The following is a 56,923-nucleotide window of genomic DNA, read 5'->3' as shown; positions in this document are numbered from 1 at the left end:
GAACGCCTGCTGCCCGGGGCCCGGGACCGCTGGCAGAAGATCGAGGCCGCCAACGGCGCCAAGTTCCGCTCCTCGGTGGACAGGCGCCAGAAGGCCTGGCAACGGGAGTTTCCCGACGACTGGAAGTACCAGATCAATTACGCCGATGGCCGGCTGGTCACCTATGCCCGCCACATCTCGCTGACCGAGGGCTTCTGCGACAACATCGACGACTTGCTGCAGACCATCGAGAAGCGCGGTTTCGCCGCCTTCACCAAACTGTCCAAGGTGGTGCGCAATCAGGTGACCGACGATTACAAGGTCTGCCAGTAGGCGGCCCCAACGAAAACGCCCCGGCCGTGGGGCCGGGGCGCTTCGAACTCCGTATGGACGGGCTCAGTTCTGCGAGCCGCCGCCGGTCGAGGCCAGATACATCACCAGGCTGGTGAACACGGCGGTCAGCAGCAGGCCCAGATAGACCGAGAAGCCCAGCGGGCTGGTGGCCGGGCTGGGATTGGCGACGCCGCCGAACACGGCGCTGAGCACGGGAACGGCCAGATACAGAGCGATGACCAGCACGCCGGCCACGGTGAGACCCAGAACCTTCGGAAGGACGCCCATAACACGCTCCATGATTTGCGGTGCCGCCCCCGACGGGCCGCACGAATTGTCTAACCGGCCTTGAACGGGGCCGGTCCCCTCAGGCTGATCTACTACCAGATTTAGGGGCTTTGCGGAAGGTCCAATCAGACTATTTAAAAACTGGACCACGAAAACCTGCCCCCGCGAAATCGTCCTTTGTCTTTCCGGCCAAAGGCGGTGACACTCGTCGTCTCGACCGGCAGGAGGGGGAAGATGCCCGAAGCGGCAAGACTGATCCGGCCCGATGATGCCGAAGCCATCATTCGGGGGCGCCACGGCGATCCCTTCGCCGTGCTGGGACCCCACGGGGTGAAGGGCGGCACGGTGATCCGCACCTTCCAGCCCCAGGCGGAGAGCGTCTTCGTGCTGGCGGCGGGGGCCGCCACCGAGATGAAGCGGGTCCATGCCGATGGCCTGTTCGCCGTCAAGCTGAAGGATGCCGGGGCCTACCGTCTGCGGGTGGTGCGCCATGACGGCGGGGTCGAGGAACTGGATGACCCCTACCGTTTCCCGCCGGTGCTGGGCGAACTCGACCTGCATCTGCTGCGCGAGGGCACCCATCTGCGCACCTTCGAGAAGCTGGGCGCCCAGGTGCGCTGGGTGGACGGCGTGGGCGGCGTGGAGTTCGCCGTCTGGGCGCCCAATGCCGCCCGGGTCTCGGTGGTGGGCGACTTCAACCTCTGGGACGGGCGGCGCCATCCCATGCGCCTGCGCCACGAGGCCGGGCTGTGGGAGATCTTCATCCCCGGCCTGGGGCAGGGCACCCTTTACAAATACGAGATCGTCGCGTCCGATGGACGCCTGCTGCCGCTCAAGGCGGACCCCTATGGCCATTTCGCCGAGGTGCCGCCCAAGACCGCCTCGGTGGTGTGGGAACTGGGCCGCCGCGACTGGGCCGATGGCGAGTGGATGGCGGCGCAGCAGGCGCGCAACGACCGTCACGCCCCGGTCAGCATCTATGAGGTGCATCTGGGCTCGTGGCGCCGGGTGCCCGAGGACTGGAACCGCCCGCTCTCCTATCTGGAACTGGCCGACCAGCTGGGCGATTACGTCGCCGACCTGGGCTTCACCCATGTGGAGTTCCTGCCCGTCCACGAACACCCCTTCGGCGGCTCGTGGGGCTATCAGCCGGTGGGGCTGTTCGCGCCCACCTCGCGCTACGGCACGCCCGACGAGTTCCGCACCCTGGTGGAGCGCCTGCACGGCAAGGGCATCGGCGTGATCGTCGACTGGGTGGCCGGGCACTTCCCCAACGACCCGCACGGCCTGCACCATTTCGACGGCACCCATCTCTACGAGCACGAGGACCCGCGTCTCGGCGTGCACAAGGACTGGAACACCCAGATCTACAATTACGGCCGCACCGAGGTGGTCAACTACCTCTACGCCAACGCGCTCTATTGGCTGGAGCAGTATCACGTGGACGGCCTGCGCGTGGATGCGGTGGCCTCCATGCTCTATCTGGACTACTCGCGCCAGCCCGGCGAGTGGATTCCCAACCGCCACGGCGGCAACGAGAACCTGGAAGCCATCGACTTCCTGCGCCGCATGAACCAGCTGGTCTATGCCGAGCATCCCGGCGCCATGACCATCGCCGAGGAATCCACCGCCTGGCCCATGGTGTCGCGCCCCGTGCACCTGGGCGGGCTGGGCTTCGGCTTCAAGTGGAACATGGGCTGGATGCACGACACCTTGCGCTATTTCAGCAAGGACCCCATCCACCGTCGCTATCACCACGACAGCCTGACCTTCGCCCAGCTCTATGCCTATCACGAGAATTTCGTGCTGCCGCTCAGTCACGACGAGGTGGTGCACGGCAAGGGCTCCATCTTCGGCCGCATGCCGGGCGATTCCTGGCAGCGCTTTGCCAATTTGCGGGCCTATTACGGCTTCATGTGGACCCAGCCGGGCAAGAAGCTGCTGTTCATGGGCTCTGAATTCGCCCAGGAGCGCGAGTGGAACGAGGATGCCAGCCTGGACTGGCATCTGCTGGGCGACGGGCGGCACGAAGGGGTGCGGCGGCTGGTCCGCGACCTGAACCGCCTCTACCGCACCGAGCCGGCGCTGCACCAGTTGGACAACGAGCCGGCGGGCTTCGCCTGGATCGATTGCAACGACCGCGACAACTCGGTGCTGACCTGGCTGCGCAAGGGCTTCGACGCGAGTGATTTTCTGGTTGTTGCCGGCAACTACACCCCGATGGTGCGGGACTCCTACCGCGTCGGCGTGCCCGAGCCCGGCTGGTACCGCGAGCTGCTCAACACCGATTCCGAATGGTATGGCGGCGCCAACATCCATAACGACGGCGGCGTCCAGGCGGAGGAGGTGCCCTGGCACGGTCATGGCTGGTCCATCCGGCTGCGCCTGCCGCCGCTGTCCACCTGCGTGTTCAAGCGGGAGCGGTGAGGGTATATACTCACCGTCTGAGGAGAAGGACATGCCGCACGGAACCAGACCGGAAATCATCAAGGACCCCAACGTGATGGGGGGGCTCGCCGTCATCAAGGGGACGCGGGTGCCGGCCCATCTCATCGGTGCCATCGTCCGCCAGGGTGCCAGCGAACTGGAGGTTCTCAGGACCTATCCCTGGCTGACTCTGGATGATGTCCGCCTGGCCATCCGCTATGCCGACGATCATCCGGAAGAGGATTACTGATCCGGTGCGCCGTATCCTGGTGGATGAATGCCTGACGGCCGATCTGGTGGCCTCGGCCCAGGCGCGAGGACTTGACGCCACCCATGTACGGTTCATCGGCAAGGCCGGGGTGCAGGACTACAATCTGATCGATGTCATTCTGGACGGCGGTTACCTGTTCGTAACCCAGAATGCGCGGGATTTTCTCAAGCTGTTTGCGGGACTGGATATTCACGATGGTTTGTTGCTGATACTGCCGAAATCCCGTGCCGCCGAGCAGGTGCGGCTGTTCGAGGCGGCGCTGGATTTCATCGCGACGCTGGAAGACACCATCAATCGGGTGATCGAGGTTCATTCCGCCGATGACATCCGTTTGTCAAACCTGCCACCGGGAGGCCCGCAATGACCGCCCGCCGCCGCATCCTGCCCGGCCTTCCGCATCCCCTGGGGGCGACCTGGGACGGCAATGGCGTGAACTTCGCCCTGTTCTCGGCCCATGCCGAGAAGGTGGAACTGTGCCTGTTCGACCGGCGCGGCCTGCGCGAGGTCGAGCGCATCGAGCTGCCCGAATACACCGACGAGGTCTGGCACGGCTATCTGCCCGATTGCCGCCCCGGGCAATTGTACGGCTATCGCGTCCACGGCCCCTATGATCCCAACGAGGGGCACCGCTTCAACGCCCACAAGCTGCTGATCGACCCCTATGCCCGGGCGCTGGTGGGAGGCTTCGAGTGGTCGGACACCCATTTCGGCTTTCGCCCCGGCACGCCCAAGCAGGACCTGATCGCGGACCGGCGCGACAATGCCCGCTTCATGCCCAAGTGCCGGGTGCTGGACACCGCCTTCACCTGGGGCGACGACCGCCGGCCGAAGGTGCCCTGGCCCGAGACCATCGTCTACGAGGCCCATGTGCGGGGCCAGACCATGAAGCATCCCGGCGTGGCCAACGGCATGCGCGGCACCTTCCTGGGGCTGACCCAGCCCGGCGTGATCGACCATCTGCGGCGCTTAGGGGTGACCACGCTGCAATTGCTGCCCGTCCACGCCATGATCGACGAGAAGCACCTGGCCGAGAAGGGCCTGCGCAATTACTGGGGCTACAATTCCATCGGCTTCTTCGCCGCCGATCCGCGCTATTACTCGGCCAGCCCCCACGGCGACTTCAAGACCATGGTGTCGCGCCTGCACGACGTGGGCATCGAGGTGATCCTCGACGTGGTCTACAACCACACCGCCGAGGGCAACCACCTGGGGCCGACGCTGTCGTTCAGGGGCATCGACAACCTCAGCTATTACCGCCTGGGACCCGACGGCAAGCGCTGGTACGAGAATTACTCGGGGTGCGGCAACACGCTCAACCTCGCCCATCCCCGCGTGCTGCAGATGGTGATGGATTCCTTGCGCTACTGGGCCGAGGACATGCATGTGGACGGGTTCCGCTTCGATCTGGCGGCGTCGCTGGTTCGCGGCAAGGGGGGCTTCGACCATGCCTCCGGCTTCCTCGACGCGGTGCGCCAGGATCCGGTGCTGTCCAAGCTGAAGCTGATCGCCGAGCCCTGGGATTTGGGGGGAGACGGCTATCGGGTGGGGCGCTTTCCGCCTGGCTGGTCCGAGTGGAACGGGCGCTATCGCGACACCGTGCGCCGCTTCTGGACCGGCGAGGGCGGGGTGATCGGCGATCTGGCGTCGCGCCTGACCGGCTCGTCCGACATTTTCGGCTGGGGCGGGCGGCGGCCCTGGGCCAGCCTCAATTTCGTCACCTGCCACGACGGCTTCACCCTGAAGGACCTGGTCAGTTACGAGCGCAAGCACAACGAGGCCAACCTGGAGGGCAACAAGGACGGCACCGACGCCAACTACGCCTGGAATTGCGGCCACGAGGGACCGTCGCCCTACCCCGAGATCCGCGAGCTTCGCGCCCGGCAATGCCGCAATCTGCTGACCACCCTGCTGTTGTCCCAGGGCGTGCCCATGCTGCTGGCCGGCGACGAGATGGGGCGCACGCAAAAGGGCAACAACAACGCCTATTGTCAGGACAACGAGATCGGCTGGATCGACTGGTCGAGCGTGGACGAGGATCTGCTGGCCTTCGTGCAGAGGCTGATCCGCCTGCGCAAGGACCATCCGGTGTTCCGCCGCCCCCGCTTCTTCGAGGGCAAGCGGCTGCCCAATTCGGTCTTGAAGGACATCGTGTGGATCACGCCCGAGGGCCGCGAGATGGGGCACGGCGACTGGACGACGCCGTTCGCCCGCTCGCTGGGCTTCGTGCTGGGCGGCGAATCCTGCGCCGTGGACAATCTCACGGGGCACGAGGAGATGGACGACACCTTCCTGGTGCTGCTCAACGCCTATCACGAGGCGGTGCCCTACGTGCTGCCGCCGCCCAACCTGGGCCGCTCGTGGGAACTGGTGATCGACACCAATGATCCGGCGGGGCGGCAGGCGGGCACCCAATGGGCGGCGGGCATCACCTATCCGCTGGGCAGCCGCTCGGTGGCCGTGTTGCGACGCTCCGGCAGCGTGCGGGGCGTCCAGAGGGAAGAGAGTGAAGGGGGTAGTGAGGAATGAGCGGAACCGACGCTCTGGACCGTTTGGCGCGACTGGCGGGAATCGAGGACGGCTGGTGGGATTTCTTCGGCGAGTGGCGGGTGGTGCCGCCCGAGACCAAGCGGGTCTTCCTGGCCGCCATGGGCCTGCCCGCCGATACGGACGAACAGGTCCGCGCCAGCCTGCACGACCTCGAGACCCGCTCCTGGCGCCGGGCGCTGGACCCGGTGATGATGGCCGACGAGCACGGGCCGCCCCCCTCCATTGCCGTCACCCTGCCGGCCGAGGCCGACGACATCGCCCATTCCTGGGTGCTGGAGGAGGAACTGGGCATCCGCCACCATGGCAGCTTCATTCCCTATGAACTGCGCTGGGGCGAGGAATACCTGCTGGATGGCGGGCTGATCCATCGCCGCTGGCTGGATCTGCCGGCGCTGCCTCCTTGCGGCTATCACCGCCTGACCCTGTCCGGCCCCAAGGGCGTGCTGGCCGAGATGGCGCTGATCGTCGCCCCGGCCCGCGCCTTCGTGCCCGAGGTGCTGGAATCGGGGGCGGGATGCTGGGGCATCGCCACCCAGATCTATTCCCTGCGCTCCGAGCGCGACTGGGGCGTGGGCAATTACGGCAATCTGGCCGAACTGGCCGAGGGCGCGGCGCAAATGGGGGCGGCCTGCGTCGGCATCAATCCGCTGCACGCCCTGTTCCCCGCCGATCCCGAGCGTTTCAGCCCCTATTCGCCCTCGTCGCGGCGCTTCCTCAACATCGCCTACATCGATATCGAGGCCATCCCCGAGTTCAAGGATTGCCTGGAGGCCCGGCGCATGTTCGCCTCGCCCGGCTATCAGGCCACCCTGGCCCGGCTGCGCGGCTATGCCCTGATCGAGTATCCGGACGCCATGCGCCTGGCCCGGCCCATGCTCGAGGTGCTGTACCGCTGGTTCCGCCGCACCCGCATGGGCGAGGACGATCCGCGCGGCCGGGCGTTCCGCGCCTTCCAGGCGGAGCAGGGCGAGGCGGGGCGGCGCTTCGCCGCATTCGAGGCGCTGCACGACAAGTTCTCGCGCGACGGCAAGGGCTATTGGCGCCAGTGGCCCGAGGCATACCGCCGCCCGGATTCTGCCGAAGTGGCGGATTTCATCCTGGAGCACGTGGAGCAGGTGGAGTTCTTCCAGTGGCTCCAGTTCATCGCCGACGAGCAACTGGCCGAGGCCCAGCGCAAGGGGCGCGAGGCCGGGGCGGCCATCGGCCTTTACCGTGATCTCGCCGTCGGCATCGCCGGCGACGGGGCCGAGGCCTGGGCGCAGCAGGATTCGCTGGCGCTCGGCGTTTCGGTGGGGGCGCCGCCCGACCCGCTGGCGCTGAAAGGCCAGGATTGGGGGCTGGTGCCGTTCAACCCCCTCTCCTTGCGCGAGCATTTCTATGCCCCCTTCATCGAGGTGATGGAAGCCAACATGCGTCATGCCGGGGCGTTGCGTCTGGATCATGCCATGAGCCTGGCGCGGCTTTACTGGGTGCCGCCGGGCCAGCCCGCCGACCAGGGGGCCTATGTGCGCTATCCGGCCGAGGACCTGTTCCGGCTGGTGGCGCTGGAAAGCCGCCGCAACCGCTGCCTGGTGATCGGCGAGGATCTGGGCACCGTGCCCGACGGCTTCCGCGAGCGCATGGACCGCATGGGCATCTTCGCCTACCGGGTGATGGTGTTCGAGAAGACCGGAGACGGCGCCTTCCGCGCCCCCGATCGGTTCGACGCCCAGGCCCTGGCCATCGCCGCCACCCACGACCTGCCGTCCTTGCGCGGCTGGTGGGCGGGCAAGGATGTCGACCGGCGCGAGAAGCTCGACCTTTATCCCCGCGAAGGCCAGGCGGCGGAGGAGCGGGCGGCCCGCGCCGCCGACCGCGCCGCCCTGGCCGCCGCGCTGGCGGGGCAGGGATTGCTGGCCGGCGACTTCCCCCTCACTCCGGCGCTCACCGACGCCCAGGCGGTGGCGTTGTCGGCGGCGGTCCACGCCTATCTCGGGCGGTCGGCGTCACGGCTGACCATGGTGCAGATGGAGGACGTGCTGGGCCAGGAGGTGCAGATGAACCTGCCCGGCACCACCACCCAGCACCCCAACTGGCGCCTGCGCTACAAGGCCGACACCGCCGCCATCCTGGCGGACGAGCGGATGGTGGCGACGGCGGAGGGGCTGAAGGAGACGGGCCGCTGAGCGTCCTCCAGCAATGCCCCTTTCAAGGGTGCGGACGGCGTTTATTCCACTCCTTAATCCGAAATTCATAGGAATACGCGGCCTTGCCGGTATGACCGGCCTTGCCCGCGTTCCCTTTTCGTGGCGGAATGACGATGGATGGAACTGGCGGGAAGATGGGCATGAAGAAGGCGAAGCCTCCGGTGGTGCGGCTGCTGGCCGACGATGTGGAAAGCATCAAGGAGGCCATTGGCAGCCATCTGCTCTACACGGTGGGCAAGGAACCGGTGAACGCCACGGCGCGCGACTGGTTCATGGCCGCCGCCCACGCGGTGCGCGACCGGGTGACCGAGCACTGGATGCCCACCCTCAACCGCTATTACCGCGAGGACTCCAAGCGGGTCTACTACCTGTCCATGGAGTTCCTGATCGGCCGCACCCTGGTCAACAGCCTGATCAATCTGGGGCTCTACGACACGGTGCGCCAGGCCATCGCCGAACTGGGCCAGGATTTCGACGAACTGGCCGCCTGGGAGGTGGAAGCCGCGCTCGGCAATGGCGGCCTGGGCCGTCTGGCCGCCTGCCTGCTGGATTCCATGGCCACCATCGGGGTGGCGGGTTTCGGCTACGGCATCCGCTACGATTACGGCATGTTCACCCAGCACGTGGAGAACGGCTGGCAGGTGGAAAGCCCGGAGAACTGGCTGCGTTACGGCAATCCCTGGGAATTCCCCCGTCCCGGCGTCATCTTCCCCGTCCGCTTCGGCGGTCGTGTCATTCATTTCCGGGACGTCTTGGGCCATACCCGCTCGCAATGGGTGGATGCCGAGGAAGTCATGGCCATGGCCTTCGACGTGCCGGTTCCCGGCTTCGGCGGCAAGGTGGTCAACAACCTGCGCCTGTGGTCGGCCAAGTCGACCCGCGAGTTCGACCTGAAATACTTCAACGCCGGCAATTACATCGAGGCGGTGCGGGACAAGAACGAGTCCGAGACCCTGTCCAAGGTGCTCTACCCCTCCGACATGACCGACCGGGGCAAGGAGCTGCGCTTCAAGCAGGAATACTTCTTCGTCGCGGCTTCCATCCAGGACATCCTGGCCCGCTTCCGGAAAAGCCATTCCGACTGGACCCTGCTGCCCGACAAGGTGGCCATCCAGCTGAACGACACCCATCCCGCCCTGGTGGTGGCCGAGCTGATGCGGGTACTGGTGGACGAGCACCAGATCGAATGGTCCAAGGCCTGGGACCTGGTGCGGGGCTGCTGCGCCTACACCAACCACACCCTGCTGCCCGAGGCGCTGGAGACCTGGTCCATCGACCTGTTCGAGCGGGTGCTGCCCCGCCACCTGGAGATCGTCTATACCCTCAACCATGAATTCCTGCAAAGCGTCCGCTATCGCCATCCCGGTGATTCCGAGCTGCTGCGCCGCGTCTCGCTGATCGCCGAGGGAGGCGAGCGCCGGGTGCGCATGGGCCATCTGGCGGTGATCGGCAGCCACAAGGTCAACGGTGTCGCCGCCATCCATACCGGCCTGATGAAGAGCACCATCTTCTCGGACTTCGAACACCTCAGCCCGGGCAAGATCACCAACAAGACCAACGGCGTGACGCCGAGGCGCTGGCTGCTGGCCGCCAATCCGGCGCTGTCGGCGCTGATCACCTCCAAGATCGGCGACGGCTGGGTCACCGACCTCGACCAGTTGCGCAAGCTGGAGCCCCTGGCCGACGACCCGGCCTTCCGCCGGGCCTTCGCCGACGTCAAGCGGGCCAACAAGGAGCGCCTGGCCTCCATGCTGTCGCTTCGCCTCGGCGTCGAGGTGGACGTGGATTCCCTGTTCGACGTCCAGGTCAAGCGTATCCACGAATACAAGCGGCAACTGCTCAACATCCTGCACGTCATCACCCGCTATGGGCGCATCCGCACCAACCCGCTGCTCAATCCGGTGCCGCGCACCGTGATCATCGGCGGCAAGGCGGCGCCCGGCTACCACGTGGCCAAGCTGATCATCAAGCTGGTCAACGACGTGGCCGAGGTGATCAACAACGATCCCCTGGTGGGCGGCAAGCTGAAGCTGGTCTTCGTGCCCAATTACAACGTGTCCACCGCCGAACTGGTGATGCCCGCCGCCGACCTGTCGGAACAGATCTCCACCGCCGGCACCGAGGCCTCGGGCACCGGCAACATGAAGATGAGCATGAACGGGGCGCTGACCATCGGCACCTGGGACGGCGCCAACGTGGAAATCTGCGAGGAGGTGGGCGAGGAAAACATGTTCCTGTTCGGCCTCTCGGCCCAGGAAGTGGCGCGCCGTCGGGTGGACGGCCATGACGCCGTGGCGGCGGTGAAGGCCGATCCCGACCTTTCCTGGGCGCTGGAGATGATCGCCTCGGGCTTCTTCTCGCCCGACCAGCCCGACCGCTTCCACCAGTTGGTGGACATTCTGACCACGGGGGGCGATCACTACCTGCTGTCGGCGGACTTCCCGCTCTACATGGCGGCGCAGGAGCGCGTCGATCAGACCTACCGCGATCCCGAGGAATGGACGCGCAAGGCCATCCTCAACGTGGCGCGCATGGGCAAGTTCTCGTCCGACCGCACGGTGGCCGAGTACGCCAGGGAAATCTGGGGCGCGCTGTAGACGGTGGCGGAATGCGGCCGGGACGGCCGCGCTCCACGCAGACATCAAGGAGCGCGGGCATCCTGCCCGCGATCAACCGCCTGCCGATCATAAACCGTCCGCCGATAGAACGGGCTCTTCCTGTCATCCCGAGCCTTGGCGAGGGATCTTTCACGCGGTGGCGGCCACCGCTTCGGGTTGAAAGATCCTTAGCGGACGGTCCAGAAGGAATTGTCGGGTTGCGGCTGCGCCGCGACCAGATCGCGGACCCGTTCCATGACCGCGGAATTGGCGGCCTGCCCCTTGGCGGGGGATGGCGGCTCCGCCACGGCGGGGGCCGGGGCGGGCGGGGCCGCCGGAGAAACGGGAGCCGGAGCCTTGGCGGCGCGGGGGGAAGGCGCGGCCTTGGGGGCCTGATCCTTGGGATAGGTGTACTCCACCGACCGGAGCGGCGTGACCTCCAGCGAGGTGGCGGGCTTGGCGCGGCTGAGGTTGTCCACCTCCAGGCGGCCCATGGCGGTCAGCAATTCGTAGGACGCCTGGTACATGTCGTAATAGGCGCCGGTATAGTTGATCCGCGCGTCGTTGATGCGGGTCTCCTCGTCCAGCACCTCGGTGACGGTGGCCTTTCCCGCCTCGCGCTTCTTCATGGTGGCGGCCCAGACCTCCTCGGCCAGGATCGCGGCGTTTTCCAAAAGGTCGAGGCGCTGGCGGGCGGTCTGCAGCTTGTGCCAGGCGGTACGGGCCTGTTCGGCGATCTTGCGGCTGGTGTGGAAGCGGGTGTCCTTGCTGGCCCCGTGGTCCCACGAGGCCTGGGCCACGGTGGCGTCGGTCTTGAAGCCGGAGAACAGCTCCCAGCTGGCCACCAGCATCAGCGACCAGTCGCGGCGGACGCCGACGGTGGCGTTCTTGCCGTGCTCGTAATTGGCCTTGCCCACCAGGTCGAGGGTGGGCCAATAGCCGGCTTCGGCGATGTTGCGCTTGTCGTTGGTCAGGTCGATGGCGCTGGTGGCCGATTCCAGGCTGGGATTGTCCTTCTCCGCCACTTCCAGCGACTGGTCGATGGTGGCGGGAATCAGGTCCATGGGCAGGGGCGGATCGGACAGCGCCGCCACGTCGGGGGCATGGCCGAACACCTGGGTGTATTTGGCGACGGCGGTATGGAAGTCGCCCTCGTACTTCACCCGGCGTTCCTTGGCCACCTGCAGCCGCTGCTTGGCTGACAGGACGTCCGAGGCGATGCCCGAGCCCTTCTGGACGCGCTCGTCCTCCAGGTTCTGCTGTTCGGCCAGCTTGCGTTCGTTTTCCCGCGACAGGGCCACCAGCTTGGTGTTGCGCATGACGTCGAGATAGGCGATGGCGCCTTCCAGCAGGGCGGCCTGACGGGTGCTGCGCAGATCGGATTCGGAAATGCGCCGGCTGGTCTTGGCCGAGTCCACCGCTGAATCGGTGGCGAAGCCGTCGAAGATCTTCTGGGTGACGGTGATGCCCGAGGTGTTGCGCTTGTCCAGGAAGGCCTTGCCCTGGGTGCCGCGACGGTCGGGGCTGTCGATGTATTCGTGGCCCTGGTCGCCGGAGAGCTTCACCGTGGGCAGGTATCCCGAGCGGGCGCCGCGGATGCCTTCCTCGGCCGAGTTGACGCCCTTCATCTTGGCCTGGATCTGCGGATGGTTGGCGACGAGGTCGCGCATCTCCTCTTCCAGGGTTCCGGCGGAAACCGGTGTCCAGCAGGCGGCCAGGATGGTGCCGAGCACGGCCCAGCGCTTGAACGTAACCGACCGAATGACAGGTTCCCCCAGGAAATGCACGTGACTGGTCCCCAATCTACGGCTCTGATATACACCGAATTATCTAGCTTGTGAATCGCCTTGAGCGCGACGGGCATCAATATCGGGTGGTGGCATGGCCGGCTTGGATGTGGAAGACGAGCGTTTCCTGGCGCGGCTGGCGGAGCGGTTGCCCAATGATGCCGAGGTCCTGTCGCGTCTGGCCGCGCTGCGTGTCCGCCAAGGCGCGCTGGATGCGGCCCGCACCCTGGCCGAGCGGGCGGTGGAACTGGCTCCGGGGCTGGCCGAGGCCCATGCCGCCCTCGGGCTGGTGCAGGCGCGGAGCCGGCAGACCGCCGAGGCGCGCGCCAGCCTGGAGCGGGCGGTGCAGTTGAATGCCGGTCTGGGGGCGGCCTGGATGTATCTGGGCGAGGTGCTGGCCCAGAATCCGGAGCAGGCCCAACCGGCGGTTGAGGCACTGCGCCGGGCCTGCGGACTGATGCCGCGCGATCCCCGGCCGCTGAACGCCCTGGCCGGAGTGCTGATGGGGCTGAGGCGCCACGAGGACGCCGTCGGCGTCTATCGCGCCGCCACGGCGCTGGCCGCCGATCCCAGCCCGGCCGACATGCTGAACAACATGGGCGTGGCGCTCGAGCGCCTGGAGCGGCGCGAGGAGGCGGTGGCGATGATCCGCTCGGCCGCCATGATCCGCCCGGATTCTCCGGCCATCCACGACAACCTGGGCAACGCCCTGCTGGGCACGGCGCGGGCCGAGGAGGCCGAGGCCTGCCATCGCAAGGCCCTGGCGCTGGGGGCCAAGGGGGCGGAGACCTGGAGCAACCTGGGCAATTCGCTGCACCGCCAGGGGCGGCTGGAGGAAGCGGACGCGGCCTATCGGCGCGCCATCCAGATCAATCCCAATGGGGCCAAGTTCCATACCAATCTGGCGCTCAACCTCCTGCTTTCGGGCCGCATGGAGGAGGGGTGGCGGGAATACGAATGGCGCTGGCGCGACCATCCCAACCTGCCCCCCTATCTGCTCGAGCGCGCCTGGACCGGCGAGCCGCTGCCGCCGGACCTTCCCGCCGGCGGCACCCTGCTGCTCCAGGCGGAGCAGGGATACGGCGACACGCTGCAATTCGTCCGCTACGTCCCGCTGCTCAAGGCGCGGGGCGTCACCCGGGTGGTGCTGGCCTGCCAGCCCGAACTGATCCGCCTGATGGAGACCGCCCCCGGCCTGGACACGGTGGTGGGAGAGGCGGGGCCCTTGCCGCCCTTCGACCGGGCGCTGACGCTGTTGTCGCTGCCCGGCGTGCTGGCCGGCCTGCCGGCGCCCCAGGACATCCCCTATCTCTCGGTTCCCAAGGGGGTGCGGGCGCGACTGCCCGGTGGCCCGGCCGGGACTCTCAAGGTGGGGCTGGCCTGGGCCGGGCGGCCCACCCACGGTGATGACTGGAACCGCTCGATTCCCGCCTTCATGCTCGATCCCATTCTCGACGTGCCCGGAATCACCTTCTATTCCCTCCAGCGGGGCGCGGTGGCTCCCCGCCTCGGGCGGCCGCCGGCGGAGCGGCTGGTCGAGGCCGCCGATCTCTGCGCCGATTTCTGCGATACCGCCGCCATGCTCCAGGGCCTGGATCTGGTCATTTCGGTGGATACCGCCGTGGTCCATCTGGCCGGAGCCCTGGGCAAGCCCGTCTGGATGCTGCTGCCCGCCGTTCCCGATTTCCGCTGGCGCATGGAGGGAGAGGCGACCGAATGGTATCCGGCGTTCCGCCTGTTCCGCCGCCAGGCCCGGCAGGGGTGGGAGAAGCCCATCGCCCGCCTTGCCGACGCCCTGCGCGCCCGAGTGGCGGGCGGGCAGTCCGCCTGAGATCACCCCGCAATCATTGATTGCTGATCATGTCGGCGTGATCCGACGTGAATGGCTGCGCCATGGGTTGTTGCGTTAAGCGCGTAAAGTGCTTGATGTATACAATCTCAGCATGCAATCTATCGTCATGCATCCGTTGCGTTGTTAATGTCCATTGATATGGACGTGTAATACGTGTGCGGAGCCGTGGTGACAGGATTGGATCGGGCACGAATGGCATGACTCGGGTGCGCAGGCCCAGGGACCCTACCGAGCTGTCGGCGGCGGAGTGGGTCCGCCAGCAATTGATCGACGACATCGTCGCCGGCCGGCTGCGGCCGGGCGAGAAGCTGTGCGAGGTGAAGATCGCCACGCGGCTGGGCTGTTCGCGCACGCCCGTGCGCGAGGCGTTCCGGCATCTCGGCGCCCTGGGCCTGGCCAATTTCGAGAAGAACCGCGGCGGCAACGTGGTGCGGCTGGAACGCGCCACCATGCTGGAACTGTTCGAGGCGCTGGCCGAGATCGCCGCCGCCTGCGCCGGTCTTGCCGCCACCCGCTCCGACTCCCTGCGGCGGGGCCTGGGCGGGGGGGACATGGAGCGGGCGGCGGTGCCGGCGGGAGCGGGCGGCGAGGAGGACCTTTTCTCCGTCCTGTTCCGCCTGTGCGGCAACCGCCTGCTGGCCGAGGCCGGAGGGGCCATCCGCTGCCGTCTGCTGCCCTATTGGCGGCTGCTGGGGCCGGAATCCGACGTCTGGCCCGTCATCGGGGCCGGGCGGCAGGCCGAGGCGATTCGGGCCATCCAGGCCGGCGAGGCGCGGACGGCGCGGCGCGCCATGCGGGCCTTCGTCATGGCGGCCGGCGAACTGGCCAGCCGGGGATTGCCGCCGACCACCCTGCCTTGACCGGAACGCTGGGGAAAGGCCCCCATTGCGTCGCCTTGCCACCGTGCCCATGTCTTTTGCTGGGCGAGCATTGGCATGAAAGGTCCCCGGAGTGGCAAGGATCCGGGCCGTGCCCGACGACACGGCGTTGCGCAAGAGCGAGGAGCGCTTCCGGCGGGTGGTCGAGGCCGCTCCCAATGCCATGGTGATGGTCAATGCCGCCGGGCTGATCGAGATGGTCAATGCCCAGGCGGAACGGGTGTTCGGCTATTCCCGCGAGGAGATGCTGGGCCGATCGGTGGAGATGCTGGTCCCCGAGCGCTTCCGCCGGGATCATCCCAACCTGCGCGCCACCTTCAACGCCGATCCCCGCTCGCGGCCCATGGGCGCCGGGCGCGACCTCAACGCCCGGCGCAAGGACGGCAGTGAATTCCCGGTGGAGATCGGCCTCAACCCCATCGATACCGAGGACGGCCCCATGGTGCTGTCGGCCATCGTCGACATCTCGGACCGCAAGCAGAAGGAGGAGAGGATCAGGGCCGCGCTGCGCGAGAAGGAGATCCTGCTGGGCGAGATCCATCACCGGGTCAAGAACAACCTCCAGATCGTCGACAGCCTGCTGGACCTGCAATTGTCCAAGCTGGACGATCCCCTGGTGGCGGGCATGTTGCGCGACAGCCAGAGCCGCATCCGCTCCATGGTGCTCATCCACCAGACCCTGTACCAGTCCAAGGATTTCGCCCGGGTCGATTTCGCGGCGTTCCTGGATTCCCTGATTCCCACCCTGGTGGCCTCTTACGGGCTGGATTCCAACCGCATCGCCCTGTCCCTCGAGGTCGGCAACGTGCAGTTGCCGCTCAGTACCGCCATCCCCTGCGGCCTGATCGTCAACGAACTGGTGACCAACGTCTTCAAGCACGCCTTTCCCGATGGCCGGCGGGGCGGAATCCGGGTCAGTCTGGCCAATGGCGAGAACGACCGGGTGGAGCTCGGGGTCGCCGACGACGGCATCGGGCTGCCGCCCGGGCTGGACGTGGAGAACACCACCACGCTGGGACTGCAGCTGGTCTGCCTGCTCGCCGACCAGCTGGGGGGAGTGATCCGGATCGAGCGGGCCGCGCCCACCCGGTTCGGCCTGAGTTTTCCCATCCAACGGTGAGGGAAAGGACCCTGCCATGTCGGCGATCAGGATCATGGTGGTCGAGGACGAGCGGATCGTGGCGCTGCATCTGCGGCACCAATTGCTCAAGCTCGGCTACGACGTGGTGTTCATCGCCTCGTCCGGCGAGCAGGTGCTGCGGCAGATCGATGCCCTGCGGCCCGACGTGATCCTGATGGACATCCACATCGAAGGCGACCTGGACGGCATCGAGACGGTGGCCCGCCTGCCGGCCGAGCTTCACATCCCGGTGATCTACCTGACCGCCTATTCCGAGGAGGCCATCCTGGCCCGGGCGCGGGCCACCAAGCCGTTCGGCTTCCTCTTGAAGCCGTTCTCCGAACGCGAGCTGCACGCCACCATCCAGATGGCGCTGGAGCGCCGCAACGTGGAAGAGGCGCTGCGCGACAGCGAGGAGCATCTGACCCTGGCGCTCGACGCCGCCGGCATGGGGGCCTGGGAGGTGGACGCCCAGTCGCGCCGCATCGTCCGCGCCGGCCATATCGAGCGGGTGTTCGGCTGCGCCGGCCAGGGCTTCGGCGGCAGCCTCGACCGCTTTCTCGACCATGTGGTCGAGGATGACCGGGTGGTGCTGGCCAGGGCCTACGAGCGCCTGCTGAAGGAGATCGCTCCCCTTCAGGTGGAGTTCCGCGGCATCCGCCCCGACGGCACCGTCCGCTGGCTGCGCGCCCAGGGCAAGGCCATCCCGCCCCGGGCCGAGCGGCCCCAGCGCATCATCGGCGTGCTGCAGGACGTCAGCGACCACAAGGCGGCCGAGGACCGTCAGCGCCAGGCGCTGACGGTGTTCGAGGCCACCCGCGACGGATTGCTGATCCTCGACCCCTTGCTGCGGGTGGTGACCGTCAATCCCGGCTATTGCGCCATCACCGGCTTCGACGAGGCGGAGCTGCTGGGGCGTCGCCCCCACATGCTCGAGGTGGGCGCGCAACCCGCCGACCTTCACGACGAGATCATGGAGGCCCTGCGGTAAGGCGGGCGCTGGCGCGGCGAGATCGCGGCGCGGCGGCGCGACGGCGAGCTTCTGCCGCTCCTGATGAACATCGCCGCCGTGCGCAGCGAACACGACAGCGTCGCCCATTACGTGGCGGCCTTCACCGACCTGACGGCCATCCGCGCCGCCGAGGAACGGCTGCAGCATCTGGCCCATTACGATCCCCTCACCGACCTGCCCAACCGGCTGCTGGCCGGCGACCGGCTGGACCACGCCATGGAGCGCTGCCGCCGCGACCGCAAGTCCCTGGCGGTGCTGTTCGTGGACCTGGACTATTTCAAGCGCATCAACGACACCCTGGGCCACAGCGTCGGCGACACGGTGCTGAAGACCGTGGCCCAGCGCATGCGGAACGCGGTCCGCGCCGAGGATACCGTGGCGCGGCTGGGCGGCGACGAGTTCATGGTGATTCTGGAGCAGGCGGACAATCCCGACGACATCGCCGCCGTGGCCATGAAGATCCGCGCGGCGGTGACCCAGCCCTTCATCCTCGACGGCCGCGAACTGGCGACCTCGGCCAGCATCGGCATCAGCCTGTTCCCCGAGGACGGCCAGACGCGCGAAGCCGTGGTCCAGGCCGCCGACACCGCCATGTATGCCGCCAAGGAGACCGGGCGCAACGGCTATGCCTTCTACACGCGGGAAATGACCGAACGGGTGTTCCAGGCGGCCGCGTCCGACAGCGACGTGCGGCGCGCCCTGGCCGCCGACGAGCTGGCACTGTTCTACCAGCCGCAGATCGCCCTGGAATCCGGCGCGGTCGAGGGTGTCGAGGCGCTGATCCGCTGGCGGCATCCCGAGAAGGGGCTGCTGGGACCGGCCGAGATCATTCCCGCCGCCGAACGGGGCGGCTTCATCGTCGATATCGGCGATTGGGTGGTGGCCGAGGCCTGCCGCCAGATCAGCCAGTGGCGCCGGAACGGTCTGCCGTTCTTCCGGGTGGCGGTCAACGCCTCGGCCCAGCAGATGCGCAACGGGCGATTGCTGCGGGCGGTGCGGACGGCCCTGGCCGAAACCGGAATCCCGCCGGAAGCCCTGGAAATCGAGATCACCGAAAGCATGCTGCAGAACGAGGACGAGTGCATCGCCACCCTGCACGCCCTGAAGCAGCTGGGCGTGACGCTCGCCATCGACGATTTCGGCACCGGCTATTCCTGTCTCAGCTCGCTCAAGAGCCTGCCCATCCAGCGCCTGAAGATCGACCGCGCCTTCATCGAAGGTATCCCCGAGGATGTCAACGACGTGGCCATCGCCGAGGCCATCGTCGCCATGGCCCACCGGCTGCGGCTGTCCGTGGTGGCCGAAGGGGTGGAGACCGAGGCGCACATGGCGTTTCTCCGCGCCGTGGGCTGCGAGGGGGTGCAGGGCTTCTTCCACGCCCGCCCCATGCCCGCCGACGAGGTGCCGGCTTTCGTCACCGGGCGCGGGGCGTAAATCCCTCTTCCCTTGCGGGGGACCGCCGGGCCATCATTGCGGCTCGCCGACGCCCGTGCGCCGATCCAAGGGGGAGATCATGAACCATCCGCAATCCCGTCCGTGCCTGGAAACAGGCATTTCAGATCGCGGTATGGGCGACAATTCCGGAGAGGCGCCCACCATCGCCATCCGCCTCAAGATGTTCAACAGCCTGTCGCCCTATGCCGGCGGCAGCGCGCCGCTCGCCATGCAGGTCCCGGCCGGAACGGTGATCGGCGATCTGGTCCGCCGCTTCGGCGTGCCCGTCGACGAGATCTTCCTGGTCCTGGTCAACGGCAGGGACGTCACCCGCCAGCTGGGGGCGCCGGTCAACCTGGAGCGCGAACTGGACGACGGCGACGAGGTGGCCCTGTCCGGTCCGGTGCCCTATTCCTGGGGCTACGGCGCGCCCATCGTCTGATCACCCGCCGCCCCGTTGGAATGCCCGGTCCCAGGCGGCGAGGAAAGCCGCCCCGTCACCTTCGGCAAAGGTGAAGGCGATGCGCAGGCGGGGCAGGCGGACCACCGCCGAAAGGACCAGCGGCTCGATCTCGTCCACCGTGACGGTGACGCCGCCCTCGATGGCCAGGGTGCGCCGGTCGGTCCAGTCATAGGCGCGGCCGCGCAGGGCCAGCGGCAGGTGGCGGCGGAATTCGTCCAGCGCCATGGAGGCGACGCGCTCGGTGCTCATCCCCCTCCGATCGGCGGCCAGATGCTCACCACGTCGCCTTCGGCCAGCCGGGTGGTGGCCCTGGCGTCGGGCGGCACGAAATTGCCGTTCTTCAGCACCAGATGGCAGTCCTTTTCCGACAGGTCGAAACGGGCGATCAGGGCGGCGATGTCCGAGCCTTCGGGAACCTCCACCGGGGTGGCGTTGGCCACCGAGCCCGGCGGCAGGTATCGGCCCAGCAGGGCGAACAGCTTCAGCGTCACCCGCGCCACCGGTCAGACTCCCTGCTCGCACGCCACATAGGCCTCGGCAATGCGCGACGGATCGCGCTTCAGGCGCCCGATCCACGCGCCCAGCCGCACCTTGGTCTGGATCAGGCCATGGATGATGCCGATTTCGTTGGTCATGCCCACCGTGTTGGCTCCGATCAGCCGGTCCTCGAAGAACTCCAGGCGAAGATAGCGGAAGCGCTCCTCGTCCACCATGCGCGCCTGCTCGCCGCCTTCGCGGCCCGACCATTGCCCGAAGGAGCAGGAAATCAGCCCCATTGTCTCCAGGGTGTTCATGGCGAGCGAACCGGGAAACTCGGTGGGGGTGCCGCTCATGTTCAGCGCCGCGACGCGGCCGTGCTCCACCGCCGTGGGCTGGATGGCGTGGACCTCTTTCAGGCCGGTGCAGCAGTTGAAGCCCTGGGCCACGTCGCCCGCCGCCCAGATGCCCTCGATGTTGGTGCGCAGATGCTGATCGACGACGATGCCGTCCTCCACCGCGATGCCCGAGCCGTCGAGAAAGGCGGTGTTGGTCCTGACCCCGGTGCCGACGATGACCAGATCGGCCTCGGCCGTCCTGCCGGAATCCAGCGTCACCCTCAGGCCGGATTCAATCCGTTCGATGGCGGCGGGGCGGCCGGCGGTCAGCACCTCGACGCCCTTGGCCCGGCACCAGCGCATGATCATGGCCCCGGCGGTCTCGTCCATCATGGAACGGACCATGCGCCCCGACGCGCCGCAGCTCACCGTGACCCTGGCACCGCGCTGCACCAGGGATTGCAGGATGATGCACGACACGAAGCCGGCGCCCAGCAGCAGCACCCGGCAGCCGGGTTTCAGGTGGGGATCGATGCGGCGCAGATCCTCCAGCGTCCAGCAGGAATGGACCCCCGGCAGATCGAGGCCGGGAACGCGCGGCCGGGACGGCGAGGAGCCGGTGGCGATCAAAAGGGCGTCGTAGGCCAGTTCGCCGCCGCCGGCCAGGCGCACCCGCCGCAGGGCGGGCTCGACCGCCGTCACCCGGTCGTGCAGGGGCGTGATGCCCAGCGCCTGGTAATGGTTCGGGTCCTTGCGCAGCCAGGTGCCGGCCTCGTCGATCCTGCCGGCTATGGCATAGGGAATGGCCATGCGGGCATAGGGCGGGCCGGGCTCGCCGCAGACCAGGGTGATGGAGCCCTGGGAATCCTGATGGCGCAGGGTCTCGGCGGCGACCACTCCGGCCGGGCCGCCACCGACGATGACGTAGCGACGAGCCATGGCTCCCCCCTTCCTTGGCGTTCCGATGTCACCCTGAGCGGAGCGAAGGGCCTTTCAGGCAATGATGGTAGCTGAAAGATGCTTCGCGTTGCTCAGCATGACAGTGTTGTTCACGTATGCAGCGTCTGGACGAATCCGGCCATGAAGCGGGCCGGATCGGCCAGCAGTTTCTCCTTCATGGCGCCCAGGCGGCGCTTGCTCTGGATCAGGCCGCGCAGCGCCCCCACATGGTCGGTGGTGCCCACCGCCTGGGCGCCGATCACCACGTCGCTGGCCCCGTCGAATTCCAGGCGGAGATAGCGGAAGCCCGCTTCGTCCACCAGCCGGGCGCAATCGCCGCCATTGCCCTGCCAGGCGCCGAACGAACAGGTGATCAGGCCCAGCGTGTCCAGCACGTTCATGTTGAGCGAGCCGTGATAGGCCTGGTCGTTCCCGGTCATGTTGTGGGCGGCGACGCGGCCATGGGCGGCGGCGGTGATCTGGATGGCGTGGACATGGGCCTCGCCGCTGATGAAGTCGCGGCCCTGGGCCACGTCGCCCGCCGCATAGACGTCGGCCAAGCTGGTGCGCATGTGGTCGTTGACCAGGATGCCGTGATCGAGATCGATGCCGGAACCGGCCAGAACCTCGGTGTTGGAGCGCACGCCGGCCGAGATGACCACCAGATGGGCGGGCAGGCTGGAGCCGTCCGACAATTCCACCACCAGGGAATCGCGGGCCTCGGCGGCGGGGCTGGCCGCCTTGGCGATGCGGCGGATGGCGGTGCCGGTCAGCACCCGCACGCCCTTGGCCTCGCACCAGCGCTTGAGCATGGCGCCCGCCACCTCGTCCATCATGCGCGGCACCATGCGGTCGCCCATTTCCACCACGGTCAGGCTGACCTGACGCAGCGCCAGGGCCTCCAGCACGATGGTGCCGACGAAGCCGGCCCCCAGCAGCACCACGTGGGAGCCGGGCACCGCCAGGGCGGTGATGCGCCTTGCGTCGGCCAGGGTCCAGCAGGTGTGGATGCCGGGCAGGTCCAGCCCCTCGATATCGGGCCGCAGCGGCCTTGCGCCCAGCGCCAGCAGCAGGCGGTCATAGGCGAGCGTCTCGCCGTTTTCCAGGGCGATGCGCTTGGCGTCGGGGTCCAGGCCGGTCATCCGCCGCCCCGGCATCAGGGTGATGCCCAGGCGCTCGTAGTGATTGGGGCCCTTGCGCAGGTAAGTCCCCTCCTCGCCGACCTTGCCGGTCAGCAGATAGGGGATGGCCATGCGGGAATAGGGGGGCTCGGGCTCGTCGCCCACCAGGGTGATGGCCGCCCCCGGGTCCAGTTCGCGGATGGTCTCGGCCGCCGTGACCCCCGCGGGGCCGGCGCCGACGATGACGTGATGCATGGCCAAGTCCCAAATAATGAACGGTGTCTGATTTCGTCCCACCCCAGCCCCTCCCCACGAGGGGGAGGGGCCTCCTTCAAGGGAGGCGGGTCGGATCAGGCCAGATGCAGGCGCTTCAGGGTGTCGGCGGTGGGTACGCCATCGGGCGTCCAGCCGCGCAGCTGGTAGTATTCGGGCAGCATCTTGTCCAGCCCCGAGGCCAGCCCCTTGGCCGGGCCGGTCTTGGCCGCGTCCTTCAAGAGGCGCTTGGGCAGGGTGTCGTCCGCCGCCGTCATGCCGGCCGCCAGGTTGAACTGGCGCTCCAGCGTCCAGATGCGCTCGCCCACCTCCAGCAGGACCTCCGGCGTCCATTCGCCCTCGCAGGCGGCGTCCAGCTGGGGCGCCAGGTTCTCCAGGCTCCAGGCGAAGGTGGTGAAGATGCAGATACCCGACGCGTCGAAGGCCGCCGTGGCGTCCTGGAACGCCTTGACCAGGGCCGCCTTGCCGTCGGTGGCCAGGGGGTCGGTCTTGAAGGGAATGCCCAGCACTTCCGACGCCACGGTGTAGGAGCGCAGGTGACAGGCGCCGCGATTGGAGGTGGCGTAGGTCAGGCCCATGCCCTGGATGCCGCGCGGGTCGTAGGCGGGGAATTCCTGGCTCTTGACCGTCATGGACAGGTCCGGATGGCCGTATTTGGCGGTGAGCCGCCGCGAGCCCAGGCCCAGCTCCAGGCCGAAGCCCTCGCCCTTGCCGGTCAGCTCGGCCGCCCTGACCAGGGCCTCGGCCGAGCCGAACTTCAGGTCGATGCCGCCGGTCTGCTCCTTGGTCAGCACGCCCATCTCGTACAGCTCCATGGCCGCCGCCAGGGTCGAGCCGAAGGAGATGGGGTCGATGCCGTGCTCGTTGCACATGTAGTTGGCGAAGGTGCAGGCCTCGATGTCGTCCACGCCGCAGGCCGAGCCCAGCGCCCAGGCCGCCTCGTATTCCAGGCCGCCCGAGGGCTCCTTGTACTGGGGCCTGGACGCGATGGAGAAGTGGCCGGGGTCCATGCGCGAGATACGGCCGCAGGCGATGGTGCAGCCGAAACAGGCGCCGTTGGTGGCCAGGTTGGTCTTGCCGTCGGTGAGGCGCGGCTCGTGCATGGCCTCGGCCGAGATCTTGTGGGCGCCCTCGAACTGCACGTCGCGGGAATTGCGCGTCGGCATGGCGCCCATCTCGTTGATGACGTTCATCAGCACCTGGGTGCCGTATTTGGGCAGACCCTGGCCGGTGACGGCGTTGTCGGCCAGCACCTTCTTCTGCTCCATGGTGACCTTGATGAAGCGGTCGGGGTCCTTGACGGTGACGCCCCTGGTGCCGCGCACCGCGATGGCCTTCAGGTTCTTGGAGCCCATCACCGCGCCGACGCCGGAACGCCCGGCGGCGCGGTGCAGGTCGTTGACGATGCAGGCGTAGAGCACGCCCTTCTCGCCGGCGGCGCCGATGGAGGCGACACGCAGCATGGGGTCCTGGTGCCGGGCCTTCAGGCCGTTCTCGGTCTCCCACACCGTCTTGCCCCAGAAGTCCGAGGCGTCGCGGATTTCCACATTCTCGTTCTCGACGGAGAGATAGACGGGTTTGGGCGACTTGCCCTCGACGATGATCATGTCCCAGCCGGCGTTCTTCAGCTCGTTGCCGAAGAAGCCGCCGGAATTGGAGCAGGCGATGCACCCCGTGAGCGGCCCCTTGGTCACCACCGAATAGCGCCCGCCGGTCGACGCGGCGGTCCCCGTGAGCGGCCCCGTGGTGAAGATCAGCTTGTTGGCGGGCGACAGGGGATCGACCTTGGGATCGACCTCCTCGGTGAAATACTTGGTGGCCAGCCCTCGCTGCCCCAGGTATTGCCGCGTCCAGTCGCGGTTCAGTTCCTCGGCCTTGACGGTGCCCTTGGAAAGATCGACGCGGAGAAACTTGCCGGTCCAGCTCATGTCTCGTTCCTTCCGATCAGGCGTGGGCGTGCGACTGGGTGTCGGTCTTCACCGCCCAGGCGCGCATCTTGTCGTAGCCGGTCTGCTCGGCGTCCACATAGGTGATCGCCCCGGTGGGACAGGCCTTGGCGCAGGCGGGATCGCCGCCGCACAGATCGCACTTGGCCACCTTGCCGCTGTCGGCCACGTAGTTGATGGTCCCGAAGGGGCAGGCGATGGTGCAGACCTTGCAGCCCACGCAGGTGTTGTCGTTGACCACCTTGGCCTTGGTGACGGCATCGATCCTGATGGCGTCCACCGGACAGGCCTGCAGGCACCAGGCCTGGGCGCACTGGGTGCAGGTATAGGGGACGAAGCGCGCCTCGGAATGAATGTCGAAGACGCGGATGCGCGACCGGGAGGGATTGAAGCTCCGCTCCTTCTCGAACGAGCACGCCATCTCGCACTGGCGGCAGCCGGTGCACTTGGCCGGTTGAATGAGCAATGATTTCTGCATCCGACGACTCCCCTTCGGAGCGCCCCGGCGGGGGCGCGCGGCGGAACGGATCAGGGAGGCGGCACCGGCCGCGGCGGCGTGCCGCCCGTCGGGCCGTGCCCTGCCGTTTCTGGACTTTTCAACCCAGGATACTTTAGCACGGGGGCGGTCCAGAGGGTATCAAAGAAAGGTATGACGCGGAATAACGCTATTTCTCGGGAGCGGTTCGGGGAAAATGCATAAATTTGCATTTTCTCGCGCGGCGTGTGCCGATGCGGCCGGCCCGCCGCTGTTACAGGCGGCGGGCCGGCCTTGCCGGGGTCAGGCGGCGATTCGGGTCAGGGTCGCGTCCAGGCGGTCCTGGGTGGCGGTGTCCATGGCGAACTGGAACCGGGTGGAGTTGTTCTCCGTTCCGACGATGCGGGCCTTCACCGGGACATTGTCGATGGTGATCTCCACCTGGGTTCCGACGGACTGGGGCAGCGAGGTCTCGATGCGGCAACCGTCGTGGGAGACGTCCACCATGGTGACGGTGGCGCGCGGCGCTCCCCCCGCCTGGACCAGGATGGGGGTCCGGCACTGGCGGCGCTGGCTGTGGCGGCGGTCGCCGGCGGTCTTGATGGCGCTGAGGAAGTCCCGCACTTCCGCTGCCAGCTGATCCGACTGGCGCGACAATTCGTCGGCGCTGCCCAGCAGCTGGTGGGCGGCGCCGCCGGTGGTGGCGGCGCCCTCGTTGACCAGGGTGATGGAGGAGGTGACCTCGCGGGTGCCGCTGGAGGCCTGCTGGACGTTGCGGGCGATCTCGCCGGTGGCGGCGGTCTGCTCCTCCACCGCCGTGGCGATGGCCGAGGCGCTTTCGGTGATGCTGGAGATGGTGTGGCCGATGCCGCCGATGGCGGACACCGCGTCCTTGGTCACCGCCTGCACCGAATTGATCTGGGCGACGATGTCGTCGGTGGCCTTGGCGGTCTGGTTGGCGAGGTTCTTCACCTCGTTGGCCACCACGGCGAAGCCTTTTCCGGCGTCACCGGCCCTGGCCGCCTCGATGGTGGCGTTGAGCGCCAGCAGGTTGGTCTGCGACGCGATGTCGTTGATCAGGGTCACCACCTCGCCGATGCGGCTGGTGGCCTGCGACAGCGACAGGACGATGCCGTTGACGCGCTCGGCCTCCTCGGCGGCGCGGCGCGAGATCTCGGTGGAGGTGGCGACCTGGCGGGCGATCTCCTGCTCGGAAGCCGCCAGCTGCTCGGCGGCGGCGGCCACGGTCTCCACGTTGACCGAGGCCTGCTCGGCGGCGGCGGCCACCACCGTGGACTGGCGCGAGGTGTCCTCGGCCACCGTGGTCATGGACTGGGCGGAATCGCGCAGCTGATGGGCCGTGGCGGTGACGCTCTGCAGCACGGCGAAGACGCTGGTGTTGAAATCGGCGGTCAGGCGCTCGATGGCCTCCTGGCGGCGGTTGCGGGCGGCCTGCTCGGCGGCCTGGGCGGCTTCCAGGCGCTGGCGGGCCTGGCCGTTCTCCTTGAAGATTTCCAGGGCCCGGATCATCTCGCCGATCTCGTCCTCGCGGTTGGTGTGGCGGATTTCCACCGCCAGATTGCCGTCGGCCAGCTCGCGCATGGCGGAAATGCTGCGCTTGAGCGGCAGGGCCAGGTTGCGCTTGGCGATGATCCAGCTGACGACGATGGTCAGCAGGCCCACCAGGACCGTGGCGATCACCATGGACAGCAGGGTGCGGTTGGCGGCGGTCAGGAACTCGGCCTTCTTGATGCCCACGTAGAGCACGCCGATGACGTTGCCGCCGGAATCGAGGATGGGGTCGTAGGCGGTCATGTAGGGTTCGCCCAGAATCTCCACCTCGCCGCGGAAGGGGGTCTTCTTGTTGAACACCGAATCATAGGCGGCGGTCTTGGCCAGCTGGGTGCCCACGGCGCGGGTTCCATCGGGCTTGATGACGTTGGTGGTGACGCGGGTGTCGCCCATGAACACCGTGGCGGTGCCGCCCACCAGCGCCTTGACCTTGTCCACCACCTCGAAATTGCCGTTCAGCACGTGATCGCCGGCCAGAATCTTGCCGTCGGCGATGGAGAAGGTGGCGCCCTTGGCCTTCAGCGCGTCCCAGGCGACCTTGATGTTGGTGTCCACCCGCTCGCGCGCCGCGTCGGCGGCGCTGGCATGCAGCAGGGTCCGGCTCAGGAGCGTGACGCTCACCCCCAGAAGCAGGACACCGGACACGGCCAGGGCCATGATGCGGGGGACGATCCCCATGGTGGCGATGCGGCGGCGAAACGAAACGAGCATGGGTCGTACACCTTAGGTATTGTTCGTAACAATGCCTACGGATACATGATGCTGCGGTGCGGCGCCACCCTGCAAATTATCAAAACATACGGCGAAATGTTGCGTGGCCACGCAAAAAGGGCTTGCGCTTTCGCACAAGCCCTTGCGTGTCTCCCCGAGGGGCGCCTGATCTATTGCGCCGCTTCCGGCTTGGCGTCGCTGAGGCCGTGGGCGGGCTGCTGCGGCCCGTGGGAGGGCATGACGCTGATCAGCGAGGCCACCAGCGCCGCCAGGAACGGCATGGCCTGCACCACCAGGGTCAGCGACCAGATGCGCACGTCCGGATCGGTGAAGTTGTTCCTGGGGATCAGCACGGCGATGGCCGCCACATAATGCAGCAGGGCCAGGGTGGCTTCCTCGGACGCCATCAGGAAACCCTGGGTGAAGGCCGCCTTGTTGGCCATCTTGGGGGTGCGCATGAAGGGCGTCGACTTGGTGAAGATGCCCTGCCACATGGCCCAGGCGATGGAATAGGTCAGTCCCATGCCGGCGATGGCCGCCAGCCCCCGGCGCTTGAAGCCGCAATCCACCCGGGTGGTGTAGAGGAAGAAGTGGTGGAAGATCTTCGCCACGAACACGCCGACGGTGGGCAGGGTGAAGAAGGGCAGGGGCGTGCTGAAATAGCGCGGCGCCACGATCATGCCCAGCGACCAGGCCAGCGAGGCGATGGCGAACAGCAGATAGAAGGCGTCGGCGAACCACGGCAGCCAGCCGGCGACGAAGTGGTACTTCTGGCCGGTGGTCAGGCCCGTCTTCTTGAAGGGAATCAGCGAGCGCCAGTGGGCCTTCAGGATCTGCACCGCGCCATAGGCCCAGCGGAAGCGCTGCTTCTTGTAGGCCATGAAGGAATCCGGCACCAGGCCGTGGCCCAGGCGGTCCTGGACGTAGACCGAGGAATAGCCCGCCTTCATCATGCGCAGGCCCAGCTCGGCGTCCTCGACGATGCACCACTCGCCCCAGCGCCCGGCATCCTCCAGCGTCTTCTTGCGCACCAGGGTCATGGTGCCGTGCTGGATGATGGCGTCGGCCTCGTTGCGGAACACCATGCCGATGTCGAAGAAGCCGGCGTATTCCCAGTTGATCATTTCCTTGAACAGGTCGTGTTCCCATTCGCGGTGATCCTGGGGCGCCTGGACGTGGCCGACCTTGGGGTCCTCGAAATAGGGCACCAGGCCTCTCAGCCAGTTCTTGTCGACGATGTAGTCGGAATCCACCACGCCGATGATCTCGGCCTCGGGGTCGGTGACGGTGAGGCCGAAGTTCAGGGCGCCCGCCTTGGCGCCGGGCCAGGGGGCCAGATGGTAGAACTTCACGCGCTCGCCCAGGGACTTGCAGTACTCCTCGACCGGGCGCCAGACCTCCTCCTTCTTGGTGTTGTTGTCCAACACGATGATCTCGAAGTCGGGGTAATCGAGCGCCATCAGCGAGTCGATGGTCAGCTTCACCATGGCCGGCGGCTCGTTGTAGCACGGCAGGTGGATGGAGACCTTGGGGAAGCGCTTGATGTGATCGGGCGGTAGCGCCGTGAAGCGGCGCTTGAACTTGCTGGCCCAGGTGAGTTCCGTCACCTCGATGCCGGCGATCAGCACCACGATCAGCAGCAACAGCTGGGCGGGCAGCATCAGCCCCAGCATCAGTCCGGTGCCGGGCGACACGTCGCGGATGACCGGGGTGGACATGGTCCAGATCAACAGGGTCGAGGCGAACTGCACCAGCAGGGCGAAGAAGATCTTGCCCGGCAGGCGCAGCGTCTTCCACTTGCCCAGGAACCAGACGACGGGCAGCAGGGCGATCAGGGTGGCGGTGATGGCCTGGACCGGCCATTCCTCGAATTCCAGCACCGGATTGATCCAGCTGAACTTGGGCTTGCGGTCGACGGTGTAGATGCCCCAGTGCTTTTCCGACGCCGTGTTGTCCAGGTTCACCTTCCAGGGCTGGTCGAAGGCCTCGACGATGTTGTAGTCGAGCTTCTCCTCGTGCGCCCAGTTGACGAAGTTGCGCAGGAACATGGCCTGGTTGATCAGCGACGGCTCGGAGACGCCGTAATTGCGTCCCGCGCTCGGCCAGCCGACCTCGCCGATGAAGATGGGCTTGTCGGGATACTGGGCCTTGACGTCCCTGACCATGCGCTTGGTGAAGTCCATGGCGTTGTCGATGTGGACGCCGCCGGGCTCCCAGAAGGGCAGGGTGTGGATGGTGAGGAAATCCACCTCGCGCGCCAGTTCGGGATAGTCCAGCCAGATGGCCCAGGCCTCGGCGGTGCTGATCTTCACCCGCTCGGGCAGCAGGGCGCGCACCTTGCGCAGATAGCGGATCATCTGCTCGGGGCTCAGGCGGTGGAGCGTCAGGTTCTCGTTGCCGATGATCACCCGGTCGATGTTGGGATTGTCGCGCACCATCCGGACGATGTTGGCGATCTCCACCTCGTTGCGGCCCAGGCGCTCGTCGAGCCAGGCGCCGGGCAGGGCCTTCAGCCCGTATTTGGCGGCCAGTTCAGGCACCTGATCCAGGCCTTCCAGGGTGGAATAGGTGCGCACCATGTGGACCTTGCCGGCCAGCATGGCCAGGTCCTCGTCCATCTCCTTGCGGGTGGGCAGCAGCCACTCGTCCATGTAGGGCAGCTTGCGGACGATGGTGGGGTCGTCGTCGGCGCGCCCCGGGCTGAACGATACGGAGTTGAGGGTGCCGGACCAGGGCAGGCCGCTTTGCGGACGATTCATCATCGCCCAGAAACCGAGATTGCCCAGAACGATCAGGAGCAGAACCACGAAGCCGGAAAGACGCATGATGCGCGAGATACCCGTATCGAGTTGCGGGGACGCCCGTCCGTCCTGGCCCGATTTCCGTCCTCACGGCGCGACCCATCGCCCACGCGGGAGCGTCAGGAGGGGAGCGGTCGAGGTGGAGCGGTCGCGGCGGAAGGCCGTTCGAATCCCTTGAATACCATCTGGATTATTAGCCCAGAGGTCGCGCTCTGTCCATGGGGGTGACGGAGGCGAAAAGCTGGGGCGTGCATTGCGTTCCGGCCATGCCGCGCCCGAAGCGCCGTCATCCTGAGCGCAGCGAAGGATCTTTCACGCGCCTGCGGCTGAAAGATGCTTCGCTGGCGCTCAGCATGACAATCCCTGGGTCAGGCGCGGCCGAAGACCCGCTTGAAAATGGTGTCCACGTGCTTGGTGTGGTAGCCGAGGTCGAACAGCTCTTCCAGGGTCTTGGCGGGAATCTTGGCCGAAACCTCGGCATCGGCCTTGAGCAGGTCGAGGAAGTTGGCGGATTCGAGCCAGACCTTCATGGCGTTGCGCTGGACGGCCTTGTAGGAATCCTCGCGGCTCATCCCCGCCTGGGTCAGCGCCAGCAGGACGCGCTGCGAGAACACCAGCCCGCCCAGCTGGTTGAGGTTCTTCTCGATGGCGTCGGGATAGACCACCAGCTTCTCGATCACGCCGGCCAGGCGGTTCAGGGCGAAGTCCAGGGTGACGGTGGCATCGGGGCCGATCATGCGCTCCACCGAGGAGTGGGAGATGTCGCGCTCGTGCCACAGCGCCACGTTCTCCATGGCCGGGATCACCATGCCGCGCACGATGCGGGCGAGACCCGTCAGGTTCTCGGTCAGCACCGGGTTGCGCTTGTGCGGCATGGCCGAGCTGCCCTTCTGGCCCGGCGAGAAGTACTCCTCGGCCTCGCGCACCTCGGTGCGCTGCAGGTGGCGGATCTCGATGGCCAGATGCTCCACCGAGCTGGCGATGACGCCCAGCGTGGCGAAGAACTGGGCGTGGCGGTCGCGCGGAATCACCTGGGTGGAGACCGGCTCGGGCTTCAGGCCCAGCTTGGCCGCCACGTGTTCCTCGACCCGGGGGTCGATGTTGGCGAAGGTGCCCACCGCGCCCGAGATGGCGCAGGTGGCGATGTCCTCGCGCGCCGATTTCAGCCGTCGGCGGTTCCTCTGGAACTCGGCGTGGAAGGTGGCGAATTTCAGGCCCATGGTCACCGGCTCGGCATGGATGCCGTGGGAACGCCCCATGCACACCACGTCCTTCAGCTCGAAGGCCCGCTTCTCCAGCGCGTTCAGCACCCGGTCGAGATCGGCGATCAGGATGTCGGCGGCCTGGGTCAGCTGCACGTTGAGGCAGGTGTCCAGCACGTCCGACGAGGTCATGCCCTGGTGGACGAAGCGGGATTCGGGGCCGATATGCTCGGCCAGCTCGGTGAGGAAGGCGATCACGTCGTGCTTGGTCTCGGCCTCGATCTCGTCGATGCGGCGCGAGCGCTCGGGGGTGTAGGGAATGTCGCCCTTCTCCCAGATGGTCCTGGCGGAAGCCTTGGGGATCACCCCGATCTCGGCCAGGGCGTCGCAGGCGTGGGCCTCGATCTCGAACCAGATGCGGAAGCGGTTCTCCGGCTCCCAGATCCTGGTCATTTCGGCGCGGGAATAGCGGGGGATCATGGCGGCCTGGCCTCCTCAAGCAAGCGAGGAGGGGGAGATAGCACGAAGAGGGCCGGGATTAAAGGGGATGTGGGTCCGATTGCGGCCAGTCGCGGATCTCCACGGTGCCGTCGGAATAGACCTCGACGATGCGGTTGACCAAATCGGTACAACGCTCCATCCGGTCGAGGGCGCAGGCGAAAAGGTGAAGCTGAATATCGGCGGAAATGCCACCGGGGACGATCACCACCAGCCCGGCATGGATGTTCTCCCGGGCATAGAGCTTCAGGAAGTCCTTGGCGTTGTTGGTGACGAAGATAAAGCCCTCGTGGCGAATGATGGGCAGCAGATCATGGTCCGGCGTGCCGGCGAGCCCCCGAAAGACCACGTGCGTGGCATCGTGGCCCCGGGCGTGGGCCAGGGCGACCAGATCGGGCGACAGGCACTCGTCGATCAGGAAGGGGTCGCGCATGACGGACGCCCCGCCTTTTCCCAGGCAAGGCAGGCATCGATGCCGTCCGAGGGCAGGGACGGATAGGACCGGAAGATTTCGAAGCGGCTCTTGCCGGTGCGGACTTCCGCCAGGACGGTATCGGCGGGAATGCGGGTGCCGGCCACCACTGGGGTGCCTCCCAGGATTGCCGTGTCGCTGATCACTGTCGTTGATGCCATGGCTGCTGCCCTGACGTCCTTCAAGCCCGCCGGAAACATGGCGATGGCGGGCGATGTGTTCAACCTACAGGCCGCGAATGCGCCCGTAATGGACGAAGTCCGTCCAGGTGCGCTCCAGGCGCTGCATGGTCTCCAGCGTGGTGTCCAGCTGGGTCGCCGTCTTGTCGTCGCCGCCCAGCACGCCGGCCAGGTCGTCCTGCAGCTTGCGGATGGAGTTGCACAGGCTGAGGCCCTTGTCGGTCAGCTTGAGGCGAACCGAACGGCGGTCATGGGTGGAGCGTTCCTGCATCAAGTAACCGCACTCGGTCAGCGCCTTGATGTTGTAGGAAACATTGGAGCCCTGATAGTAGCCGCGGTCCTTCAGGTCGCGGATGACCACCTCGTTGTCGCCGATATTGTAAAGGAGCAGGGCCTGGACGGCATTGATGTCTTCGATGCCCAGACGACGCAACTCCGTGCGCAAGACATCCAGAAAATGTCTGTGCAGGCGCTCGATCAAGCGAATTATGTCGAAGTATGGCTGGCTCACGGGGGCGGAGTATAGGCACATTCCTTTGGCTCGACAACAGCCTATTACAGGGCGATGGTTGCGGCCCGCCCCGGAGGGCGGGTATTGTCCCTTGCGGATTTTGCGAAAGGATCGAGCGGTGAGCGCCAGGCCCAGAACCGTGGTGGTGTTCAACCAGAAGGGCGGTATCGGCAAGACCACCACCAGCGTCAACCTGGCGGTCTGTCTGGCCGAACTGGGGCGCAAGGTCATCCTGGTCGATCTCGACGCCCAGAGCAACGCCTCGACCAGCGTCGGCCTGACCGCCCCGGCGGCCACGGGGGCTTACCAGCTGCTGCGGGGCGAGGTGGACGTGGCCCACGCCTCGCGCCCCACGCCCTATCCCAACCTGCGGCTGGTGGCCGGGTCGGACGACCTGTCGTGGGCCGACGTGGAGATCGCCGTCAAGCCCGATCCCCAATACGTGCTGGAGCGCGCCCTGGAAACCACGCCCCCCGACGTGGACGTGGTGGTGGTCGATTGCCCGCCGGCCTTCGGCATCCTCTCGGTCAACGCGGCGGTGGCCGCCGACGTGGTGATCCTGCCGGTGGTGCCGGCCCCGCTGGCGCTGGACGGCCTGCACAAGGCGTGGTGGAACATCCAGCGGGTCCGGACCCATTTCAACCGTGAACTGGATACCATGGGCATCCTGTTCACCATGACCGAGGACAGCGACGTCATGCACCGCATCACCGATGCGGTCATCGCCTCGTTCGGCGGTCGCGTGCTGCCGGTGCGGGTGCCGCGTGACATGAAGGTGGTGGAATCGGCGGCCCGCGACCTGCCCCTGGTGATCCTGGAGCCCGAAAGCCCGGCGGCCAGGGCCTATGTCCATCTCGCCGATTTCGTCGATACCCATATGCTGGAGCCGCGCGCGGCGCCCGCCGCGCCGCGGCCGGCGGCCGGGACGCCTCCGGAGGGGGAGGAGGACGAGGAACTGCCCCCCATCCGTCCGTCGCCGCCTCTCGAACCCGGGCCGCAGCCCGGCCCCAACTGGGATGAGCAACTGGACCGGACCGTCGATCTCCTGCCCGAGGTTTCCAATCTGCGCTGGAAGATCGGCGTGGGGATCATGCTGATTCTGCTGGGCTTCTGCCTGGGTTACGCCTTCGGCCGCTGGATGTATTTCGTCCCTTAACAGGCTGCGGAAATACTCGTCCCAAGACGTCGTCATTCCCGCGAAAGCGGGAATTCATGCATCAGCAAACTATATCTTGTGTTGATGTCGCCAAATTGCGTCAGCATGGACCCCCTAAGCTCACGATCGAAGTGCAACACCCGCTATAATGGGTGCTGCGATGGGACAACGATACAATCAGCTCAGTCTGGATGAGCGGTGCGAGATTTACCGTCTGCATGCAGACGGTAAATCTCGGCGAGCCATTGCCCGGGCCTTGGGCCGGGCGGCGTCAACAATCAGCCGAGAGCTGGAGCGCAACAGTGGCGCCCAAGTCGGCTACAAGGTGGATTGGGCGATGATCCAGGCCCGCGCCCGGCGGCGGCGCAAGCTTTACAAACTGGAGCGCTCGAGCGCGCTCAGGAAACTGACCTTGGACGGCCTTGCGATGGGATGGTCCCCGGAGCAGATCGCCGGGCGGCTCGAGCTTGAGCAAGGTAGGCCGGTGATCAGCCACGAGTCAATTTACCGCTACATCTACTGGCGCGTGAACAGCCACAAGGACTATCTGCACCGGCTGCTGCCGCGCGCCAAGTTTCAGCGTGGCTGGCGTGGCCGCAAGGGCGGCAGCTCGGTGCATTTCATTCCCCAGCGAGTGCCGGTAGCCGAGCGTCCCGCCGAGGTCGCCGACCGGCGCCAGACCGGCCACTGGGAAGCCGATCTGATGCTGTTCTCCCGCTATCGCCAAGCCGTCCTGGTGGCGCACGAACGTAGCTCGCGCCTGCTTCTGCTCCGGCATCACCTCAGCAAAGCCGCCGAGCCAATCGCCGACAGCCTGACCGCCATGCTGCGGCGATTTCCTGCCGAGCAGCGCCGCACCATCACCTTCGATAACGGCTCTGAATTCGCGGCCCATCGCCGCCTGAAGACAAGGCTTCGCATGAAAACCTATTTCTGCGATCCCCATAGCCCCTGGCAGAAGGGCGGCGTCGAGAACGCCATCGGGCGAATGCGGCGGGGACTGCCGCGAAAAACAGATCTCGCGGCAGTTTCCCAGGCCGATCTGGACGACCTGGCCATGGACTACAACCTCACCCCGCGAAAGTGCCTCGGATATCGAACTCCGCTTGAGGCTTTCCTCGGAAAAGCCATCGATCTCGGTGTTGCACTTGAAATGTGAGTCCATCTTCCCGCTTTCGCGGGAATGACGAATAAATAGAGTGGTGGGCGAGTTTTTCCGCACCCTGTTAAAGCATCGAGCGTTAAATCAGAGGCGGATGTCACCCTGAGGCGTAGCCGAAGGGTCTTTCAGGCACAGGCGGCAATTACCTCAGGCTGAAAGATGCTTCGCTGCACTCAGCATGACAGCGCGTTTCATATTGGCTCTGTTCGCGGATCGTATTGACGCCACAAACAAAGCGATTTCAACGATATGGCGTCATGGCCGGACTTGTTCCGGCCATCCACGCAGTGCCGATCCTCCACCGTCTGTCAGGCGGAACGGCGTGGATACGCGGGACAAGCCCGCGCATGACGGCGAGGAGGTTGTCGAATCAATACGATCCGCGAACAGAGCCTTCATATTTACCGCTCGTCCCTTAGGCTTATCCCTCCAGCAGGGTGATGCCGGCGGCCAGCGCCAGGGTGAAGCTCGCCCCCACCGCCAGAAGATAGGCGGCCTGCGCGGCGCCCTGCCACAGGCGAAGGGAGAAAGCCTTAGTGGATTTGTCGGAATTGTGCATGTGTGCATCCTCTGATCGGGTGTCGTTCAGGGATAATAGTCGAGTTGACGGGTTTGGTATTTGACGTTGGTTAGGCGACGATGCGCGCGGCGGGCAGATGCACCGTGATGCGGGTGCCCTCGCCCGGAATGCTGTCCAGGGTGACGCCGCCGCCATGGGCTTCGACGAAGTGGCGCACGATGGCCAGCCCCAGGCCCGAGCCCTGGTGGCGTCGCGACAGCGACGAATCCGCCTGGTAGAAGGCTTGCCAGACCTTGGCGTGATGCTCGGGGGCGATGCCGATGCCGGTGTCGCTCACCGTCATTTCGATGCCTTCCGGGAGGTGGCGGGCGGACAGGGTCACCGTGCCGGGGCCGGGGGTGAACTTGAGGGCATTGCCCGTCAGGTTGAGCAGGATCTGGCGGATGCGCCGGGAATCGAGGCGCATGCGCGGCAGGTCGGGCGGAATGTCCACCAGCAGATCGACCCCGGTGACGGCGGCCTTGTGTTCCAGCAGGCGGGCGGTGCCGCGGATCAGCTCGGCGGTGTCGGCCTCGTCCTCGTCCAGCTCGGTGCGGCCGGCCTCGATGCGCGAGACGTCCAGGATGTCCTCGATCAGGGCGCGCAGATGCAGGCCGGCGGAATGGATCAAGTCCATGTATTCCAGGTAGCGGTCGAGGTCCATGGTGCCGACCGCTCCGGCCAGGACGGCCTCGGAAAAGCCGATCACCGCGTTGAGCGGCGTGCGCAGCTCGTGGCTGACCGTGGCCAGGAACTGGGACTTGGCCCGGTTGGCGGCCTCGGCCTCCTGCTTGGCGGAAATCAGGGCGGCCTCGGCCCATTTGCGCTGGGTGATGTCGCGGCCTTCCGGCACGATGAACAGGATGGTGCCGTCGTGGTCCGGGACCGGCTTCAGGGAGAAGTCCACATAGGCGATGCCGCCGCCGGCATCCACGTGGGTGGTCTCGAAACGCACGAACTCGCCCGCCGCCGCCCGGGCGATGCCCTGACGCAGCCGGGTCCGTTCGTCCGGCGAATGCTCCCACCACGGAGTCTCGGCGAAGTGCATGCCCAGGACCGGCCCGATGGAATCCAGGCCGATGAAGGTCAGTGCCGTGCGGTTGGCGTCCAGCAGCCGCCCGTCGGGCGACAGCAGGCCGATGAACTCGAAGGTGTTTTCGATGATCGCCCGCATCTCGACATTGACCCGCAGGCTGTCGCGCAGCCGGGTCTCCGCCTCGGGGGCGAACTCGACCAGGACCTGGCCGCCGGGCAGGGGGGTGTGGGCGCAGTCGGGGCTGTCCACCCAGTCGGGACGGCTGCCGACCAGCCGGCTTTCCGCCACGCCCAGCGCCCGCGCTAGGGTCTCTCCCACATGGGTCAGTTTGCCGTCGGGGCCAAGGACGGCCAAGGCGCGCGGCGAGTTGGCGAAGGTGCTGTGGAGGGCGTGTGTCAAAATCGGCGATCCCCATACGACGACGGGCAATTGTCGCATGGGGCGAGAAATTCATGAAACTGAATAAGGTATAATTAGCTATCCGCGCCGCGCCGCCGAAACTAAAGAAAGCGGCGCGGGCGGGGCGGAGGCAGGCGTTCGACCACGTCGCCCCAGACGTCGTAATCCTCGGCCGCCTCCACCTCGACGATGACCAGATCGCCGGGGGCGAGGTCGGTCTCGCCGTTCATGAACACGGCGCCGTCCACCTCGGGGCTGTCGGCCTTGGAGCGGCCGATGGCGCCCTCCTCGTCCACCTCGTCGACGATGACCTCGATGCGGGTGCCTTCCTTGGCCGCGCCGCGCTGGTCGGCGATCTGGCGGGCGGCCTCCATGAAGCGCTGGTGGCGCTCCTCCTTGACGTCCTCGTCCACCTGATCGGCGAAGGCGTTGGAGGGAGCGCCCCTGACGTCCTCGTACTTGAAGCAGCCCACCCGGTCCAGCTGGGCGTCCTCCATCCATTCCAGCAGCGCCTCGAAATCGTCGTCGGTCTCGCCGGGGAAGCCGACGATGAAGGTGGAGCGCAGCGTCAGGTCGGGGCAGGTCTCGCGCCACGAGCGGATGCGGCCCAGCACCTTCTCCTGGTTGGCCGGGCGGCGCATGGCCTTCAGCACGTTGGGGCTGGCGTGCTGGAAGGGAATGTCCAGGTAGGGAAGGATCTTGCCCTCCGCCATCAGCGGAATGATCTCGTCCACGTGGGGATAGGGATAGACGTAGTGCATGCGGATCCAGATCCCCAGCTCGCCCAGCGCCGACGCCAGATCGGTGAGGTGGGCCCGCACGGGGCGGCCGCGCCAGTCGCTTTCGGCATGGCGCAGGTCCAGGCCGTAGGCGCTGGTGTCCTGGGAGATGACCAGCAGTTCGCGCACCCCCGATTCGGCCAGCCGTTCGGCCTCGCCCAGGACGTCGGCGGCGGAGCGGCTGATCAGCGGGCCGCGGATGTCGGGGATGATGCAGAACGAGCAGCTGTTGTTGCAGCCCTCGGAAATCTTCAGATAGGCGTAGTGGTGCGGCGTCAGGTGCAGGCCTTCCGGGGGCACCAGCGACAGCTTGGGATCGTGCAGCGGCGGCACGGCGGCATGCACCGCCTCGACCACCGCCTGATACTGGTGCGGGCCGCTGACCGCCAGGACGGAGGGGTGGGCGGCCCGGATGGCCTTCTCGTCGCCGCCCATGCAGCCGGTGACGATGACCTTGCCGTTCTCGGCGACGGCCTCGCCGATGGCCTCCAGCGATTCGGCGCGGGCCGAATCCAGGAAGCCGCAGGTGTTGACGATCACCACGTCGGCGCCGTCGTACTCGCCGGTGATGTCGTAGCCCTCGGCCCTGAGCTTGGTCAGGATGCGCTCGGAATCCACCAGGGCCTTGGAGCAGCCGAGGCTGACGATACCCACCTTGGGGCCGGCCTTGGGGTTCGTCTTGGTCATGGGATATCCGCGCCTGCCTGATGAATTCGCCGTGACTTAGCGGAAATCCCGAGGGAAAAGCAAGCGTCGCGCCGCCAAATCCCCAATTCCTGCAACGACATTCGTTTCTTAACAACGAACGGGAAAAAATGCACACTGGGACAGGAAAGGTGTGGAATGTCCGATCTGTCCCAGGCCCTGTCGCTGGCCCTTGATCTCGTCGTCACCCTCGATCCGCAGATGCTGGGCATCGTGCGGCTGTCGGTGCTGGTGTCGGGACTGGCGGTGCTGCTGGCGGCGCTGATCGGCCTGCCGCTGGGGGCTTTGCTGGCGCTGGGGGATTTTCCTGGCCGGGGCGTGCTGGTGGTGGTGCTCAACGCCTTCATGGGGCTGCCGCCGGTGGTGGTCGGCCTCGGCGTCTACCTGCTGCTGTCGCGCGCCGGTCCGCTGGGCGAGGCCGGGCTGCTGTTCACCCCGGCGGCCATGGTGGTGGCCCAGACCCTGCTGGTCCTGCCCATCATCGCCGCCCTGGCCCGCCAGGTGGTGGCCGATTTGTGGGAGGAATACGGCGAGCAGTTGCGGTCGTTGGGCGTGTCGGGCATCGGGCGGATGCTCACCTTGCTGTGGGATGGGCGCTTCAGTCTGGCGACCGCCGTTCTGGCCGGTTTCGGCCGGGCCGCCGCCGAGGTGGGGGCGGTGATGATCGTCGGCGGCAACATCAAGGGCGTGACCCGCACCATGACCACCACCATCGCGCTGGAGACCAGCAAGGGCGACCTGCCGCTGGCGTTGGGGCTGGGGCTGATCCTCATCGCCCTGGTGACCGGCGTCAACGGGGCGGTGTTCCTGCTGGGGCAATGGGCCCGGCGGAGGATGGGATGAGGACGCCCGACACCATCCTGCCGCTGGACCTGGACCGGGTCGGCTTCGCCGCCGGCGGGCGGATGCTGCTGGAGGACGTGTCGCTTCGCCTGGAGGCGGGGCTGCGCACGGTGATCCTCGGCCCCAACGGGGCGGGGAAGAGTCTGCTGCTGCGGCTGTGCCACGGCCTGCTGGCCCCCAGCGCCGGCACGGTCCGCTGGAGCGGCGGCGAGGGCGAGGACGTCCGCCACCGTCAGGCCATGGTCTTCCAGCGGCCGGTTCTGCTGCGCCGCTCGGCTTTGGCCAATATCCGCTACGTCCTGGCGCTGGGCGGCGTGCCCTGGCGCCGCCGCCAGTCCCGGGCCATGGAGGCGCTGGAGCGCTTCGGCCTCGCCCATCTGGCGCCCCGCCCGGCCCGGGTGCTGTCGGGAGGCGAGCAGCAGCGCCTGGCCCTGGCGCGGGCCTGGGCCTCGGGGCCGGAGGTGCTGTTCCTGGACGAGCCCACCGCGTCGCTGGACCCGGGCGCCGCCCTGCAGGTGGAGATGGCGGTGCAGGACTTCCACGCCGCCGGCACCAAGATCGTCATGACCACCCATGATCTCGGCCAGGCCCGCCGCCTGGCCGACGAGGTGGTGTTCCTCTCCCGGGGGCGCCTGGTGGAGCATGCCCCGGCGGTGGAGTTCTTCAAGGGGCCGAGATCGGCCCAGGCCCGGGCTTTCCTGGCCGGCGAGCTGGTCTGCTAACGAAAGGAAACACTTTCATGAAACGTCTGTTGCTTGCCGCCCTGGCGGTTGTTTCGCTCACCGCTTCACCCGCCATCGCGCAGGAGCGCTTCATCACCCTGGCCTCGACCACCTCCACCGAGCAGTCCGGGCTGTTCGGCCACCTGCTGCCGCTGTTCAAGACGGAGACCGGCATCGAGGTCCGCGTGGTGGCGGTGGGCACCGGACAGGCGCTGAAGCTGGGCGAGCGGGGCGACGCCGATGCCCTGCTGGTCCACGACCGGGCGGGCGAGGACAAATTCGTGGCCGAGGGCTTCGGCATTGACCGCCGCGACGTGATGTACAACGACTTCGTGGTGGTGGGGCCGGCCTCGGACCCCGCCGGCATCAAGGGCGGCAAGGACGCCGCCCAGGCCTTCGCGAGGATCGCCGCCGCCAAGGCGCCCTTCGCCTCGCGCGGCGACGATTCCGGCACCCATCGCGGCGAATTGCGCCTGTGGAGGAAGGCCGGGGTGGACGTCAGGGCCGGCGGCGGAGGCTGGTATCGCGAACTGGGTTCGGGCATGGGGGCGACGCTGAACACGGCGGCCGGCATGAACGCCTATGCCCTGGCCGACCGGGGGACCTGGGCCGGCTTCCGGAACCGCCAGTCGCTGGCCATCCTGGTGGAGGGCGACCGCGCCCTGTTCAATCCCTACGGCTCGATCCTGGTCAATCCGGAAAGGCACAGGGGCGTCAAGGCGGCCGACGCCAAGGCCTGGCACCTGTGGCTGACCGGCCCCAAGGGCCAAGCCGCCATCGCCGCGTTCAAGATCGACGGCGAGCAGCTGTTCTTCGGCGATTCAAAATAGGGTCCCGAGAAAAGCGAAAGGGCGGAATCCCCGCGGCTGGCCGGGGATTCCGCCCTCTGGCGCTCCGGTGTTCTACTGGATGCGCTTCAGCAGGACGCGGATGTTGGGGTGATGGTCGAAGGGGTCGGTGTACCAGGCGACGTCCTTGATGCGATACCACTTGCCGCTTCGGGTTCTCAGCGCCTTGCCAATGGTGGGGCAGATGTCTGCTTCGAAGCAGCGGTTGATTTCGTTCTTGTCGAATGATTCGTGGATGACGTAGCGCATGATGACCCAGCCGTTTCTGAAGTTAGCAATTGAGATTATCCTATAAATGTATTGTGTATGTGTCCGTGACGTCATTCACATATAAAATTTTACGAAAAATTTTACTATAATATGCGGGTTGAATAGAGGGGATGGCCTGTGATGGGTGCTGGAATTCTCTGTAACGGAAAGTGATTTCGGTACGGCAACGGTTGAAGTCGGGCGCCCGAAGTGTCACCTTAGAGAACATGAGCCAAGTTCGCTGGCTGTTGTCGCCTCGGCGGCGTGCGGGCGATGGTTTGGAGAAAAGCGAATGCCCCAGCCCGCTTTTTTTCGCAGGACCTACGACGAGACCATGACCCTGATGGTGGAGGCCCGGAACTACCTGGCCTATGCCGAGCGGCGCGAGCGTGAGCGGGTGGGCGGCATGGTCGGCCTGCGCATGAGTTGCGAGGCCATGCGGGTTACCTCGCGTCTCACCCAGGTGATGGCGTGGCTGATGCTCCAGCGCGCGGTGCATGAAGGCGAGGTGGAAGTGGAGGAGACGCTGCGCGACGAATGCCGCCTGTCGGGAGGCGACGTCTGCCTCGACGAAAGCTTCGCCCGTGACGAGACCCTGCCCAACCACCTTCGCAGTCTGATGGACCGCTCCTACCGCCTGTACGTCCGCGTGGCGCGGCTCGAGGAGATGCTGGTGCAGCGGGTCCTGCACTGACCCCGGGGCGTCTTCAGCGCCAGACGATTTCCCACAATTGGAACTTTTCCTTGAACCCCTTCAGGGCGTGGGTTCCGCCGTCCACGAAGGTGCCGACCGGTCCGGCCAGGTCCTTCACCGACTGGGTGCACAGGATCTGGTCGGAATCGGTGGCGGCGCAGACGCGGGCCGAGAGCTGGACGGTGGAGCCGAACAGGTCGTCCTCCTCCTGGATGGGCTCGCCGGCATTCAGTCCGATACGCAGGTGCAGCGGCAGGTTCGGTTGCTTCTCGTTGTGGGCGGTGACCTGGCGCTGGACCTGCACCATGGCTTCCACGGCGTTGGCGGCGGAGGCGAACGAGGCCATGATGCCGTCGCCGGTGTGCTTGACCTCGCGCCCGGCGAACTGGGTCAGCGCGGTGCGGACGATGGCGTTGTGCTTGCGCACGATCTCCTGGGCGGCCTGGTCGCCGCGCGCCTGGGTGAGGTCGGTGGAGCCCACCATGTCGGTGAAGACCACGGTCATCAGTCCCGACGCCTTCTTCTCGGCGGCCGGCTTGTTCCAGTCCTTCAGCGAGGACTGGAGCTTGATCATGGGGGTTCCCTCGTCGCCCTCGGCCCAGGATTCCATGGAGGATTTGCCCGCCTCGAACATGCGGGCGTAGCGCTGCTCGCCCATGTATCCCGGCACCTTGTCGTAGAACGACGCGGCCACGTCGCCGGGATTGCCCAGCTTTTCCATGATGGATTTCAGCAGCTTGCGCTGGCCGCCGGAATCCAGCTTCTTGGCGCGGGCGATGGACTGGACGGCGCCGGCCATGAACAGGTTGAGGCCGAAGGTGGTGTATTTGTCGGTGCTGGGCGCCACCTGGCGGACGATCTCCATGGACCGGTCCACGAAGCGGTCGGTGACCTTCCTGGTGGCCTCCAGGGCGGGGGTGGAGGGGATGGAATCCACGGCCGCCGCGGTGGGCGACGGCTCCTCCGACGGGAGGGCCGGGGGCGGCGGCTCCTCGGCCGGCGGGGGAGGGGGAGGCTCCGGCTCGGGGTCGTCGCCCCAGGTCTCGGGAATCATTTCCACCTCGGCCTTCCTGGCCAGCTTGTTCAGCGACTTCTTCACCGCCTCGGAAGGCTGCGGCCTGGGCGGCGGCGCGGCCTGGGCGGCGGCGCGGCTGAACTGGATGCTGGCGTTGCGCGGCATGAAGCGCAGGCCCAGCGGCACGGCGGTCATCAGGAACACCAGCCCGAAGACGATGACCAGCACCTGTCCATATTCGTCGGGGGTGATGCGGAAACCGAAATCGTAGAGAAAGACAATGGCCGAGGGTACCAGGCGCAGCGCCCCCAATCCCAATCCCGAGGCCACCAGCAGGATGATGGTCAGGCGCAGGATCATTCCGCCGGCGCCGATGGAGGGGCCGCCGGCCCGCGCCCTGGCGGCCTTCGCCGCCTTCCTGGCCGCCGCCGCCTTGGCGCCGCCGCCCTTGCCCGAGTCCTTGCCGCCCCCTCCGCCGCCGCCGCCTCCGCCCCTGGCGCCGCCCGCCGCCGCCTTCTTGGCCTGGACGTTGTGGCCGGACATGTAGACTTCGGCTTCGTCGAAGACATTGGTGTCGGTGTTGTAGGTCTCGCGCAGCACCTTGGTGCGGACGCCGAGGGTATTCTCCAGTTCCTTGGCCTCGCGGACAGCCTCGTCACGCTCCAGCCGCGGGAAGCGTGCATGCAGCATCCACCCCCGGCCTTCCATGACGTAAACTTCAAAATGAACGATGATCATGTCCGCCCAATCACCGTCTGGACTCAATTACAACTCGGCCAGGGAGTATCGCAGCTCCCTTATTAAAAATTTGCTCTACCCGGAGAACGTCAAGAAGTCCACAGCAAACACTTTCGGCCGGCGATTAAGCCGGCCGATCATGCAGTCTGATAATTTAGCGCGGATGAATTCCGGAGGGCCGAAACCGGTCCGGTATCCCCAATCCCTCTTAGGACTTGGCCCTCTTGGGACTTGGCCCTCTTAGGAATTGGTCGACTTGATGCCGAAACCCTCGAAGCGCTTCTTGAACTTGGCGAGCTGGCCGGCGGTATCGACCATCCGATGCACACCGGTCCAGGCCGGGTGCGACTTGGGGTCGATATCCAGGCGCAGGGTGTCGCCAGCCTTACCCAGGGTGGACCGGGTCTTGTACTCGGTGCCGTCCGTCATCACCACGTTGATCTCGTGGTAGTCGGGATGAATGTTGTCCTTCATAGCCTGAAGCTCCGCAAATCGAAGGCGCGTATATAGCCAAAACCGGCACGGGGCGCAAGCGATCCTTCACCCCGGAGCGGAATTCGGGTTAGCATCCGCTCCCCCCAGTCCGGAGAACCCCCATGAGCCTTGATGAAAGCCGCTTCGCCAGCCTTGCCGACCCGTTGCTGGAGCGCATCGCCGATGCGGTCGAGGACGCCATGGAGGATGCCGATGCCGAGCTGCACGCCGGCATCCTGACGCTCACCCTGCCGGGGATCGGCCAGTACGTCATCAACAAGCACGCCCCCAACCGCGAGATATGGATGTCTTCGCCCAAGAGCGGCGCCCATCACTTCGGCTGGAACGGCGAACGCTGGGTCTCCACCCGCAATGCCGAGATCGAGCTTCTGGGCCTGCTGCTGGCCGAGATCGGCGTGGTGGTCTGACACCGTTGGCCTGAGCCGCCGTTCTCCTTGATCTCGGCGTGTCATGGAAGTATCATTTCACCATATGGCGAAATGATGGCAGTGTCCGCCCATGATCGAGACCTTTGAAACCGTGGCCAAGGCCGTCGCCGATCCAAGCCGGGTGCGCATCCTCAAGCTGTTGGAGGGGGGCGAGCTGTGCGTGTGCCAGATCACCACCGTCCTCGGCCTGGCGACCGCCACCATCTCCAAGCATCTGGCGGCCCTGAAGGTCGCCGGACTGCTGCAGCAGCGACGCGACGGCAAGTGGGTCTATTACCGGCTGGCGGAGCGGGGGCTCAACCCTTACGCGCCCTCCTTCCTCGCCATGGTCCGGTCCTCGCTGGCCGAGGACCCCACCATCGCCGGGGATCGCCGGCTGCTCGCCATGGTCAATCAGGTTCCGGTCCAGGTGCTGTGCGATCAGGGCCGTTCGGCCCTGCCCGCCGGCGCCGTTTCCCAACCCTGCTGCGGGGGACCGCCATGAGCGAGAAGACCTACAACGTCCTGTTCCTGTGCACCGGCAATTCGGCCCGCTCCATCATGGCCGAGGCCATCCTCAACCGGGAGGGCGGCGCCAGGTTCACGGCGTACAGCGCCGGCAGCCAGCCCCGGGGCCATATCGACCCCACGGTGCTGAACCTGCTGAAGAAGCTGAACTTTCCCACCGACACCTTCCGCTCCAAGTCGTGGGAGGAATTCGCGCGGCCCGACGCCCCCGAGCTGGATTTCGTCTTCACCGTCTGCGACAACGCCGCCGGCGAGGTCTGCCCGGTGTGGCCGGGCCAGCCCATGACCGCCCATTGGGGCGTGCCCGATCCCGCGGCCTGCGACGGCACCGCCACCGAGAAGGCCGCCCTGGCGGCCGACGTGATGCGCATGCTGAGCAACCGCATCAGCATTTTCTGCGCCTTGCCCATCCGCTCCCTGGACCGTCTGTCGCTGCAAAGGCACCTGGACCAGATCGGCCAGCCCCCTTCCTCCTGACCCAAGCAACAAGGCAAAGTCCATGACCGAATCCGTCGTCAACGTTCTGGTTCTCTGCACCGGCAATTCCGCCCGCTCCGTCCTGGGCGAAGCCCTGATCAATCATCTGGGCGTTGGAAGATGGCGGGCGTTCAGCGCCGGCAGCAACCCGACGGGCAAGGTCAACCCCCTGTCGCTGGAGGTGCTGGCCGAGAAGGGCCTGCCCACCCAGGGCTACCGCTCCAAGTCGTGGGACGAGTTCGCCCGCCCCGACGCGCCCAAGATGGACCTGGTCATCACCGTCTGCGACAACGCCGCCGGCGAGGTCTGCCCGGTGTGGCCGGGCCATCCGGCCAAGGTCCACATGGGCTTTCCCGACCCGGCGGCGGCCGAAGGCAGCCACGAGGAGCGCCTGGCCGAGTTCCGCAAGGTCTATTCCATGATTGAGGCCAAGGTGAAGCGCCTGATCGAACTCGGTCCGCAAAGGGCCGGGGAGGTCTGAGATGAACCTGTTCGAACGCTACCTGACCCTGTGGGTCGCCCTTTGCATCCTGGCCGGCGTGGCGCTGGGCCACTGGCTGCCCGGGCCGTTCCAGGCCATCGGGCGGCTGGAGGTGGCCCAGGTCAACCTGCCGGTGGCGGTGCTGATCTGGGCCATGATCATCCCCATGCTGCTGAAGATCGATTTCGGCGCGCTGCATCAGGTTCGGGAGCACTGGCGGGGCATCGGCGTCACCCTGTTCATCAACTGGGCGGTCAAGCCGTTCTCCATGGCGCTGCTGGGCTGGATCTTCGTCAGCCATCTGTTCAAGCCCTGGCTGCCCGCCGACCAGATCGAGTCCTACATCGCCGGTCTGATCCTGCTGGCCGCCGCGCCCTGCACCGCCATGGTCTTCGTGTGGTCCAACCTGACCAACGGCGAGCCGCACTTCACCCTGTCCCAGGTGGCGGTCAACGACCTGATCATGGTGGTGGCCTTCGCCCCCATCGTCGGGCTGCTGCTGGGTCTGTCGGCCATCACCGTGCCGTGGGACACCCTGTTCCTGTCGGTGGTGCTGTACATCGTGGTGCCGGTGATCGTGGCGCAACTCTGGCGCAAGGCGCTGCTGCGGAGCGGCGGTCTGGCCGCCACCCTGGTTCGGCTGGGGCCGGTGTCGCTGGTCGCCCTGCTCACCACCCTGGTGCTGCTGTTCGGCTTCCAGGGCGAGCAGATCATCAGGCAGCCCATGGTCATCGCCATGCTGGCGGTGCCCATCACCATCCAGGTCTACTTCAATTCGGGGCTGGCCTATCTTCTGAACAAGAAGCTGGGGGTGGCCCATTGCGTCGCCGGCCCCTCGGCCCTGATCGGCGCCTCCAACTTCTTCGAGCTGGCGGTGGCCGCCGCCATCTCGCTGTTCGGCTTCCAGTCGGGGGCGGCGCTCGCCACCGTGGTGGGCGTGCTGATCGAGGTGCCGGTGATGCTGTCGGTGGTGAAAATCGTCAATTCCAGCAAGGGCTGGTACGAGAGGAGCTCATCATGAAAAAGCTCGAAGTCTACGATCCCGCCATGTGCTGCTCGACCGGCGTGTGCGGGCCGGAGGTGGATCCCGTGCTGGTGGCCTTCGCCGCCGACCTGGCCTGGGTGGCCGGGCAGGGCATCGAGGTGCGGCGCTACAACCTGGGCACCGAGCCCCAGGCCTTCGCCGCCAACCCGGCCGTGGTCAAGGAGATGGAGGCGGGCATGGACCGCCTGCCGATCATCGCCGTGGACGGCCATATCGTCTCGACCGGGGTGCATCTGTCGCGCGACCAGCTGGCCGCCAAGCTGGGGTTGGCGGCCAAGCCGCGCATCACCATCAAGGCCGACGGCAGTTCGTCCTGCTGCTCGCCCAAGAGCGGGTGCTGCTGAGGTGGACCACACCCGCACCCTGTTCTTCACCGGCAAGGGCGGCGTGGGCAAGACCTCGCTGTCCTGCGCCACCGGTCTTGCCCTGGCCGATGGCGGCAAGCGGGTGCTGATCGTCAGCACCGACCCGGCCTCCAACCTGGACGAGGTGCTGGGCACGCCCCTGGGGCAGGTCCCCACCGCCATTGCCGGCGCGCCCGGGCTGTTCGCCATGAACATCGACCCCGAGGCCGCCGCCCAGGCCTATCGCGAGCGCATGGTCGGTCCCTATCGCGGCATCCTGCCGCCCGCCGCCATCGCCAGCATGGAGGAGCAGTTCTCCGGCGCCTGCACGGTGGAGATCGCCGCCTTCGACGAGTTCGCCAAGCTGCTGGGCGACCCGCAAGCCACCGCCGGCTTCGACCATGTCATCTTCGACACCGCGCCCACCGGCCACACCCTGCGCCTGCTGACCCTACCCTCGGCCTGGACCGATTTCATCGCGTCTTCCACCGGCGGCGCCTCCTGCCTGGGGCCGCTGGCCGGGCTGGAGAAGCAGAAGGCCCTCTACGCCGCCACGGTGGCGCAGTTGGGCGACGGCGCCGCCACCACCATCGTGCTGGTGGCGCGGCCCGAGACCGCCGCCCTGCGCGAGGCCGAGCGGACCCGGCGCGAACTGGCCGAACTGGGGATCGGCAATCTGCGTCTGGCCGTGAACGGCGTCTTCACGGCGGGCGAGAGCGAGGATCGCATCGCGCGGGCCATGGAGCGGCGCGGTGCCGAGGCCATGGCCGCCATGCCGGCGGGGCTGGCCGCGCTGCCCCGGCAGAGCATCCCCTTCCTGGCGCGCGGTACCGTCGGCCTGGACGCCCTGCGCGTGATGCTGGGCGGGGCCGACGACCGGGCGGAGGACGGGGGCGGGCGCTCGGAGCCGCTGCCGCCCGGCCTGGGGCCGCTGGTGGATGGCTTGGAGGCCATGGGCCACGGCGTGATCATGACCATGGGCAAGGGCGGCGTGGGCAAGACCACCCTGGCGGCCGCCCTGGCGGTGGCGCTGGCCGGACGCGGCCATGCGGTGACCTTGTCCACCACCGATCCCGCCGCCCATGTATCCATGGCGGTGGAGGGTGAGGTCGAGGGCCTGCGGGTGGAGCGGATCGACCCGCAAGCCGAGGTCGAGAGTTACCGCGACGAGGTGCTGGCCAAGGCCGGGGCCGGCCTGGACGCCGCCGGCCGGGCCATGCTGGAAGAGGATCTGCGCTCGCCCTGCACCGAGGAGATCGCGGTGTTCCGCGCCTTCGCCCGCACGGTGGAGCAGGGGCGGGACCGCTTCGTCATCCTGGACACCGCGCCGACCGGCCACACCATCCTGCTGCTGGATGCCGCCGAGGCCTATCACCGCGAGGTGATGCGCACCCAGGCCGACATGCCCGAATCTGTGCGCCAGTTGCTGCCCAGGCTGCGTGATCCCGCCTTCACCCGCATCCTGATCGTCACCCTGGCCGAGGCCACCCCGGTCCACGAGGCCGAGCGCCTGTGCGATGATCTGGCCCGAGCCGGCATCGCCCCCCATGCCTGGGTGATCAACCAGAGCCTGCTGGCCAGCGGCACCACCCATCCCGTGCTGGCCCGGCGGGGACGTTACGAGGCGCCGTTCATCCGCAGGGTGGCGGAGAGGCCGGGCGGGCGCACCGCCCTGGTTTCCTGGCAGGCGGATACCCCGGTGGGCCAGGACGGGCTGTCACGCCTGCTGGCCGGTGGCTGACCGGCAGGCGGCCTGACGGCCCACCAGCCGGGCCAGGCCGGTGATGCCCAGCAGGGTGGCGCCGTAGGCGAGAAGCTGGCCGGCGCTGGGGCGGTCCACATAGCCCACCAGGGTGTGGAGCAGGCGGCCGCCGATGCTGTTCTCAGGAAGCAGCCACGACGTGTCCCACAAGGGCTGGGTCGGCATCTCGATCAGCCCGGCGGCGGACAGATAGGTCACCGACTGGGCGGCCATGCCGGCGGCCAGCAGGGTGACCAGCCCGGTGGTGACGGTGAACAGGTGACGGGCGGGAATGGCCAGCAGGCCGCGATAGAGCAGGATGCCGACCGTGACGCCCGCCCCCAGGCCGACGGCGCAGCCGGCCATGGTGGCCAGCTTGCCGCCCTCGCCCGAGGCCGAGACGCCGAAGATGAACAGCACCGTCTCGGCGCCTTCGCGCAGCACGGCGACGCCCACCACCACCGCCAGGACCGACAGGGGACGGCTTCCCACGCTGACCGCGTGGCCGACCCGTTTCATCTCGGCGGCCATCTCGCGGCCGTGGCTGCTCATCCACACCGTGTGCCAGCCCAGCATGACCACCGCGAGGCCCAGGATCGAGGCGTTGAACACTTCCTGTCCCATGCCGGACAGGGCTTCGGACAGGGCCTCGGCCGAACCGGCGATGGCCGCCGAACCGACCAGCCCGCCCAGGATTCCGGCCGCGATCCAGCGGCGGCTGCCGTCGAGCCCCTTGGTGGCGGCCAGCACGATGCCGACGATGAGGGCGGCTTCGAGAACTTCGCGAAAGACGATGACGGCTGACGCCAGCATGGGGGCCTCGTGGGATTACCGTGGGGACGATGCCGCATCCATAACACCAGTTGATGCGATTGCGAGCGAATTGCAGCATTCCCATACTTGAGATAGGTCATTGCCCGACTAATGTAAAGCACTGAATAATGGCGGAGTCCGGGGGTGGTTAGGCGGTTCGGGCGTGCTATATATGCATTATGGATCTGCTGGGCGGGCGGGAACCCCTCGGGTAGAATCCGGCAAGGACTGCGAGGGGGCGATGCCTTTGCTGCGTAAGATCGAGGTGACCACCGGGGTCTGGTGGATCGAGGCACCCCAGGCCGGGGTGTCGGTGCTGTGCGGCTGTCCCGCCGACGCGGTGAAGCACCTGATGAAGCGGGGGCTGATCGTCTCCACCGAGCAGAACGGCGTGCCGTTCGAGACCGGACCCAATGCCATCCTGCTGTCCGACGCCATGGTCCAGAACGGCAGCTTCTCCAATCTGGCCGAGTTCCCCGTCCTGCAGATGCTCTACCGCCAGGGCATGATCCTGCCCGACCATCCCGGCAATACCGGAACCAAGCCCATGCTGATCGGCAGCGCCGATCAGGTGCGCGCCCAGATGCAGTACATCTACCGCGGCAATTACGGCCTGGTGACCGAGGAGGAACTGGTCGAGGCCGGGGAAACGCCGGAGCGCGCCCGTGAACTGATGCGCATGAAGCTGCGCTTCGCCTTCGGCACCATCCGCCATCCCGGCGATCTGCTCGACACCCTGGTGGTGGACAACGAGCCGGTGGAGATCCGAAATGGCCTCTTCGTCCGGCGCATGCTGTTCAACGTCTTCGAATTCTCGTACCAGGGCCGGACGGCGGTGGTGGACCTCAACCTGCCGCCGTTCGAGACCTACGAATCGCCCTATCCTCTTGGCTTCTACCGCCTGCGCCGCGAGTATTTCGCGGTGATCCACTCGGGCGAGGGCGACGGCTGGGACATCAACCGGCCCTCCATGTCCTCCATCGTCATGTTCCAGGGCAAGGTCTACCTGGTGGATGCCGGCCCCAACATCCTCTATTCGCTCAACGCGCTGGGCATCGGCGTCAACGAGATCGAGGGAATCTTCCACACCCATTCCCACGACGATCATTTCGCCGGGCTGACCACGCTGATCCGTTCGGACCACAAGCTGAAATACTATTCGACGCCGCTGGTCCGCGCCTCCGTGGCCAAGAAGGTCGCAGCGCTGCTGTCCATCGAGGAGGGCGCGTTCTCGGACTATTTCGACGTCTGCCCCCTGATCGAAGGCGAGTGGAACGCCATCGACGGGCTGGAGGTGATGCCGGTGTTCTCGCCCCATCCGGTGGAGACCACCCTGTTCCACTTCCGCGCCATGTGGGAGGGGGGGTACCGCACCTATTCCCATTTCGCCGACATCTGCCGCCTGTCGGTGCTGCAGAGCTTCGTCACCGACGACCCCCAGGCCCCGGGCATCAGCCAGGCCCTCTACGACACGGTGGCCGCCGACTATCTGACCCCGGCCCACGTCAAGAAGATCGACGTGGGCGGCGGCATGATCCATGGCGACGCCTATGATTTCCGCGACGACCAGTCGGACAAGATCATCCTGGCCCACACCTCGCAGCGCAACACCCGCGCCCAGAAGGCCATCGGCTCGTCGGCCTCGTTCGGCACGGTGGACGTGCTGATCCCGTCCAACCACGATTTCATCTGGCCCTATGCCTTCGAGGCGCTGGACGCCTACTTCCCCGGCATTCCCCGCCACCAGATCCGGGTGCTGCTCAACAATCCGGTGGTGACCTTCAATCCCGGCACCATCCTGGTCAAGGAGCGCATGCTCAACGACCACATCTACCTGCTGCTGTCGGGCAGCGTCGAGATGATCCCCATCGAGATCGAGATGCGCTCGGTGCTGTCGGCAGGCGCGCTGATCGGCGAATTGTCGGGGCTGTTCGGCTCGCAGGCGTCGGAGACCTACCGCGCCGCCAGCTTCGTCCAGGCCCTGGCCATCCCCTGTTCGCTCTATCTTGAATTCGTCCGCTACAACAACGTGTTCTCGGGCGTGTCGCGGTTGCTGGAGCACCGCGAGTTCCTGCTGCGCACCTCGCTGTTCGGCGAGGTGGTGTCGTCCAAGTCGCTCAACCGCATCGCCCAGGCCATGAACCGTCAGGCGGTGCCCGCCGACACGGTGATCGAGCCCGGCCCCGGCCAGGTGGCCATGCTGAAATCGGGCAGTGCCGGCCGCTTCCTCGGCGAGCACATGTTCGAGACCCTGAAGCCCGGCGACTTCTTCGGCGAGGAGGTGGCCATCTTCAACACCCCCAGCCTGCTGCGGGTCCGCGCCCTGGAAGGCTGCGAGGTCTATCTGGTGCCGGCCGAGACCCTGCGCGACATCCCCTCGGTGCGCTGGAAGCTGTTCGAGGCCAGCACCAAGCGCACGCGGGCCATGGTCGAGGCCGGCGAGCACGCCCGCGTGCTGATCAAGTGGCACGACGAGTATTCCGTCGGCGTGCAGCGCATCGATTCCCACCACAAGCGGCTGTTCGAAATCGGCAATTCCGTCCTCGACATGATGGAACGCAAGAGCTCCGACGCCGAGGTGGCCGAGACCATGGGGCTGCTCAGGGAATACGCCCGCTTCCATTTCGGCGAGGAGGAGGGGCTGCTGATCCGCTACAAATACCCCGATCTCAGCAGCCACAAGGCCCGCCACAAGCGCCTGCTGGAGCAGCTGACCGAGCTGCAGGCGGCGGTGGCCGAGGGACGCGGCTACAACGAGGCCGAGGTGCTGACCTTCCTGCAGGAATGGATCGTCGGCCACACCCTGGCCGAGGACCGCAAATCGGCCGGCTATCTCAATTCCAAGGGCGTTTATTGAGCGGTGCCGGCCATACATCCGCTCCATTCTCGCTTTCGTCATGCCCGGACTTGTTCCGGGCATCCACGTGGATAGAGCATCGGACCTGAAATCTGAATCGCAGGGGATTCCCTTGTAGGCGAAAAAGTGATTCAACCTCATTGGAGGTGGATCATGGGCAAATGGCTATCATCAGATCTTCGGGTCCGTGTTTACGGTAAGATCGAACACGGCGAATCGCGGCGAGCGGCGGCTCGGCATTTTGGAGTGAGCGCCGCGACCAGCGTCCGTCTTGCACAACGGATGGCGGCGACGGGTTCGTTGGAGCCCTTGCGGCAAGGCCGTCCGCCGGGCGGTGGTAAGCTGGCGGCCTTTGCCGCTCTTCTGACCGGCTGGGTGGAGGCGCAAGGCGACATCACGATGCCGGAACTGGCGGCCAAGCTGAAGGCCGAATGCGGCGTCACGGCCCACCCGGCGTCACTCTCGCGGTTTCTGATCGGGCAAGGCTTCAGCGTCAAAAAAAACGCTGCTGGCCACCGAAGCCGGTCGCGATGATGTGGTGGCGGAGCGCCGGACCTGGCTGAGCCACCGCCAGCCCCGGATGTGCCAGGAGCCTCACCGGCTGGCGTTCATCGACGAGACCGCCACCACCACCAAGATGACCCGGTTGCGGGGACGGGCACCGCGAGGGCAACGGTTCAAGGCCCGCGCGCCATTCGGCCACTGGGGAACCCAAACCTTCATCGCCGCCTTGCGCTGTGACGGTCTGACGGCACCCTGGATCATAAACGGCCCCATGAACCGACAAACCTTCGAGGTCTACGTCGAGACCCAACTGGCCCCGACGCTCCAGCCGGGCGACGTCGTCATCCTCGACAACCTCTCCAGCCATAAAAGCGAGAAGGCCAAGGCCATCCTCAAGGAGAGAGGCGCCTGGTTCCTGTTCCTACCCCCATACAGCCCAGACCTAAACCCAATCGAGATGGCCTTTGCCAAACTCAAGGCTCATCTCCGACGGATCGGCGCGCGCACCATCGACGACCTCTGGAAGGCCGTCGGCAATATCTGCGATCTCTACACCCCAGACGAATGCTGGAACTACCTCAGGGAAGCCGGGTATGTTTCAGATTAAACGCACGCCGCTCTAGCCGGGTCAAGCCCGGCTATGACGGCAGAGGGGGCTGATCATGTCGGCGGTGACGGGGGAGCAGGATGCCCGCGCTCCAGATGAGCGCCTGTTCGCGGAGCGCGGCCGTCCCGGCCGCATATTCCCCCCCAAAATGATAGAAGCCGGCGGGAGTTGGGGAGCCCGCCGGCTTCATCTTGGGAGGGCCAAACCGTACGATTGTTCCAGCGAGGGCATGCCGGAGCGGTACGGCTCGACTTGACTTACAGTACGACCTCAGCCTGACAGGAAGCTGTCGCTACTCCGCCGCCTTGATGGATTTCGGATGATGGGCCTTGTGCAGGTCCAGCCGGTCCCACACGGCGCAGAACGAATCCACCAGATGGGCCATCATGGCATCGTCGTGCAGCGGGGTCGGCGTGATGCGCAGCCGTTCGGTCCCCACCGGGACGGTGGGATAGTTGATGGGCTGGACGTAGATGCCGTAATCGGTGAGCAGCAGGTCGCTGGCCTGCTTGCACAGCGCGGCGTTGCCCACCATCACCGGCACGATGTGGCTGACCGAGGGCAGCACCGGGATGCCGCGCGCCGACAGCAGACGCTTGGCCGTGGCGGCGCGCTCCTGGTGCTTGTCCCTGATCTCGGGATGGGCGCGCAGGTAGCGGATGGAGGCCAGGGCGGCCGCCGCGGTGGCCGGCGGCATGGAGGACGAGAAGATGAAGCCGGGGCCGAAGCTGCGGACGTAATCGACGCAGGAGGCGGAGGCGGCGATGTAGCCGCCCACCACGCCGATGGCCTTGGCCAGGGTGCCCTGGATGATGGTGATGCGGTCGCGCACCCCGTCGCGCTCGGCGACGCCCGAACCTTGCGAGCCGTACATGCCCACCGCGTGGACCTCGTCCAGGAAGGTCATGGCGTTGTGAGCCTCGGCCACGTCGCAGATCTCGGCGATGGGGGCGATGTCGCCATCCATGGAATAGACGGATTCGAAGGCCACCAGCTTGGGGGTTTCCTTCGGGTACGCCGACAGCAGCTGTTCCAGGTGCTCCGGATCGTTGTGGCGGAACACGTGCTTGGAGGAGCGGCCGTGGCGGATGCCCTCGATCATGGAATTGTGGTTGAGCTCGTCGGAGAACACCACGAGGCCGGGAATGGTGGCGCCCAGGGTGGACAGGGTGGTCTGGTTGGCCACGTAGCCCGAGGTGAACAGCAGCGACGCCTCCTTGGCGTTGAAGCCGGCCAGTTCCTCTTCCAGCAGCACGTGATAGTGATTGGTGCCCGAGATGTTGCGGGTGCCGCCGGCGCCGGCGCCGCAGCGCTCCAGCGCCTCATGGGCGGCGGAGATCACGTCGGGATGCTGGCCCATGCCGAGATAGTCGTTGGAGCACCACACCACCACCTCGCGGACCTCGCCGTCGCGGTAGTTGAGGGCGATGGGGAAGCGCCCCTTCTGGCGCTCCAGATCGGCGAACACCCGGTAGCGCCCCTCGCTCTTGAGGTCGGCGATCCGCTTGGTGAAGTAATGCTCGTAATCCATTCCTCTCCTCCCTCGGCCCGTCGCATCCCGATGTTTCCCGGGGAAGCCGGCCGAATTCGCCGATCCTAGAGGATCGAAAAGCCGCGGCGCAAGTGTACAAGCTGTAATGCGCCAAGGCTTTCGACTGCAGTATCACATAGTTACCCGCGTCCCAGCTCGCCATGAGCTTCGTCAAGCGCCGACGCGAAACGGCGCAGCATTTCGGCGATTTCCGATTCCGAGATGACCAGGGGCGGGGCGAAGGCCACCGCGTCGCCCATGGCGCGCAGGATGACGCCGTTGTTCTGGGCCTTGGCCACCACCTTGGCGCCCACCGTCAGCTCGGGCGGGAAGGGGGCTCGGCTGTCCTTGTCGGCCACCAGTTCCAGGGCGCCGATCAGTCCCACGCCGCGCGCCTCGCCCACCAGGGGATGGTCGCGAAATGCCCGCAGGCCGGCCTGCAGCGCCGGCCCCACCTTGGCCACATGGGACAGGATGTCGCGCTCGGCGTAGATGTTCAGCGTCTCCACCGCCACGGCGGCCGAGACCGGGTGGCCGCCATAGGTGTAGCCGTGGCCGAACACCCCGATGCGTCCCGATTCCTCGGCGATGGGGGCGTAGACCCGTTCGTTGACCATCAGGGCGGAGATGGGGGCGTAGCCCGAGGACAGGCCCTTGGCCAGGGTCATCATGTCGGGGCGGATGCCGAAGGTCTCGGTGCCGAACATGCTTCCGGTGCGTCCGAAGCCGCAGATCACCTCGTCCACCACCAGCAGGACGTCGTATCGGTCCAGCACCGCCTGGATCTTGGGGAAGTAGCCGGCGGGCGGCACGATGACGCCGCCGGCCCCCATCACCGGCTCGGCGAAGAAGGCGGCGACGGTATCGGGACCCTCGGCGAGGATCATCGCCTCCAGTTCCCCGGCCAGGCGGGTGGAGTAGTCCTCCTCGCTCTCGCCCGCGCGGCCGAAGCGGTAGTGGTGGGGGCAGGCGGCCCGCAGCACGCCGGGAATGGGCAGGTCGAAGGAGCGTTGGTTGTTGACCAGCCCGGTCAGCGACGCGGTGGCCACGGTGACACCGTGATAGGCCTTCTCGCGGGCGATGATCTTCTTCTTATGGGGCAGGCCCAGGGCGTTCGAGCGGTAATGAATCAGCTTGATGGCGGTGTCGTTGGCCTCGGACCCCGATCCGGCCAGGAAGACCTTGGACATGGGGACGGGCGCCATCTCCAGCAGGCGGGCGCACAGTTCGACGCCGGCATCGTGGGCCTTGTGGCTGAACAGGTGATAGAAGGGAAGACGGCGCATCTGGGCGGCGGCGGCCTCCACCAGACGCTCCTCGCCCCAGCCGAGAGAGGTGCACCACAGACCGGCCAGCCCCTCGATGTAGTCCTTGCCCGCTTCGTCGAACACCCGGACGCCCTGGCCCCGGGTGATGACCAGCGGCCCGACTTCCGGGTGGCGCTTCAGATTGGTGTAGGGGTGCAGGACCGAATCAACGTCTTTCTCGGCGATGGTCCG

51 protein-coding genes (2 of these 51 cut by a window edge) are annotated in these 56,923 nt (G+C 66.8%); 28 read left to right on the top strand and 23 right to left on the bottom strand.

Features of this window, described 5'->3' with window-relative positions; translation table 11 throughout:
• On the top strand, positions 1-312 hold the 3' portion of the coding sequence (locus tag ACV4UZ_RS09725) for a hypothetical protein (RefSeq protein ID WP_491600673.1). Its footprint begins 153 nt before the window's first position; 312 of the gene's 465 nt are visible here — the last part of the coding sequence; its start codon lies off the left edge, out of view; the stop codon is at positions 310-312.
• Positions 313-375: 63 nt separating this feature from the next.
• Here ACV4UZ_RS09725 and ACV4UZ_RS09720 read toward each other — a convergent pair whose 3' ends face one another.
• On the bottom strand, positions 376-600 hold the full coding sequence (locus ACV4UZ_RS09720) for a hypothetical protein (RefSeq protein ID WP_491600672.1): 225 nt from the start codon (positions 598-600) through the stop codon (positions 376-378).
• Positions 601-834: 234 nt separating this feature from the next.
• Here ACV4UZ_RS09720 and glgB point away from each other — a divergent pair, with 234 nt between their 5' ends.
• The 6 genes from glgB to ACV4UZ_RS09690 all read left to right on the top strand — a co-directional run bounded on the left by glgB (position 835) and on the right by ACV4UZ_RS09690 (position 10,628).
• The gene (gene glgB / locus ACV4UZ_RS09715) at positions 835-3,027 is read left to right on the top strand and encodes a 1,4-alpha-glucan branching protein GlgB (RefSeq protein WP_491600671.1); all 2,193 of its coding nucleotides are present in this window, start codon (positions 835-837) and stop codon (positions 3,025-3,027) included.
• Between the two features lie 31 nt (positions 3,028-3,058).
• On the top strand, positions 3,059-3,277 hold the full coding sequence (locus tag ACV4UZ_RS09710) for a DUF433 domain-containing protein (protein WP_491600670.1): 219 nt from the start codon (positions 3,059-3,061) through the stop codon (positions 3,275-3,277).
• Positions 3,246-3,662 carry a DUF5615 family PIN-like protein gene (locus ACV4UZ_RS09705; RefSeq protein WP_491600669.1) on the top strand — a complete coding sequence of 139 codons (417 nt, stop codon included), beginning with the start codon at positions 3,246-3,248 and terminating at the stop codon, positions 3,660-3,662. Before ACV4UZ_RS09710 ends, ACV4UZ_RS09705 begins: the two co-directional genes overlap by 32 nt.
• Positions 3,659-5,824 (top strand): glycogen debranching protein GlgX, encoded by a 2,166-nt coding sequence (gene glgX, locus ACV4UZ_RS09700; protein WP_491600668.1) that lies wholly within the window; start codon positions 3,659-3,661, stop codon positions 5,822-5,824. The genes ACV4UZ_RS09705 and glgX overlap by 4 nt, the downstream gene beginning before the upstream one ends.
• A complete protein-coding gene (malQ, locus tag ACV4UZ_RS09695) occupies positions 5,821-8,010 on the top strand; it encodes a 4-alpha-glucanotransferase (protein WP_491600667.1) in 2,190 nt (729 codons plus the stop codon). The genes glgX and malQ overlap by 4 nt, the downstream gene beginning before the upstream one ends.
• Positions 8,011-8,171: 161 nt before the next feature.
• On the top strand, positions 8,172-10,628 hold the full coding sequence (locus ACV4UZ_RS09690) for a glycogen/starch/alpha-glucan phosphorylase (RefSeq protein WP_491600666.1): 2,457 nt from the start codon (positions 8,172-8,174) through the stop codon (positions 10,626-10,628).
• A 188-nt stretch (positions 10,629-10,816) separates the two neighbouring features.
• Here the strand turns inward: ACV4UZ_RS09690 and ACV4UZ_RS09685 are convergent, their stop codons facing one another.
• Positions 10,817-12,361 (bottom strand): TolC family outer membrane protein, encoded by a 1,545-nt coding sequence (locus tag ACV4UZ_RS09685; RefSeq protein WP_491600665.1) that lies wholly within the window; start codon positions 12,359-12,361, stop codon positions 10,817-10,819.
• 148 nt (positions 12,362-12,509) lie between these two features.
• Here ACV4UZ_RS09685 and ACV4UZ_RS09680 point away from each other — a divergent pair, with 148 nt between their 5' ends.
• The 6 genes from ACV4UZ_RS09680 (at position 12,510) to ACV4UZ_RS09655 (ending at position 19,153) form a co-directional block, all read left to right on the top strand.
• Complete coding sequence (locus tag ACV4UZ_RS09680) at positions 12,510-14,246, top strand: tetratricopeptide repeat protein (protein ID WP_491600664.1); 1,737 nt, start codon at positions 12,510-12,512, stop codon at positions 14,244-14,246.
• 218 nt (positions 14,247-14,464) lie between these two features.
• Entirely contained in the window at positions 14,465-15,127 is a 663-nt protein-coding gene (locus ACV4UZ_RS09675) for a GntR family transcriptional regulator (protein ID WP_491600663.1), read from the top strand.
• A gap of 109 nt (positions 15,128-15,236) precedes the next feature.
• Positions 15,237-16,265, top strand: coding sequence for a sensor histidine kinase (locus ACV4UZ_RS09670; RefSeq protein ID WP_491600662.1), 1,029 nt, complete (start codon positions 15,237-15,239; stop codon positions 16,263-16,265).
• A gap of 16 nt (positions 16,266-16,281) precedes the next feature.
• On the top strand, positions 16,282-17,256 hold the full coding sequence (locus tag ACV4UZ_RS09665) for a response regulator (RefSeq protein ID WP_491600661.1): 975 nt from the start codon (positions 16,282-16,284) through the stop codon (positions 17,254-17,256).
• Positions 17,257-17,319: 63 nt separating this feature from the next.
• On the top strand, positions 17,320-18,711 hold the full coding sequence (locus tag ACV4UZ_RS09660) for a putative bifunctional diguanylate cyclase/phosphodiesterase (RefSeq protein ID WP_491600660.1): 1,392 nt from the start codon (positions 17,320-17,322) through the stop codon (positions 18,709-18,711).
• Positions 18,712-18,844: 133 nt separating this feature from the next.
• Positions 18,845-19,153, top strand: coding sequence for a MoaD/ThiS family protein (locus ACV4UZ_RS09655; protein WP_491600659.1), 309 nt, complete (start codon positions 18,845-18,847; stop codon positions 19,151-19,153).
• Here ACV4UZ_RS09655 and ACV4UZ_RS09650 read toward each other — a convergent pair whose 3' ends face one another.
• The 12 genes from ACV4UZ_RS09650 to ACV4UZ_RS09595 all read right to left on the bottom strand — a co-directional run bounded on the left by ACV4UZ_RS09650 (position 19,154) and on the right by ACV4UZ_RS09595 (position 32,710).
• On the bottom strand, positions 19,154-19,423 hold the full coding sequence (locus ACV4UZ_RS09650) for a hypothetical protein (RefSeq protein WP_491600658.1): 270 nt from the start codon (positions 19,421-19,423) through the stop codon (positions 19,154-19,156).
• On the bottom strand, positions 19,420-19,674 hold the full coding sequence (gene thiS, locus ACV4UZ_RS09645; RefSeq protein ID WP_491600657.1) for a sulfur carrier protein ThiS: 255 nt from the start codon (positions 19,672-19,674) through the stop codon (positions 19,420-19,422). Before thiS ends, ACV4UZ_RS09650 begins: the two co-directional genes overlap by 4 nt.
• 3 nt (positions 19,675-19,677) lie before the next feature.
• A complete protein-coding gene (locus ACV4UZ_RS09640; protein WP_491600656.1) occupies positions 19,678-20,928 on the bottom strand; it encodes an NAD(P)/FAD-dependent oxidoreductase in 1,251 nt (416 codons plus the stop codon).
• 110 nt (positions 20,929-21,038) lie between these two features.
• Positions 21,039-22,304 carry an NAD(P)/FAD-dependent oxidoreductase gene (locus tag ACV4UZ_RS09635; RefSeq protein ID WP_491600655.1) on the bottom strand — a complete coding sequence of 422 codons (1,266 nt, stop codon included), beginning with the start codon at positions 22,302-22,304 and terminating at the stop codon, positions 21,039-21,041.
• A gap of 95 nt (positions 22,305-22,399) precedes the next feature.
• Entirely contained in the window at positions 22,400-24,250 is a 1,851-nt protein-coding gene (locus ACV4UZ_RS09630) for an aldehyde ferredoxin oxidoreductase family protein (protein WP_491600654.1), read from the bottom strand.
• A gap of 16 nt (positions 24,251-24,266) precedes the next feature.
• A complete protein-coding gene (locus ACV4UZ_RS09625; RefSeq protein WP_491600653.1) occupies positions 24,267-24,746 on the bottom strand; it encodes a 4Fe-4S dicluster domain-containing protein in 480 nt (159 codons plus the stop codon).
• Between the two features lie 300 nt (positions 24,747-25,046).
• Positions 25,047-27,026, bottom strand: a complete 1,980-nt coding sequence (locus ACV4UZ_RS09620; protein WP_491600652.1) for a methyl-accepting chemotaxis protein — start codon at positions 27,024-27,026, stop codon at positions 25,047-25,049.
• Positions 27,027-27,196: 170 nt separating this feature from the next.
• Entirely contained in the window at positions 27,197-29,851 is a 2,655-nt protein-coding gene (locus ACV4UZ_RS09615; protein WP_491600651.1) for a glycosyltransferase, read from the bottom strand.
• Between the two features lie 344 nt (positions 29,852-30,195).
• Positions 30,196-31,509: an adenylosuccinate lyase gene (purB, locus tag ACV4UZ_RS09610; protein WP_491600650.1), complete on the bottom strand. Its 1,314-nt coding sequence runs from the start codon at positions 31,507-31,509 to the stop codon at positions 30,196-30,198.
• A 58-nt stretch (positions 31,510-31,567) separates the two neighbouring features.
• A complete protein-coding gene (locus ACV4UZ_RS09605; protein WP_491600649.1) occupies positions 31,568-31,960 on the bottom strand; it encodes a DUF5615 family PIN-like protein in 393 nt (130 codons plus the stop codon).
• Positions 31,942-32,160, bottom strand: a complete 219-nt coding sequence (locus ACV4UZ_RS09600; RefSeq protein ID WP_491600648.1) for a DUF433 domain-containing protein — start codon at positions 32,158-32,160, stop codon at positions 31,942-31,944. The genes ACV4UZ_RS09605 and ACV4UZ_RS09600 overlap by 19 nt, the downstream gene beginning before the upstream one ends.
• Positions 32,161-32,224: 64 nt before the next feature.
• A complete protein-coding gene (locus ACV4UZ_RS09595) occupies positions 32,225-32,710 on the bottom strand; it encodes a winged helix DNA-binding protein (protein ID WP_491600647.1) in 486 nt (161 codons plus the stop codon).
• A 97-nt stretch (positions 32,711-32,807) separates the two neighbouring features.
• On the opposite strand from ACV4UZ_RS09595, the gene ACV4UZ_RS09590 reads away from it, so the two are divergent.
• Positions 32,808-33,845 (top strand): ParA family protein, encoded by a 1,038-nt coding sequence (locus ACV4UZ_RS09590; RefSeq protein WP_491600646.1) that lies wholly within the window; start codon positions 32,808-32,810, stop codon positions 33,843-33,845.
• Positions 33,846-33,993: 148 nt separating this feature from the next.
• A complete protein-coding gene (locus ACV4UZ_RS09585) occupies positions 33,994-35,004 on the top strand; it encodes an IS30 family transposase (protein ID WP_491599453.1) in 1,011 nt (336 codons plus the stop codon).
• Between the two features lie 424 nt (positions 35,005-35,428).
• On the opposite strand, the gene ACV4UZ_RS09580 is transcribed toward ACV4UZ_RS09585, so the two are convergent.
• The 3 genes from ACV4UZ_RS09580 to rimO all read right to left on the bottom strand — a co-directional run bounded on the left by ACV4UZ_RS09580 (position 35,429) and on the right by rimO (position 38,467).
• A complete protein-coding gene (locus ACV4UZ_RS09580; RefSeq protein ID WP_491600645.1) occupies positions 35,429-35,566 on the bottom strand; it encodes a hypothetical protein in 138 nt (45 codons plus the stop codon).
• A gap of 70 nt (positions 35,567-35,636) precedes the next feature.
• Positions 35,637-37,001 carry a sensor histidine kinase gene (locus ACV4UZ_RS09575; RefSeq protein ID WP_491600644.1) on the bottom strand — a complete coding sequence of 455 codons (1,365 nt, stop codon included), beginning with the start codon at positions 36,999-37,001 and terminating at the stop codon, positions 35,637-35,639.
• A gap of 101 nt (positions 37,002-37,102) precedes the next feature.
• Positions 37,103-38,467 carry a 30S ribosomal protein S12 methylthiotransferase RimO gene (gene rimO, locus ACV4UZ_RS09570; RefSeq protein ID WP_491600643.1) on the bottom strand — a complete coding sequence of 455 codons (1,365 nt, stop codon included), beginning with the start codon at positions 38,465-38,467 and terminating at the stop codon, positions 37,103-37,105.
• Positions 38,468-38,623: 156 nt separating this feature from the next.
• Here rimO and ACV4UZ_RS09565 point away from each other — a divergent pair, with 156 nt between their 5' ends.
• The 3 genes from ACV4UZ_RS09565 to ACV4UZ_RS09555 are packed head-to-tail and all read left to right on the top strand — an operon-like array spanning position 38,624 to position 40,880.
• Positions 38,624-39,328 carry an ABC transporter permease gene (locus ACV4UZ_RS09565; protein ID WP_491600642.1) on the top strand — a complete coding sequence of 235 codons (705 nt, stop codon included), beginning with the start codon at positions 38,624-38,626 and terminating at the stop codon, positions 39,326-39,328.
• Positions 39,325-40,050 (top strand): ATP-binding cassette domain-containing protein, encoded by a 726-nt coding sequence (locus ACV4UZ_RS09560; RefSeq protein WP_491600641.1) that lies wholly within the window; start codon positions 39,325-39,327, stop codon positions 40,048-40,050. Before ACV4UZ_RS09565 ends, ACV4UZ_RS09560 begins: the two co-directional genes overlap by 4 nt.
• A gap of 17 nt (positions 40,051-40,067) precedes the next feature.
• On the top strand, positions 40,068-40,880 hold the full coding sequence (locus ACV4UZ_RS09555) for an ABC transporter substrate-binding protein (protein WP_491600640.1): 813 nt from the start codon (positions 40,068-40,070) through the stop codon (positions 40,878-40,880).
• Between the two features lie 72 nt (positions 40,881-40,952).
• Here ACV4UZ_RS09555 and ACV4UZ_RS09550 read toward each other — a convergent pair whose 3' ends face one another.
• A complete protein-coding gene (locus ACV4UZ_RS09550; protein ID WP_491600639.1) occupies positions 40,953-41,147 on the bottom strand; it encodes a hypothetical protein in 195 nt (64 codons plus the stop codon).
• 292 nt (positions 41,148-41,439) lie between these two features.
• Here ACV4UZ_RS09550 and ACV4UZ_RS09545 point away from each other — a divergent pair, with 292 nt between their 5' ends.
• The gene (locus tag ACV4UZ_RS09545; RefSeq protein WP_491600638.1) at positions 41,440-41,841 is read left to right on the top strand and encodes a DUF1465 family protein; all 402 of its coding nucleotides are present in this window, start codon (positions 41,440-41,442) and stop codon (positions 41,839-41,841) included.
• A 13-nt stretch (positions 41,842-41,854) separates the two neighbouring features.
• On the opposite strand, the gene ACV4UZ_RS09540 is transcribed toward ACV4UZ_RS09545, so the two are convergent.
• A complete protein-coding gene (locus tag ACV4UZ_RS09540) occupies positions 41,855-43,621 on the bottom strand; it encodes an adenylate/guanylate cyclase domain-containing protein (protein ID WP_491600637.1) in 1,767 nt (588 codons plus the stop codon).
• 213 nt (positions 43,622-43,834) lie between these two features.
• Positions 43,835-44,068: a 50S ribosomal protein L31 gene (gene rpmE / locus ACV4UZ_RS09535; RefSeq protein WP_068433245.1), complete on the bottom strand. Its 234-nt coding sequence runs from the start codon at positions 44,066-44,068 to the stop codon at positions 43,835-43,837.
• Between the two features lie 122 nt (positions 44,069-44,190).
• On the opposite strand from rpmE, the gene cyaY reads away from it, so the two are divergent.
• The 7 genes from cyaY to arsA all read left to right on the top strand — a co-directional run bounded on the left by cyaY (position 44,191) and on the right by arsA (position 49,112).
• A complete protein-coding gene (gene cyaY, locus ACV4UZ_RS09530) occupies positions 44,191-44,496 on the top strand; it encodes an iron donor protein CyaY (protein WP_491600636.1) in 306 nt (101 codons plus the stop codon).
• Between the two features lie 91 nt (positions 44,497-44,587).
• A complete protein-coding gene (locus ACV4UZ_RS09525; protein WP_491600635.1) occupies positions 44,588-45,001 on the top strand; it encodes an ArsR/SmtB family transcription factor in 414 nt (137 codons plus the stop codon).
• Complete coding sequence (locus ACV4UZ_RS09520) at positions 44,998-45,501, top strand: arsenate reductase ArsC (RefSeq protein WP_491600634.1); 504 nt, start codon at positions 44,998-45,000, stop codon at positions 45,499-45,501. Before ACV4UZ_RS09525 ends, ACV4UZ_RS09520 begins: the two co-directional genes overlap by 4 nt.
• A gap of 22 nt (positions 45,502-45,523) precedes the next feature.
• Positions 45,524-45,982 carry an arsenate reductase ArsC gene (locus ACV4UZ_RS09515; protein WP_491600633.1) on the top strand — a complete coding sequence of 153 codons (459 nt, stop codon included), beginning with the start codon at positions 45,524-45,526 and terminating at the stop codon, positions 45,980-45,982.
• 1 nt (position 45,983) lies between these two features.
• The gene (gene arsB, locus ACV4UZ_RS09510; RefSeq protein WP_491600632.1) at positions 45,984-47,003 is read left to right on the top strand and encodes an ACR3 family arsenite efflux transporter; all 1,020 of its coding nucleotides are present in this window, start codon (positions 45,984-45,986) and stop codon (positions 47,001-47,003) included.
• Positions 47,000-47,371: an arsenite efflux transporter metallochaperone ArsD gene (gene arsD / locus ACV4UZ_RS09505; protein WP_491600631.1), complete on the top strand. Its 372-nt coding sequence runs from the start codon at positions 47,000-47,002 to the stop codon at positions 47,369-47,371. The genes arsB and arsD overlap by 4 nt, the downstream gene beginning before the upstream one ends.
• 1 nt (position 47,372) lies before the next feature.
• Positions 47,373-49,112, top strand: coding sequence for an arsenical pump-driving ATPase (gene arsA, locus ACV4UZ_RS09500; protein ID WP_491600630.1), 1,740 nt, complete (start codon positions 47,373-47,375; stop codon positions 49,110-49,112).
• On the opposite strand, the gene ACV4UZ_RS09495 is transcribed toward arsA, so the two are convergent.
• Positions 49,089-49,925, bottom strand: a complete 837-nt coding sequence (locus tag ACV4UZ_RS09495) for an FTR1 family iron permease (protein WP_491600629.1) — start codon at positions 49,923-49,925, stop codon at positions 49,089-49,091. The genes arsA and ACV4UZ_RS09495 overlap by 24 nt on opposite strands.
• Before the next feature lie 241 nt (positions 49,926-50,166).
• Here ACV4UZ_RS09495 and ACV4UZ_RS09490 point away from each other — a divergent pair, with 241 nt between their 5' ends.
• A complete protein-coding gene (locus ACV4UZ_RS09490; protein WP_491600628.1) occupies positions 50,167-52,782 on the top strand; it encodes a bacteriohemerythrin in 2,616 nt (871 codons plus the stop codon).
• A 153-nt stretch (positions 52,783-52,935) separates the two neighbouring features.
• Positions 52,936-53,893, top strand: a protein-coding gene (locus ACV4UZ_RS09485) for an IS630 family transposase (protein ID WP_491599710.1) whose coding sequence is annotated in 2 segments (ribosomal slippage) — positions 52,936-53,267 and positions 53,266-53,893 — 960 coding nt in all. Because the reading frame shifts where the segments join, the coding sequence is not laid out codon by codon here.
• 292 nt (positions 53,894-54,185) lie between these two features.
• Here the strand turns inward: ACV4UZ_RS09485 and hemA are convergent.
• Together hemA and ACV4UZ_RS09475 are read right to left on the bottom strand one after the other, a co-directional pair.
• Entirely contained in the window at positions 54,186-55,424 is a 1,239-nt protein-coding gene (gene hemA, locus ACV4UZ_RS09480; RefSeq protein WP_491600627.1) for a 5-aminolevulinate synthase, read from the bottom strand.
• A gap of 140 nt (positions 55,425-55,564) precedes the next feature.
• On the bottom strand, positions 55,565-56,923 hold the 3' portion of the coding sequence (locus tag ACV4UZ_RS09475; protein WP_491600626.1) for an aspartate aminotransferase family protein. 21 nt of this gene lie beyond the right edge of the window; the window shows 1,359 of its 1,380 coding nt (coding positions 22-1,380); its start codon lies off the right edge, out of view — the gene reads right to left on this strand; its stop codon occupies positions 55,565-55,567.

The sequence above is a fragment of the Paramagnetospirillum sp. genome (assembly GCF_058402745.1).
The sequence above is the reverse complement of the archived record's forward strand: the minus strand, read 5'-3'. Positions and strand labels throughout refer to the sequence as shown.

Bases quoted from the DNA above. Each gene is read 5' to 3' on its own strand.
- ACV4UZ_RS09660 (WP_491600660.1), top strand. From the start codon at position 17,320: ATGAACATCGCCGCCGTGCGCAGCGAACACGACAGCGTCGCCCATTAC.
- arsB (WP_491600632.1), top strand. From the start codon at position 45,984: ATGAACCTGTTCGAACGCTACCTGACCCTGTGGGTCGCCCTTTGCATC.
- ACV4UZ_RS09720 (WP_491600672.1), bottom strand. From the start codon at position 600: ATGGGCGTCCTTCCGAAGGTTCTGGGTCTCACCGTGGCCGGCGTGCTG.
- ACV4UZ_RS09620 (WP_491600652.1), bottom strand. From the start codon at position 27,026: ATGCTCGTTTCGTTTCGCCGCCGCATCGCCACCATGGGGATCGTCCCC.
- ACV4UZ_RS09520 (WP_491600634.1), top strand. From the start codon at position 44,998: ATGAGCGAGAAGACCTACAACGTCCTGTTCCTGTGCACCGGCAATTCG.
- ACV4UZ_RS09600 (WP_491600648.1), bottom strand. From the start codon at position 32,160: ATGGCATCAACGACAGTGATCAGCGACACGGCAATCCTGGGAGGCACC.
- ACV4UZ_RS09615 (WP_491600651.1), bottom strand. From the start codon at position 29,851: ATGCGTCTTTCCGGCTTCGTGGTTCTGCTCCTGATCGTTCTGGGCAAT.
- ACV4UZ_RS09525 (WP_491600635.1), top strand. From the start codon at position 44,588: ATGATCGAGACCTTTGAAACCGTGGCCAAGGCCGTCGCCGATCCAAGC.
- glgB (WP_491600671.1), top strand. From the start codon at position 835: ATGCCCGAAGCGGCAAGACTGATCCGGCCCGATGATGCCGAAGCCATC.
- ACV4UZ_RS09665 (WP_491600661.1), top strand. From the start codon at position 16,282: ATGTCGGCGATCAGGATCATGGTGGTCGAGGACGAGCGGATCGTGGCG.
- rpmE (WP_068433245.1), bottom strand. From the start codon at position 44,068: ATGAAGGACAACATTCATCCCGACTACCACGAGATCAACGTGGTGATG.
- rimO (WP_491600643.1), bottom strand. From the start codon at position 38,467: ATGACCAAGACGAACCCCAAGGCCGGCCCCAAGGTGGGTATCGTCAGC.
- ACV4UZ_RS09555 (WP_491600640.1), top strand. From the start codon at position 40,068: ATGAAACGTCTGTTGCTTGCCGCCCTGGCGGTTGTTTCGCTCACCGCT.
- ACV4UZ_RS09635 (WP_491600655.1), bottom strand. From the start codon at position 22,304: ATGCATCACGTCATCGTCGGCGCCGGCCCCGCGGGGGTCACGGCGGCC.
- arsD (WP_491600631.1), top strand. From the start codon at position 47,000: ATGAAAAAGCTCGAAGTCTACGATCCCGCCATGTGCTGCTCGACCGGC.
- ACV4UZ_RS09565 (WP_491600642.1), top strand. From the start codon at position 38,624: ATGTCCGATCTGTCCCAGGCCCTGTCGCTGGCCCTTGATCTCGTCGTC.
- ACV4UZ_RS09580 (WP_491600645.1), bottom strand. From the start codon at position 35,566: ATGCACAATTCCGACAAATCCACTAAGGCTTTCTCCCTTCGCCTGTGG.
- ACV4UZ_RS09515 (WP_491600633.1), top strand. From the start codon at position 45,524: ATGACCGAATCCGTCGTCAACGTTCTGGTTCTCTGCACCGGCAATTCC.
- ACV4UZ_RS09560 (WP_491600641.1), top strand. From the start codon at position 39,325: ATGAGGACGCCCGACACCATCCTGCCGCTGGACCTGGACCGGGTCGGC.
- ACV4UZ_RS09650 (WP_491600658.1), bottom strand. From the start codon at position 19,423: ATGAGCACCGAGCGCGTCGCCTCCATGGCGCTGGACGAATTCCGCCGC.
- ACV4UZ_RS09545 (WP_491600638.1), top strand. From the start codon at position 41,440: ATGCCCCAGCCCGCTTTTTTTCGCAGGACCTACGACGAGACCATGACC.
- ACV4UZ_RS09550 (WP_491600639.1), bottom strand. From the start codon at position 41,147: ATGCGCTACGTCATCCACGAATCATTCGACAAGAACGAAATCAACCGC.
- ACV4UZ_RS09710 (WP_491600670.1), top strand. From the start codon at position 3,059: ATGCCGCACGGAACCAGACCGGAAATCATCAAGGACCCCAACGTGATG.
- purB (WP_491600650.1), bottom strand. From the start codon at position 31,509: ATGATCCCCCGCTATTCCCGCGCCGAAATGACCAGGATCTGGGAGCCG.
- ACV4UZ_RS09630 (WP_491600654.1), bottom strand. From the start codon at position 24,250: ATGAGCTGGACCGGCAAGTTTCTCCGCGTCGATCTTTCCAAGGGCACC.
- ACV4UZ_RS09705 (WP_491600669.1), top strand. From the start codon at position 3,246: ATGCCGACGATCATCCGGAAGAGGATTACTGATCCGGTGCGCCGTATC.
- malQ (WP_491600667.1), top strand. From the start codon at position 5,821: ATGAGCGGAACCGACGCTCTGGACCGTTTGGCGCGACTGGCGGGAATC.
- ACV4UZ_RS09490 (WP_491600628.1), top strand. From the start codon at position 50,167: ATGCCTTTGCTGCGTAAGATCGAGGTGACCACCGGGGTCTGGTGGATC.
- ACV4UZ_RS09495 (WP_491600629.1), bottom strand. From the start codon at position 49,925: ATGCTGGCGTCAGCCGTCATCGTCTTTCGCGAAGTTCTCGAAGCCGCC.
- ACV4UZ_RS09680 (WP_491600664.1), top strand. From the start codon at position 12,510: ATGGCCGGCTTGGATGTGGAAGACGAGCGTTTCCTGGCGCGGCTGGCG.
- ACV4UZ_RS09585 (WP_491599453.1), top strand. From the start codon at position 33,994: ATGGGTGCTGCGATGGGACAACGATACAATCAGCTCAGTCTGGATGAG.
- ACV4UZ_RS09655 (WP_491600659.1), top strand. From the start codon at position 18,845: ATGGGCGACAATTCCGGAGAGGCGCCCACCATCGCCATCCGCCTCAAG.
- ACV4UZ_RS09595 (WP_491600647.1), bottom strand. From the start codon at position 32,710: ATGTGCCTATACTCCGCCCCCGTGAGCCAGCCATACTTCGACATAATT.
- ACV4UZ_RS09625 (WP_491600653.1), bottom strand. From the start codon at position 24,746: ATGCAGAAATCATTGCTCATTCAACCGGCCAAGTGCACCGGCTGCCGC.
- ACV4UZ_RS09675 (WP_491600663.1), top strand. From the start codon at position 14,465: ATGACTCGGGTGCGCAGGCCCAGGGACCCTACCGAGCTGTCGGCGGCG.
- glgX (WP_491600668.1), top strand. From the start codon at position 3,659: ATGACCGCCCGCCGCCGCATCCTGCCCGGCCTTCCGCATCCCCTGGGG.
- ACV4UZ_RS09690 (WP_491600666.1), top strand. From the start codon at position 8,172: ATGAAGAAGGCGAAGCCTCCGGTGGTGCGGCTGCTGGCCGACGATGTG.
- ACV4UZ_RS09605 (WP_491600649.1), bottom strand. From the start codon at position 31,960: ATGCGCGACCCCTTCCTGATCGACGAGTGCCTGTCGCCCGATCTGGTC.
- ACV4UZ_RS09640 (WP_491600656.1), bottom strand. From the start codon at position 20,928: ATGGCTCGTCGCTACGTCATCGTCGGTGGCGGCCCGGCCGGAGTGGTC.
- cyaY (WP_491600636.1), top strand. From the start codon at position 44,191: ATGAGCCTTGATGAAAGCCGCTTCGCCAGCCTTGCCGACCCGTTGCTG.
- hemA (WP_491600627.1), bottom strand. From the start codon at position 55,424: ATGGATTACGAGCATTACTTCACCAAGCGGATCGCCGACCTCAAGAGC.